42 protein-coding genes and 1 pseudogene (2 of these 43 running past the window's edge) are annotated in these 57,671 nt (G+C 47.7%); 31 read left to right on the top strand and 12 right to left on the bottom strand.

The genetic code is table 11. The features are described 5' to 3' along the window. Both fes and ACL9RG_RS12890 read left to right on the top strand, forming a co-directional pair. Positions 1-1,214 carry the 3' portion of an enterochelin esterase gene (gene fes / locus ACL9RG_RS12895; protein ID WP_422793012.1) on the top strand. 127 nt of this gene lie to the left of the window's left edge, so the window shows 1,214 of its 1,341 coding nt (coding positions 128-1,341); the start codon falls outside the window, past its left edge; its stop codon occupies positions 1,212-1,214. A gap of 71 nt (positions 1,215-1,285) precedes the next feature. Beyond that, a complete protein-coding gene (locus ACL9RG_RS12890) occupies positions 1,286-5,185 on the top strand; it encodes an enterobactin synthase subunit F (protein WP_422793029.1) in 3,900 nt (1,299 codons plus the stop codon). Positions 5,186-5,978: 793 nt separating this feature from the next. On the opposite strand, the gene ACL9RG_RS12885 is transcribed toward ACL9RG_RS12890, so the two are convergent. The 3 genes from ACL9RG_RS12885 to fepD form a co-directional block, all read right to left on the bottom strand. After that, positions 5,979-6,821 carry an ATP-binding cassette domain-containing protein gene (locus tag ACL9RG_RS12885; protein ID WP_422793011.1) on the bottom strand — a complete coding sequence of 281 codons (843 nt, stop codon included), beginning with the start codon at positions 6,819-6,821 and terminating at the stop codon, positions 5,979-5,981. Continuing rightward, positions 6,818-7,771, bottom strand: a complete 954-nt coding sequence (gene fepG / locus ACL9RG_RS12880; RefSeq protein WP_422793028.1) for an iron-enterobactin ABC transporter permease — start codon at positions 7,769-7,771, stop codon at positions 6,818-6,820. Before fepG ends, ACL9RG_RS12885 begins: the two co-directional genes overlap by 4 nt. Before the next feature lie 77 nt (positions 7,772-7,848). Further along, the gene (gene fepD, locus ACL9RG_RS12875) at positions 7,849-8,820 is read right to left on the bottom strand and encodes a Fe(3+)-siderophore ABC transporter permease (protein ID WP_422793027.1); all 972 of its coding nucleotides are present in this window, start codon (positions 8,818-8,820) and stop codon (positions 7,849-7,851) included. A gap of 234 nt (positions 8,821-9,054) precedes the next feature. On the opposite strand from fepD, the gene entS reads away from it, so the two are divergent. Then, positions 9,055-10,323, top strand: a complete 1,269-nt coding sequence (gene entS / locus ACL9RG_RS12870) for an enterobactin transporter EntS (RefSeq protein ID WP_422793010.1) — start codon at positions 9,055-9,057, stop codon at positions 10,321-10,323. On the opposite strand, the gene fepB is transcribed toward entS, so the two are convergent. Further along, positions 10,310-11,275: a Fe2+-enterobactin ABC transporter substrate-binding protein gene (gene fepB / locus ACL9RG_RS12865; protein WP_422793009.1), complete on the bottom strand. Its 966-nt coding sequence runs from the start codon at positions 11,273-11,275 to the stop codon at positions 10,310-10,312. The two genes, entS and fepB, sit on opposite strands and share 14 nt — an antisense overlap. A gap of 199 nt (positions 11,276-11,474) precedes the next feature. On the opposite strand from fepB, the gene ACL9RG_RS12860 reads away from it, so the two are divergent. The 10 genes from ACL9RG_RS12860 (at position 11,475) to ACL9RG_RS12815 (ending at position 20,873) form a co-directional block, all read left to right on the top strand. Further along, positions 11,475-12,680, top strand: a complete 1,206-nt coding sequence (locus tag ACL9RG_RS12860; protein ID WP_422793008.1) for an isochorismate synthase — start codon at positions 11,475-11,477, stop codon at positions 12,678-12,680. A 60-nt stretch (positions 12,681-12,740) separates the two neighbouring features. After that, positions 12,741-14,369 carry a (2,3-dihydroxybenzoyl)adenylate synthase gene (locus ACL9RG_RS12855; protein ID WP_422793007.1) on the top strand — a complete coding sequence of 543 codons (1,629 nt, stop codon included), beginning with the start codon at positions 12,741-12,743 and terminating at the stop codon, positions 14,367-14,369. 2 nt (positions 14,370-14,371) lie between these two features. Continuing rightward, complete coding sequence (locus ACL9RG_RS12850; RefSeq protein ID WP_422793006.1) at positions 14,372-15,226, top strand: isochorismatase family protein; 855 nt, start codon at positions 14,372-14,374, stop codon at positions 15,224-15,226. Beyond that, positions 15,226-15,984 (top strand): 2,3-dihydro-2,3-dihydroxybenzoate dehydrogenase, encoded by a 759-nt coding sequence (dhbA, locus tag ACL9RG_RS12845; RefSeq protein WP_422793005.1) that lies wholly within the window; start codon positions 15,226-15,228, stop codon positions 15,982-15,984. Before ACL9RG_RS12850 ends, dhbA begins: the two co-directional genes overlap by 1 nt. A 317-nt stretch (positions 15,985-16,301) precedes the next feature. Continuing rightward, on the top strand, positions 16,302-17,042 hold the full coding sequence (locus ACL9RG_RS12840) for a MipA/OmpV family protein (RefSeq protein ID WP_422793004.1): 741 nt from the start codon (positions 16,302-16,304) through the stop codon (positions 17,040-17,042). A gap of 212 nt (positions 17,043-17,254) precedes the next feature. Next, positions 17,255-17,968, top strand: coding sequence for an MtnX-like HAD-IB family phosphatase (locus tag ACL9RG_RS12835; RefSeq protein WP_422793003.1), 714 nt, complete (start codon positions 17,255-17,257; stop codon positions 17,966-17,968). Beyond that, entirely contained in the window at positions 17,965-18,897 is a 933-nt protein-coding gene (locus ACL9RG_RS12830) for an alpha/beta hydrolase (RefSeq protein WP_422793002.1), read from the top strand. The genes ACL9RG_RS12835 and ACL9RG_RS12830 overlap by 4 nt, the downstream gene beginning before the upstream one ends. Beyond that, positions 18,863-19,219 (top strand): EamA family transporter, encoded by a 357-nt coding sequence (locus ACL9RG_RS12825; RefSeq protein ID WP_422793001.1) that lies wholly within the window; start codon positions 18,863-18,865, stop codon positions 19,217-19,219. The genes ACL9RG_RS12830 and ACL9RG_RS12825 overlap by 35 nt, the downstream gene beginning before the upstream one ends. Beyond that, the gene (locus ACL9RG_RS12820) at positions 19,216-19,638 is read left to right on the top strand and encodes a DMT family transporter (protein WP_422793000.1); all 423 of its coding nucleotides are present in this window, start codon (positions 19,216-19,218) and stop codon (positions 19,636-19,638) included. The genes ACL9RG_RS12825 and ACL9RG_RS12820 overlap by 4 nt, the downstream gene beginning before the upstream one ends. Continuing rightward, a complete protein-coding gene (locus ACL9RG_RS12815) occupies positions 19,638-20,873 on the top strand; it encodes a DegT/DnrJ/EryC1/StrS family aminotransferase (protein ID WP_422792999.1) in 1,236 nt (411 codons plus the stop codon). The genes ACL9RG_RS12820 and ACL9RG_RS12815 overlap by 1 nt, the downstream gene beginning before the upstream one ends. On the opposite strand, the gene ACL9RG_RS12810 is transcribed toward ACL9RG_RS12815, so the two are convergent. The 4 genes from ACL9RG_RS12810 to ACL9RG_RS12795 form a co-directional block, all read right to left on the bottom strand. Next, positions 20,854-21,726 (bottom strand): hypothetical protein, encoded by an 873-nt coding sequence (locus ACL9RG_RS12810; RefSeq protein WP_422792998.1) that lies wholly within the window; start codon positions 21,724-21,726, stop codon positions 20,854-20,856. The genes ACL9RG_RS12815 and ACL9RG_RS12810 overlap by 20 nt on opposite strands. Continuing rightward, a complete protein-coding gene (locus ACL9RG_RS12805; protein WP_422792997.1) occupies positions 21,723-22,805 on the bottom strand; it encodes a GNAT family N-acetyltransferase in 1,083 nt (360 codons plus the stop codon). Before ACL9RG_RS12805 ends, ACL9RG_RS12810 begins: the two co-directional genes overlap by 4 nt. A 105-nt stretch (positions 22,806-22,910) precedes the next feature. Next, positions 22,911-24,293, bottom strand: coding sequence for an aspartate aminotransferase family protein (locus tag ACL9RG_RS12800; RefSeq protein WP_422792996.1), 1,383 nt, complete (start codon positions 24,291-24,293; stop codon positions 22,911-22,913). A 410-nt stretch (positions 24,294-24,703) separates the two neighbouring features. Beyond that, the gene (locus tag ACL9RG_RS12795; protein WP_422792995.1) at positions 24,704-25,879 is read right to left on the bottom strand and encodes an MFS transporter; all 1,176 of its coding nucleotides are present in this window, start codon (positions 25,877-25,879) and stop codon (positions 24,704-24,706) included. A 208-nt stretch (positions 25,880-26,087) separates the two neighbouring features. Here ACL9RG_RS12795 and ACL9RG_RS12790 point away from each other — a divergent pair, with 208 nt between their 5' ends. Beyond that, positions 26,088-26,996 carry a LysR family transcriptional regulator gene (locus ACL9RG_RS12790; RefSeq protein ID WP_422792994.1) on the top strand — a complete coding sequence of 303 codons (909 nt, stop codon included), beginning with the start codon at positions 26,088-26,090 and terminating at the stop codon, positions 26,994-26,996. Between the two features lie 152 nt (positions 26,997-27,148). Here ACL9RG_RS12790 and ACL9RG_RS12785 read toward each other — a convergent pair. The 4 genes and pseudogenes from ACL9RG_RS12785 to ACL9RG_RS12770 form a co-directional block, all read right to left on the bottom strand. Next, positions 27,149-28,036, bottom strand: a pseudogene (locus ACL9RG_RS12785) (polysaccharide deacetylase family protein). A gap of 44 nt (positions 28,037-28,080) precedes the next feature. Continuing rightward, positions 28,081-28,848 carry a hypothetical protein gene (locus ACL9RG_RS12780; protein WP_422792993.1) on the bottom strand — a complete coding sequence of 256 codons (768 nt, stop codon included), beginning with the start codon at positions 28,846-28,848 and terminating at the stop codon, positions 28,081-28,083. Positions 28,849-28,851: 3 nt separating this feature from the next. After that, positions 28,852-29,424, bottom strand: coding sequence for a DJ-1/PfpI family protein (locus tag ACL9RG_RS12775; protein ID WP_422792992.1), 573 nt, complete (start codon positions 29,422-29,424; stop codon positions 28,852-28,854). Between the two features lie 14 nt (positions 29,425-29,438). Further along, entirely contained in the window at positions 29,439-30,182 is a 744-nt protein-coding gene (locus ACL9RG_RS12770) for a cupin domain-containing protein (protein ID WP_422792991.1), read from the bottom strand. 361 nt (positions 30,183-30,543) lie between these two features. On the opposite strand from ACL9RG_RS12770, the gene ACL9RG_RS12765 reads away from it, so the two are divergent. The 17 genes from ACL9RG_RS12765 to ACL9RG_RS12685 all read left to right on the top strand — a co-directional run. After that, positions 30,544-30,939 carry a YidB family protein gene (locus tag ACL9RG_RS12765; RefSeq protein WP_422792990.1) on the top strand — a complete coding sequence of 132 codons (396 nt, stop codon included), beginning with the start codon at positions 30,544-30,546 and terminating at the stop codon, positions 30,937-30,939. Positions 30,940-31,339: 400 nt separating this feature from the next. Next, positions 31,340-31,921: a tyrosine-type DNA invertase gene (locus tag ACL9RG_RS12760; RefSeq protein WP_422793026.1), complete on the top strand. Its 582-nt coding sequence runs from the start codon at positions 31,340-31,342 to the stop codon at positions 31,919-31,921. Between the two features lie 471 nt (positions 31,922-32,392). After that, the gene (fimA, locus tag ACL9RG_RS12755) at positions 32,393-32,938 is read left to right on the top strand and encodes a type 1 fimbrial major subunit FimA (protein WP_422792989.1); all 546 of its coding nucleotides are present in this window, start codon (positions 32,393-32,395) and stop codon (positions 32,936-32,938) included. A gap of 67 nt (positions 32,939-33,005) precedes the next feature. Further along, entirely contained in the window at positions 33,006-33,554 is a 549-nt protein-coding gene (locus ACL9RG_RS12750) for a fimbrial protein (protein ID WP_422792988.1), read from the top strand. 75 nt (positions 33,555-33,629) lie between these two features. Further along, positions 33,630-34,325: a fimbria/pilus periplasmic chaperone gene (locus ACL9RG_RS12745; protein WP_422792987.1), complete on the top strand. Its 696-nt coding sequence runs from the start codon at positions 33,630-33,632 to the stop codon at positions 34,323-34,325. Between the two features lie 108 nt (positions 34,326-34,433). Beyond that, complete coding sequence (locus ACL9RG_RS12740; RefSeq protein WP_422792986.1) at positions 34,434-37,061, top strand: fimbrial biogenesis usher protein; 2,628 nt, start codon at positions 34,434-34,436, stop codon at positions 37,059-37,061. Positions 37,062-37,163: 102 nt separating this feature from the next. After that, complete coding sequence (locus tag ACL9RG_RS12735; RefSeq protein WP_422792985.1) at positions 37,164-37,691, top strand: fimbrial protein; 528 nt, start codon at positions 37,164-37,166, stop codon at positions 37,689-37,691. Between the two features lie 44 nt (positions 37,692-37,735). Then, positions 37,736-38,239: a fimbrial protein gene (locus ACL9RG_RS12730; RefSeq protein WP_422792984.1), complete on the top strand. Its 504-nt coding sequence runs from the start codon at positions 37,736-37,738 to the stop codon at positions 38,237-38,239. A gap of 13 nt (positions 38,240-38,252) precedes the next feature. After that, positions 38,253-39,158: a fimbrial protein gene (locus ACL9RG_RS12725; RefSeq protein WP_422792983.1), complete on the top strand. Its 906-nt coding sequence runs from the start codon at positions 38,253-38,255 to the stop codon at positions 39,156-39,158. Between the two features lie 203 nt (positions 39,159-39,361). Next, positions 39,362-40,072 carry a LuxR C-terminal-related transcriptional regulator gene (locus ACL9RG_RS12720; protein ID WP_422792982.1) on the top strand — a complete coding sequence of 237 codons (711 nt, stop codon included), beginning with the start codon at positions 39,362-39,364 and terminating at the stop codon, positions 40,070-40,072. 570 nt (positions 40,073-40,642) lie between these two features. Further along, the gene (locus ACL9RG_RS12715) at positions 40,643-41,197 is read left to right on the top strand and encodes a tyrosine-type DNA invertase (RefSeq protein ID WP_422792981.1); all 555 of its coding nucleotides are present in this window, start codon (positions 40,643-40,645) and stop codon (positions 41,195-41,197) included. 308 nt (positions 41,198-41,505) lie between these two features. Then, positions 41,506-42,894 carry a NarK family nitrate/nitrite MFS transporter gene (locus tag ACL9RG_RS12710; protein ID WP_422792980.1) on the top strand — a complete coding sequence of 463 codons (1,389 nt, stop codon included), beginning with the start codon at positions 41,506-41,508 and terminating at the stop codon, positions 42,892-42,894. Between the two features lie 56 nt (positions 42,895-42,950). After that, a complete protein-coding gene (locus ACL9RG_RS12705) occupies positions 42,951-46,694 on the top strand; it encodes a nitrate reductase subunit alpha (protein ID WP_422792979.1) in 3,744 nt (1,247 codons plus the stop codon). Then, positions 46,691-48,226, top strand: a complete 1,536-nt coding sequence (narH, locus tag ACL9RG_RS12700; protein WP_422792978.1) for a nitrate reductase subunit beta — start codon at positions 46,691-46,693, stop codon at positions 48,224-48,226. Before ACL9RG_RS12705 ends, narH begins: the two co-directional genes overlap by 4 nt. Continuing rightward, positions 48,223-48,924: a nitrate reductase molybdenum cofactor assembly chaperone gene (narJ, locus tag ACL9RG_RS12695; RefSeq protein WP_422792977.1), complete on the top strand. Its 702-nt coding sequence runs from the start codon at positions 48,223-48,225 to the stop codon at positions 48,922-48,924. The genes narH and narJ overlap by 4 nt, the downstream gene beginning before the upstream one ends. A 2-nt stretch (positions 48,925-48,926) precedes the next feature. After that, positions 48,927-49,604 carry a respiratory nitrate reductase subunit gamma gene (gene narI, locus ACL9RG_RS12690; RefSeq protein ID WP_422792976.1) on the top strand — a complete coding sequence of 226 codons (678 nt, stop codon included), beginning with the start codon at positions 48,927-48,929 and terminating at the stop codon, positions 49,602-49,604. Between the two features lie 1,538 nt (positions 49,605-51,142). Then, a protein-coding gene (locus tag ACL9RG_RS12685) for an SDR family NAD(P)-dependent oxidoreductase (protein ID WP_422792975.1) crosses the window boundary here: on the top strand, positions 51,143-57,671 show its 5' end (the start). It continues 9,557 nt past the right edge of the window; the window shows 6,529 of its 16,086 coding nt (coding positions 1-6,529); it begins with the start codon at positions 51,143-51,145; its stop codon lies off the right edge, out of view.

Below are 57,671 nucleotides of genomic sequence, written 5' to 3'. Positions count from 1 at the left end.
GGAAAGCCACCTTCTTTTGGAAAGATCCGCAAGGTTCTGAGCTTACCTCTGCCTATCGTTGCGTCTGGATCAATATCAATTGTCTGACGGACCACCATCAATCGGCATCACCACAGAGCCTGCAACGCCTTAGCGGAACTGATGTATGGTTCTGGCAAACCACCCTTAATGCCGGCTGGCGTGGCAGCTACAGTTTTATTCCTAGCCTCGAAGACCATCCTTTCACACCTTCGACGGAAGATGCCCATTCTGCCATGCACAATGTGCGTAATTGGTGGCGTGGCATGTTTGGTCAGGCAACGCATGATTTACTCAACCATCGTCGTGCATGGCAGGGCGCTAAAGGGCATTTTCTCTCCGGTGTCTCGATGCCGGATGCGCCAGCACAACCCGCTTGGCAGGACTTTGATAATTACGCTACGGCCAGCGGTCGTTGTATGCCAGCGCCCCCGGCATGGTTACAGCAACATCGCTGGACCAGTCAGCGTCTTGGCAATACACGTAATGTCTGGGTTTACACCACAGGCCATAGCGACGTGACTCATCGCCCGTTGGCAATCTTGCTGGATGGGCAGTTTTGGTCACAACAGATGCCTATCTGGGACCCTTTAATGCAGCTCACCAGCCAGCAAAAGCTGCCTGCCGCGGTGTACTTACTTATCGATGTTATTGATAGCCAGCAGCGCGCCAAAGAATTGACCTGCAACGAAGATTTTTGGTTGGCAATTCAGGAAGAACTTTTACCGCAGTTAGCACAGTGGGCACCGCATAGCAGCGACCCGGCGAAAACCGTGGTCGCAGGCCAAAGCTTTGGTGGTCTTTCTTCACTTTATGCAGGTTTACATTGGCCACAGCGTTTTGGCTGTGTACTTAGCCAATCGGGATCGTTCTGGTGGCCGAGACGTGATTTATTGCAGGCGAGTCAACAGCCGCAAGATGGTTGCTGGCTACTTCAGCAAATTGCTCAAGGACTCGGTAACACATATCCGCTGAAGATCTTTATGCAAGCGGGTGTCCATGAGCGTTTGATTGATCACGTCAATGAACGATTAGTGGATATGTTGCAGCACAGCGCACATCAGGTGAATTACCAAAAAGTAGAAGGTGGGCACGATGCCTTATGCTGGCGCGGTGGATTACTTGATGGCTTACAGGCCTTATGGGCACCGCAGTTTACCTCAAGCATTAAACGTGTTTGCCGACAACAGGAGTGACTGCTGTGTCAGAAACGTCTTCAGCATTAGCCACACAACACACCAGCATTGATCTACCAACCCGAATCGATCTGCCGCTGGTGGCCGCACAATCAGGGATCTGGGTTGCCGATCAGATTTCATCTCATCACAATGCCTACGCGGTAGCCCATTACATCGAGCTTAACGGTCCGCTGGATAGTCAATGCCTGATCGCAGCGATTACGCAAGGATTGGCAGAAGCGGATACCTTGCATATGCGCTTTGAAGAGCACGATGGCGTGCCGATGCAGTGGCTTGATCCTTCGCTCGAGCTGCCCGCTGTGACGGTTATTGATCTTAGCGGATCGGCTGATGCGGAATCAGCTGCTATTGATCGGATGCGTCAGGATCTCAATAGCGATCTGCGAATCAGCAGCGGTAAGCCACTGGTCTATCACGCATTAATTAAGCTCTCAGCCCAGCGCTGGTTCTGGTATCAGCGTTACCATCATTTAATTATCGATGGTTTTAGCTTTACGGCGATTACGCGGCGTATTGCCGAGATATACAGCAAACTACGCCACGGACAGCAGGCAGAATCCACGCCATTTACCCCTTTTAGCGAGGTGGTGGCCGAATACCTTCGTTACCAAGATTCGACAACCTATCAGCGCGATGCGAAATTTTGGCTGGAGAAAGCAAGTCAATTACCGCCTCCGGCGAGCATGAGTCAGCAGCCGTTGGCGGGGCAATCTGCTTCCACGCGTATTCATCGACTATCACAAGCTTGCGATCCGCAGGCTTTTGCTAAATTGGTCACCTTTGGTCAGCAACATAACCTGACGGCCTCAGATATTGCCTTCGCGCTCGTTGCGCTGTGGGTATCGCGTCTGAGTGGGCAGACTGACTTTAGCGCCGGGTTCATTTTTATGCGCCGAGTCGGGTCGGCAGCTTTGTGTGCGACAGGCCCGGTGCTCAATGTTTTACCCGTAGAAATGCATGTCGATCCACAGTCTACCTTGTGCTCACTGGCCATGACTTTAGCGCGAGAGCTAAGAACCGTGCGCCGTCACCAGCGTTACGATGCTGAACAGATCCAACGTGACCTTGGCAGTATCGGCGATAGTCAGCCGCTGTATGGCACCGTATTCAACTTCAAAATGTTCGACTTTCGCCTGGATTTTGATGGTATTGAAGGCATCACACATGAGCTGGCTTCAGGGCCGGTGCGCGACATGGAAATCGCGCTTTATATTGATGACGCAGGCGCGTTAACTGTTGATGTACTGGCTAATGCTGAGCGTTACCAGCCGCAAGAGTTGGCTGCGCATCTACGGCGCTTACCCCTATTAATCGAGCAGTTTGTCGCTGAGCCGCAATTAGCGGTGGGGCAGGCCAATATGCTCTCCGACGCCGATCTGCAGTTATTAAATCGAGTGAACGATACTCAACATCCACTGGCCCCGCAGACCTTAAGCCAACGGCTAGCCGAACAAGCTCGCAGCACGCCCGAAGCGCCGGCGTTGTCTGATAACGAGTATCAATTTACGTATCGGCAGACGCGAGAACAAGTTATCGCTCTGGCTCAGCAATTGGTTGTGCAGGGCGTTAAGCCCGGCGATATCGTTGCGGTTGCCTTACCGCGCTCAGTGTTCTTATCGTTGGCACTGATGGCGATTGTCGAGGTTGGCGCGGCTTATTTACCGCTAGATACCGGATATCCTGACGAACGACTGGCGATGATGCTTGAAGATGCCGCCCCGCGATTGATTATTAGTAATGCGGTGCAACTTCCACGATTCTGTCAGCAAGGTGTCGTTTTTCTCTATGAGCAGTTGCTGCCAATTCAAGCTGATTTGCCACAAACCTTTATTGGGCCAACGCCCCAACATCCGGCTTATGTGATCTTCACTTCAGGGTCGACCGGGCGGCCAAAAGGTGTGGTGATTGGCCATCAGGCTATCGTTAACCGTCTGCTATGGATGCAACATCAATACCCGCTCGATAGCCACGATGTGGTGCTACAAAAAACGCCCTGTAGCTTTGATGTTTCCGTCTGGGAATTCTTCTGGCCACTCATGGTCGGTGCACGATTATTTATGGCTCCGCCGGAGGCGCATCGAGACCCGCAGCAGCTACAGGAATTAATCGCTCAGCATCAGGTTACTACTATGCACTTTGTACCGTCGATGCTGGCGGCGTTTGTGACCGCATTAGATAGCGAACACGCTGTGGTGCAGTGCCAGTCGCTGCGTCAGGTCTTTTGCAGTGGTGAGGCCCTACCAACGGCGCTGTGCCGCGAATGGCAGCGACGCACGGCGATACCGTTACACAACCTTTATGGCCCGACCGAAGCGGCGGTAGACGTCAGCTTCTACCCTGCCTGGGGAGACGCGCTGGCCGCCGTCAGCGGAGCCAGCGTGCCTATCGGCTTACCAGTATGGAATACTCAGCTGCGCATTCTAGACGCACGTTTACGTCCGGTGCCGCCTGGCGTGGCGGGGGATCTCTATCTGGCGGGCGATCAGTTGGCCCAGGGTTATCTGGGACGACCGGATTTAACCGCCAGCCGCTTTATCGCCGATCCTTATGCTGAAGGCTGTCGTATGTATCTCACCGGTGACGTTGCCCGCTGGCTGCCGGGGGGGGAAGTCGAATATTTGGGACGCAGCGACGATCAACTGAAAATTCGCGGCCAGCGCATCGAACTGAGCGATATTGACCACGCATTGTTGTCATTACCCGGCGTACAACAGGCGGTGACTCACGCGATGATACTCGGCAATGTCGCGACCGACGGCGGTGATGCTCGCCAGTTAGTCGGCTATCTGGTGGCGCAAGTGGGCGCACATTTAGATACCGATAGCCTGCGTGCTACGTTAGCCGAGCGTTTGCCCGCGCATATGGTGCCTGTCGCGTTAGTCGAGCTGCCGGCATTACCCTTAAGCGCCAACGGCAAACTGGATCGCAAAGCCTTACCGCAACCCAAAACCGCCCAAAAGGCCGCGGGACGAGCTGCCCATCCCGGTGTAGAAAGCACGATTGCACAACTCTTTGCCACGCTGTTACAGCGCGACCAAGTCTTTGCCGACGATGATTTCTTCGCGCTCGGTGGACATTCGCTGCTGGCAATGCGACTGGCTGCTGAACTGCGTCGCGAGTTGGACAAGCCCGTTTCTGTCGGACAAGTAATGGTTGCCTCGACGGTTGAACAACTGGCGACACTACTTAGCAAAGAAGGCTCGCAGCAAGATGCCGATAGCGCAGGTTTCGGCGCCGTCTTGCCATTACGTACAGGTAAAGGCCCAATCCTATTCTGCCTGCACCCAGCCTCAGGTTTTGCTTGGCAATTTAGTGTATTAGCGCGTTATCTCGACCCGCAATGGTCGCTGGTCGGCATCCAATCCCCGCGCCCGGATGGCCCGTTGGCACAGTGTGAAAATATGGATGAGGTGTGCGAAATTCACCTTAATACTGTGCGTGAAGTTCAGCCACACGGCCCTTACCATTTCATCGGCTACTCGCTGGGCGGCACGCTAGCACAGGGCATTGCTGCACGCTTGCAAGCGCAAGGTGAACAGGTCAACTTCCTTGGTTTATTAGATACTTATCCACCAGAAACGCAAAACTGGGGGGATGTACTTGATGATGAGGTATTGCAAGAGGTGCAACGTGAGCGGCAACAGTTCATGGCCGTTTCTGAGGAAACCCTCGACCCGGCGATGGGCGAAGCGCGCAACAATATGTTCGATAACATTGAAGCCAACTACGCCGACTCTGTCCGTCTGCTTACCAAAACACACACCGCCCGTTTTACAGGGCAAGCCACGCTTTTTGTTGCCATGCAAACCTTACAACAGGACATGGACGTGCAGAAAACGTGGTCAGAATATGTGGATACCTTAGAGGTACACGAGCTTGATTGCGCGCATGTTGATATTGTTTCGCCAGCGTCATTTGAGAGGCTGGGGCCTTTAATCAATAAGTGTCTTAAGTCAGGCCGGACTTAGAGGCGGCTTTGTAAAACCTTATAACGGTGCAAATTTCGGTTGTGGAAGCAATGACCGTGCTTTGTACGGTTTTGAAAAACTAGGAACGGTGAATTTTTCGGTTTATCAGCTGTGGTTATCAATATAAGTCCGCAGCCTAAACCGACCGAAGGGGCGGTAAGCGCCGCCCCTTCAGGCTTCCCGCGCTTTTTTACTACTTCAACTTTGTATCCAGCGGAGGCCATGTTTCAGTGGCTTCCGTTATAGCGCAAATGCCAGCCTTCCAGGCTCCCCGCCTCCGGGTTCAAGCCAATGATAAATCTATTGTCTTTCACCACTGCACCGGTGGCATTTTGAGTGCGCTTAGTGGCTTTTAAATCAACGGCAACTACATAAAGACAAAGGCAGTTTATCTTTGGAATTTAAAAAGCTTGGTGGCGCACTCAAAATTTCACTGACGAGTGGTGGAGAGACGGCGAAGCAGGCTCGAACCCGAGGAAGGAATGGCGGAGCCATGAAATTTGCGCCTGTCGCTGCGGTGGCTGAAACATAGCCTAGTTGAAATCCGATATAACACATTGGAAAGGCGCAGGATTGCAAAGGAGCGCGCCCACGCGCCTTTGCTCGGTTTCGGCTGCGAGGCCGCATTGAGAACTGCAATTCGGAAACCGAAAAACTCACCAGTCTGGTATTAATAACCGCCCAAGCACGGTCATTGCTTCCACAACCGAAAATTACACCATTCTGGTGTTGATAACCGCTTAGGCAACCGTTTCCCGGCTTTCCAAAGCCGCCCTAAAGCTCGGCCATAGCTTTAAGCCCTTCCGGCTACAGGAAGTCTCCCGGAGTTAGACCAAACTCCCCCCAACGGGATAATGAGCGGCGTATGCGCCACCGGATCTTCAATAATCATGCACTTTAGGCCAAAGACCTCTTCCACTAATTCAGCTGTGACAATCTGCTTGGGACTGCCTTCGGCCAGGACTTTGCCGCCTTTCATCGCAATTAAATGGCTGGCGTAACGGCAGGCGTGATTGAGGTCGTGTAGTACGACGACCAAAGTGCGGCCATTTTTCAGGTTTAGCTCGCGCATGAGCTCGAGCAGGTCAATTTGGTGGGCGATGTCCAGCCAGGTAGTAGGTTCGTCTAACAGCAATAAAGGCGTTTGCTGGGCGAGAACCATCGCAATCCATACTCGCTGGCGTTGACCGCCTGAGAGGGTATCTACCGCGCTGTCTGCCAGCTCGGTAATACCGGTGGCTTGCATGGCTTCATCTACAGCTTGCTGATCTTCTGGCGTCCAGCGTTTAAATAAGCCTTGATGAGGGTAGCGCCCGCGGGCCACCAAATCCATCACGCTGATGTCGCCTGGAGCGTTCGAACTTTGCGGCAATAGGCCAAGCTGGCGTGCGACTTCTTTGGTGGCATAGCGGCTGATCTGCTCGCCGTTGAGCCAGACGCTACCTGCCTGCGGCTGCATCAGGCGGCTGAGGGTTTTCAACAAGGTTGATTTCCCGCAGGCATTCGGGCCGATAATTACCGTCAAGCTGCCTTCTGGAATCGCGACCGACAAGTCTTGAGCCACGATCTTTTTATCGTAACTTAGGGTGAGATTTTCCCCTCGCAATGGGGAGGGCAACAGCGGTTTACTACTCATTTTCGTCGGGACTCGCGGACAAGTAAGCCAATTAGGTAAATCCCGCCGAGGCTAACGGTTAACACGCCGACCGGGAGTTGATAAGGCAGGAATACGCGCTGGGCGATGACATCAGCGGCTAACAGAAGCAATGCGCCGCATAGCGCCGCCAGAACCAATGGTTGTGATTGATTAGGGCATAAACGGCGGGCTATCTGCGGTGCGACCAATGCAATAAACGAAATAGGACCGGCAACTGCGGTAGCGGCCGCGGTCAGCGCTACTCCCGCGAGCATCAACAATAGTCGAGATGGTTCGACAGAGACGCCAAGGGCACAGGCAGTATCATCGCCCATTTCTAAGAGCTTCATGCGTCGCGACAACAGCAGCGCCATCAGTAATGCAATAACAATCAGGCCAATCACCGGCGCGCTTTTGGCCCAGGTGATGCCGTTTAGCGAGCCGGCGTTCCATAGCCCGGCGCTGAGTGCCGACTCGAGCGAGGCGCTGATCAACAGCCAGGTATTTCCCGCCATAAACAGGGCACGCACGGCAATGCCCACGATAATCAACCGGAAGGTTTCTACACCGTTGCGCCAGGCCAATAGATAAACAATAGCGGCGGTGAAAATACCGCCAACCATCGCACCCGTTGTGATGCCGGCGATCCCGCTGTTAAACAACACCAGCGCGATCAGTACGCCGCTGTAGGCACCGCTATTGAAACCAATAACATCAGGGCTACCGAGGGGATTACGCATCAGCGATTGGAAAATAGCGCCGCTCACGCCTAAGGCCGCGCCAATGATCAGCGCCATGCTTACGCGCGGTAAACGCCATTGGTTGACGATCACTGAGAAATTACGCGGGCCTTCGCCACGCAGTGCATCAATCACCTGAGTTGCGCTTAACGACAATGTGCCGGTTCCCAGCGCATAAACTGCTAGCAGCAAGCAGATACACAGCAGCATAAGTGCAATAAGCCACTGGCGTGAGAGAACCTGACGAGGCGCGGATATCGCAGGGCGAGTAGTGAGTATTGTCACAATTAGCCCCTTCGCAGCATGGAACGCTGACGCACCAGAATAATCAGCACTGGCGCACCAAGCAGCGCGGTAATAATTGACACTCTTAACTCACCGGCCACCAACAAGCGGCCAACGATATCCGCGGTCAGTAATAAGATCGGGGTCAATAATAGCGTCCAGGGTAATGCCCAGCGCAAGTCTGGACCGGCTAAACGGCGGGCAATATGCGGCATCATCAAGCCGATAAAGGCGATAGGCCCAACGGCAGCGGTTGCTCCACCACACAACAGTGTTACCGCCAGCAGCCCGGCTAGTTGTGTGCCTGCGATACGGGTTCCCAACGCGGTTGCCAGTTCGCTTCCCATACTTAATGTATTTAATGCACGGGTCATACCTAAGGCAATCAGTGCGCCGAGGATAATCGGCGGCGTCACTGTACGAACTACCGCCATATTACGAATATCCAGCGAGCCAGCCTGCCAGAAGCGCAGCTGATCAAAAACCTGCGGGTTGAGCAACGAAATACCCGATGACATCCCTTCGAGTACTGCCCCCAACGCCACGCCTGCCAGCGTCAAACGTATTGGGTTGAGCCGCCCACCACCGATAGCGCCGATCATTGCGACGAGTAATGTGGCTAACATCGCGCCGACAAAGGCAAACCATAAATAGTGGCCAACGTCTGTGGCACCAAAGAAAGCAATACCGATCACTACGGCAAAACTTGCACCGGCGTTGACGCCAAGAATGCCAGGATCGGCCAGCGGGTTTCGGGTAAGGGTTTGCATTAATACGCCAGACAGACCTAGCGCGATACCGGCTAAAATACCTGCCAGCGTGCGTGGAATGCGAGCATCGCTGACGATGACACAGTCGGCACTGTTACAAGTGCCGTTCAGCGCAGAAAGCACCGTTGCAAATGGAATAGACTTTGCGCCAATAGAGAGGCTGAGTACCACGACGCAAAATAATAGAACGGCAGCCAATAACATGCCGCCGACTTGATGCCAGCTGGAACGGGTGGGGCGCGTTAATGTGGACGCAATTTGAGAAGACGGCGGCAGAGTTCCTCTGCGTAAAAGCCTAACCATGGCAACCTGTTATATCAAATTGAATGATAATGATATTTATTATCGTTATTGATTGTATTTGTCTATGGTAACATGACTTATCGACTTAATGCAGCCTTCGCGCTGTGCCTTTTCACCCGTTGTTATGGGAATGCTATGGATAAGCCCTCGATTTTACTCAATTTTGGTCTGCTAAAAACCCACCCTGACTTTCGTGCGGTCTTCTGTGCTCGCTTCATCTCTATTGTGGCGTTAGGCATGCTCGCTATCGCCTTACCGGTACAAATACAGGCGATGACTGGCTCGACGATGTTAGTGGGTCTGTCGGTAACGTTAGCGGGATGCGGTATGTTCATCGGTCTGTTAATGGGCGGTGTTATGGCGGATCGCTATGAGCGCCGTCGATTGATCCTGTTTGCACGATCTACCTGCGGTATCGGCTTTATTGGTTTATGTATCAACGCACTTTTGCCGACGCCCTCGCTAGTGGTGATTTATCTGTTATCTGTATGGGACGGTTTTTTTGGTGCCGTGGGGGTCACCGCGCTATTGGCAGCTACGCCAGCTTTAGTGGGGCGAGAGAATATGGTGCAAGCCGGGGCGTTGAGTATGTTAACCGTGCGCTTTGGCTCTATTTTATCGCCCGCGATCGGTGGTCTGGTGATTGCCAGCGGCGGCGTGGCGTGGAATTACGCCTTAGCAGCGATAGGGACGGCATTAACCGTATTGCAATTGTTACGCCTGCCACAGCTCCCTCCGCCGCCACAACCGCGTGAACACCCGTTAAGAGCGCTGATTAATGGTGTCGGTTTTCTATTCCAAAACAAAGTTGTAGGAATGGTTGCCCTCATCGGCGCATTGTTAACCATGGCCAGCGCCGTGCGGGTGCTTTATCCGGCGATAGCGCAAATCTGGCAAATAGATACGGCGCATCTGGGTTATATGTACGCGGCGGTACCGCTTGGGGCGGCGATTGGAGCTTTCACCAGTGGACGGATTTCGCATTCCGCTCGCCCTGGCTGGATGATGTTGATCACGGCGATTGCCGCATTTGTTGCCGTTGGGCTATTTGGTTTGATGCCTTGGTATGGTTTGGCCCTGCTCTGTCTGGTGGCATTCGGTTATCTCAGTGCCATTAACTCATTGCTGCAATATGCGCTGATCCAGAATCTGACGCCGGATCATTTCCTCGGGCGGGTAAACGGCTTATGGACAGCGCAGAACGTGACGGGCGATGCATTTGGTGCATTATTATTGGGGGCGATGGGATCGTTGATGTTGCCGGTATACAGCTCAACAAGTTTTGGTTTTGGTGCAGCCTTACTTGGCGTGGTACTGATTTTTGTCATGGGCTCGTTGCGTCGGGTTGGCAGCGTCGTTAAAGCGCCGACGCCGCCAGTCGCCGTAAAGGCTAGTGAGCAGTAAATTGCTTTTCCAACAGCGTCAGGATGTTGCTGGCGCTGTAATAGTCCAAGCGAAAATTATCATAACCCAGCGCGAATACCTGATGGTTTTGCACCGCGGGTAATTGCGCTAAGAATTTATTTTTCATCAGCCGTTCGGCATCGCTATCATCACCGGAAAACAGAACCAGGCTTTTGCCGTTAAGCCCTTGCGCCATATTTTCCCCGCTCAATTGCACAATATCTTTGCGCATCCCCTGACTGGTACTGCTATTTAAATCAGCGGGAACGGTTGCCAGGGTAAAGCCCAGTTGTTCTAAAAATTGCCCTTGCGACGATTCTGAGGTCCACAGATTGGCGGCTTTGCCGTCAGCGCGATACACCAATGCCGATACAGGTTGTGGCGGTAGCTGCAATCGCTGCTTCAGCGCTTTTTCTCTGTCATCAAATTGTTTAACTACCTGTTCAGCCTGAGCTTCATGGCCGGTTGCGCGCCCGAGTTGCAGCGCCAGATCCTGCCAGCTTTTATCGTCATAATTAACCACCATGACGGGGGCGATGGTCGACAGTTGATCGACCAACTTCAGCGCCGAGTCACCGCCAGTTGCTGATACCAGAATCAGGTCAGGTGCTTCACCGGCAATGGCTTCCGCATTGGCCTCACCGATATAGAGGCGTTTAACGTGACGCTGTTTAGCGATATTGCCCCATTGGCGGAAAAAACCTTGATCATCGGCGATGCGCGTATTGGGTGTCGTTGCACCGCTGGCAATGACCGGCGCATCAATTGCCAACAAAGTGCCGGTTACCGTCATGCTGGTGGAAACAATACGCGTCGGTGCCGCTGACAATGTTATCTGTCCGTGAGAAGTATCTATCTGGCGTGGCCATCCTTCCGCTGCCTGTGCGCTGCTGAGTTGCAGGGCTAAAAGTGCGCAACTGAGCGCCAGATACGAAAATAGAGTTCTCTTCATTAAGCTCAATCCTTAGATGTTAAATGCTAATAAGTCTTCATTTTCAGTGTAAAGACTAAGTGAGGCCGATGGAAAACGCTTTAACGTAACATTTACTCTGATTGACATCGCCAAAGCGGTGACGTAATTTACGCTCACTTAAATACAAATGATAATCGTTATTATATCGCTTATCATTATCTGGATGGAGGGGAGACTGATGGATATAGCAGTGAGTGGGGTTAGCGGCAGTGCTTCGCAGACAAGGAAAGGGCAGCAGCGTAATGCTCCTGTATCCCCGACCTCCGGTTTCTTCTTCACCTCACCGTTTCGAAGTCTGGTGACTGAGGGGTGCTTTAGCCGAGTGACAACACCTGCTGCGGATGGCGATAACCTTCAGGGTGAGTTTCAGCAAGTGGTCAAGCAGGCCTTGGCCTCTGCCCGACGTGCTGGAATTGCACATCCGGTTTTGTGTGGTGCGATCCCCTTTGATACCAGACAACCGTCGTCGCTGTTTATCCCTCAGGACGTGCAATGGATTGAGCGTCAGGATGTATTGAGTCAACCGGCAACCACAACCACCGGCTCCGCTGACATCCTCAGTTTACGCGAGCTTCCTTTGCAGCAAGAATTCATGCAAATGGTCAGCGATGCTGTGGCAGCTACATCCGCACCACAGCTTGATAAAATCGTGTTGTCACGTTTGCTAGAAATTGAAACTCAGCAACCGTTGGATCGCCATGCCTTAATGACCCGAATGATTGTACAAAATCCGTTGGGCTACCATTTTCATGTGCCGTTAGAGCAAGGGGCGCTTTTTGGGGCTAGCCCAGAGTTGCTGCTGCGCAAGTCGGGCAATCAGTTTTATTCCAACCCATTGGCCGGTTCTGCAAGGCGTGAACGCGATAGCCAACAAGACAACGCGGTCAGCCGCGCGCTGTTGTCCTCCAGCAAAGATCTTTATGAACATCGTGTCGTTACACAGGGCATGCAGCAGGTATTAGCGTCGCGCAGTCGCCATTTACACATTCCCGACTCGCCAGAATTGCTCAGCACGCCAACGCTCTGGCATCTGTCGACGCCAATTGATGGTGAAGTGGCCGATAGCGCTGAAAACGCGCTGTCGCTGGCCTGTTTGCTGCATCCAACCCCGGCACTATGCGGTTCGCCAATGCTTGCCGCTCGAGATTTGATTGCCGAGCTCGAGCCTTTCGATCGTGGCTTATTTGGCGGCATTGTTGGTTGGTGCGATGAACAAGGCAATGGGGAATGGGTCGTGACGATTCGCTGCGGCACGGTTGATGCCAATCGCGTACGTCTGTTTGCCGGGGCTGGCATCGTGCCTGATTCTTGCCCGCAGTCAGAATGGCGAGAAACCGGCGTGAAATTGAACACCATGTTACGTGCTTTAGGTCTAGATCAATAAGCCTTTATAGATCAATAAACTGGTCTAAATCGGCAACTTCCAGGAATAGGAACAGATTACATGAGTATTGCTTTTACTCCATGGCCGGAGGAATTCGCGGGACGATATCGCGAACGAGGTTATTGGATTGACCGTCCGATGACGGATATCGTGGCACTGCAAGCAGAGAATGACAGTATCGCCTTAACGGACGCCCAAGGCAGCTTGAGCTATCGCCAACTGAATGACTATTCTGACCGTCTGGCGTCAGCCTTTACGCAGCAAGGTCTGGTGGCCGGTGATACCGCCTTGGTACAGCTTGGCAATGTCAGCGAATTTTATATCGTGTTCTTTGCCTTACTGAAAATCGGCGTTGTACCGGTTAATGCATTATTCAGTCACCAGCGCAGCGAATTAACCGCGTATGCGGCGCAAATCAAACCGGCGCTACTGGTGGCGGATCGTGAACATGGCTTGTTTGCTAACGATGATTTTCTCAATGAATTACGTCACCAACAGGCTTCATTGCGCTGTGTGGTGCTGCGTAATGAACTTAGCAAAGAACACTCTCTTAGCGCGTGGTTAGAAACATCGGCAGAAGACTTTGTTGCTACACCAACGCCTGCTGAGCAAGTGGCATTTTTCCAGTTGTCCGGTGGCAGTACCGGTACGCCAAAACTGATCCCTCGTACTCACAATGATTACTACTACAGCGTGCGCCGCAGCGTAGAGATTTGCCGCTTTACTGCCGATACGCGCTACCTGTGCGCCTTGCCAGTTGCCCATAATTATCCGATGAGTTCACCGGGGGCTCTGGGGGTATTTTGCGCAGGCGGTCAGGTGGTGATGGCAACCGATCCGAGTGCTCAGGTCTGTTTCGCCCTGATTGAACAACATCAGATCAACGTGACCGCGCTGGTCCCACCGGCGGTGACTCTGTGGCTACAAGCCATTGATGAGTGGGGCAGCAATCAGGCGCTTGCCAGTTTGCGGCTATTACAGGTCGGTGGTGCCAAGCTGAGTGAAACCTTGGCTAAGCGTATCCCCGCCGAAATAGGTTGCCAGTTACAGCAGGTGTTTGGCATGGCGGAAGGCTTGGTGAATTACACCTTACTTGATGACGATGCCAAACATATGTTTACCACGCAAGGTCGCCCAATGTGTCCCGATGATGAGCTGTGGGTGGCCGATGATGAAGGAAATCCGCTGCCGCAAGGGGAAACCGGGCGCTTAATGACGCGCGGCCCTTATACCTTCCGTGGCTACTATCAGAGTCCTGAACATAATGCCGAGGCTTTTGATGCCGAAGGATTTTATTGCTCGGGTGACCTGATCTCTCTCACCGCTGATGGTTATGTGCAGGTGCAGGGGCGACAAAAAGATCAGATCAATCGTGGCGGTGAGAAAATTGCGGCGGAAGAGATTGAAAACTTACTGCTGCGTCATCCTCAAGTGATTAATGCCGCGCTGGTCTCCATGCCCGATGCCTTAATGGGCGAGAAAAGCTGCGCCTTTGTTGTGACGCAAACACCGATTAAGGCCGTAATATTACGCCGCCATCTACGTGAACTGGGCGTTGCTGAATTCAAATTACCCGACCGCTTTGTACTGGTTGAAGGTTTGCCGTTAACGCCAGTAGGCAAAGTCGATAAAAAATTGCTGCGCCAAGGTCTTGAGCAGCAGCATTCCACTCTGGCTCAGGGAGAATAATAATGGCCATTCCTAAACTTGATTCTTATGCGTTGCCGACGGCGGCGGAACTGCCGACCAATAAAGTGAACTGGACAGTTGAGCCTGGTCGCGCTGCGCTGCTTATTCACGATATGCAACGCTATTTCCTGAATTTTTGGGGCGAGGATAGCCCGCTGGTTAAGCAGGTCGTTGAGAATATCGCTAACCTGCGTCGCTATTGTAAATCTCAGGGTATTCCGGTGTTTTATACCGCTCAGCCTAACAATCAAAGCGATGAAGACCGTGCGCTGCTCAATGATATGTGGGGGCCGGGACTCAATAAGCACCCGGAACAGCAAGCGGTGATTAGTGAGCTTGCCCCGGAAGCTGACGATCAGGTGCTAGTGAAGTGGCGCTACAGCGCCTTCCATCGCTCACCTTTGCAGGAAATCTTGCAGGAAAGCGGTCGCGATCAGCTGATTATCTGTGGCGTTTATGCCCATATCGGCTGCCTGACCACCGCCATTGATGCTTTCATGCGTAATATCCAGCCCTTTATGGTGGCGGATGGATTGGCAGATTTCTCGCGCGAAGAACATTTAATGGCGCTCAATTATACCGCCGGGCGCTGTGGCCGGGTGGTAACAACCGCTGACTTGCTGCCGGGTATTGCCAGTAAGCAGGCGTTGCGCGAACTTATCTTGCCGCTACTCGATGAGGGCAGCGAAGAAGTAGAAAACGACGAAAACCTGATCGATTATGGTTTGGACTCAGTACGCATTATGGCGCTGGCAACCCGCTGGCGGAAAATCCGCGAAGATATCGATTTCGTGGCTCTGGCTAAAACGCCAACCATTGATGGCTGGTGGGCGCTGCTCTCTGCGGAGAAGGCGTAATGAGCCGCAGCATGGATTTTCAGGGTAAACGCGTTTGGGTGACGGGAGCTGCACAGGGCATTGGTTATCAAACGGCGCTCAGTTTCCTTGAGTCGGGTGCCGAGGTCATTGGGCTGGATAAACAGTTTACGTCTGGAGAATATCCTTTTCGTACACAGTTGCTTGATATCACCGATGCGGCAGATACCGCGCGCGTCTGTCAGCAGCTGTTAGCTGAACATCCAACATTGGACGTGCTGGTTAATGGCGCGGGTATTCTTCGGATGGGCGCAACAGACGAAATCAGTGATGCTGACTGGCAGGCCTGTCTGGCGGTGAATGCCGGTGGAGCCTTCAACTTGTTCCGTCATACGCTGCCGGTGTTCCGTCGCCAGCGCTATGGCGCGATTGTCAGTATTGCGTCTAATGCGGCTCACGTTCCACGTATTGGCATGTCGGCATATTGTGCTTCTAAAGCGGCATTGCGCAGTTTGTGCATGACCGTTGGCTTAGAAATGGCGCCTTTCGGCGTGCGCTGTAATCTCGTTTCTCCGGGTTCAACCGATACGCCAATGCAGCGCGGCATGTGGACATCTGCTGAGGCTGAGCAACGCACCATCGCCGGTTTCCCGGATCAATTTAAACTGGGCATCCCCTTGGGTAAAATCGCACAGCCGCAAGAAATTGCCGATGCAGTACTGTTCTTGGCATCAGATTTGGCTAGCCATATTACGATGCAGGATATTGTGATCGACGGTGGGGCTACGCTCTCCGCGTAATATCAATCAAATAGACTCATGTTAGTCATGACATGAGTCTTTCTTTTTTCCGCATCCAGAATAATTAATAGAATGAATAATCGTTATTTATCCATAAATACACTCGCATGGAATAGTGGTTTTTTTTACTGAAAGTTGGTACAAGGCATTTCCTACTAAACACCCTCCTAATATTGCTTTATAATTCCCCGCTAAAATGGTCATGGTTTCCTATCTTCCTATTTACATTAAAATTATCTTAATAGAGTTATTCGGAAACATGTGAAAATAGAACACTTGTTTTCATTGGTTTTTTCGTAATGCGCAATGGAGTTGCTATGAAAATTTTCCCTTATCTCATTTTATTAATTCCGGTTGCTAACCCTGTCTGGGCGCAGATTAGCGATCTCTCATTAGGTCTTGGTGGTACATTAGAAACCAGTGCCTATAACATGCGTTATCGAGACTATAGTGTATTGCCGGTATTAAATTATGACGATGACACCTGGTATTTGGATGGCGCGGAAGCTGGATATTATCTTATTAATAACGATGTTAATGAGCTGAAAATAAAAACCTATTATGATTTTACTTCATACAACTCCAACCTAGGTCACGGTGATGCCATGCGTAGCCTGAAAGACCGACATGGCTCATTGATGGCGGGGTTTAGCTATCAATACACGACCGGTTATGGTGCTGTGCATACACAAGTCGCAGCCGATACGCTGGGGCGCAGCAAAGGCCTCGTCGGCGAAGTGTCTTATCTCAATATGCTGACATTCAACTCACTGACTCTTGTCCCTGAAATCGGCGGAGCTTGGGCTAACGCTCAGCAAAACCGTTATTATTACGGTATTTCCCGCCATGAGAGTCATCGAAGCGGGCTTCGTGCTTATCATCCCCACGGTTCCATTACGCCTTTTGTTGCATTAACTGTGAATTATTCCTTGAGTAAAAAATGGAATTTTTATACTAAATTTCGCAGCGATTTTTTGCCATCAGAATTACGTGATAGCCCAATGGTTGGGCATGACGGTATTTACTCCTACTCATTAGGTGTTATTTATGATTTCTGATGGAAATTAATATTTTAATTCTGGCGCGAGAATGACGTTTTTAGCCTCTATTTTATTAGTAATAAATCCATATTATGTATTCGCCTGCGTGTTTTTTGTGCCGTTGATACATTATTTACTTATCTGTTGATATATTGCTAATTAATCTTACCTGCTACTTATTATTATCTTTTTTGAATTAAAAATATTGTGGCTCTGTAGACTCAAGGATTATGGAAATTAGAACATTCTCATCAATGGCGATGCCCTGGACGATATACTGCGATTTTGACGGCACAATTAGCACTGAAGATATTACTGATACGCTACTCGATACTTTCGGCATGCCGGGTTGGCAAGCATTAGAACAACGCTGGGTTGCGGGAGAAATAGGGTCACAAGATTGTATGTCGGGGCAAATTGCATTATTAGATGCATCAACTACAGATTTGCACCGCTGTCTCGACTCAATTCATATCGATCCTGATTTCGCTGAATTTGTTCGCTATGTCAAAGCGCAACACATTGCGCTTAATGTCGTCAGTGATGGGCTCGATTACGCTATCAATTATCTCTTACAACGCCATGGCATCTCCGGCCTGCCGGTGTTTGCCAATCAATTGCTCCAAATCAGTGAGCGGCGTTGGTCGCTTAATTTTCCTCACTATCAGCAAGATTGTCGCAAAGCCAGTGGCACCTGCAAATGTGCGATTGCTGGCAAGACAAAAACGGCAGCAGATAACAGCGTGATGGGAAAATCATTGCTGATTGGCGATGGGCGCTCTGATTTCTGCGTGTCACGCCAAGTTGAGCATGTTTTTGCCAAAGATAGCCTAATTCGTGAGTGTCAGAAAAACGGCACAAGTTTTACGCCGATCGATGATTTTTCACAGGCGGCTGAACATCTGCAGCGGCTACTTGCCAATGATGTTTCGGGGGCAATGTGATTGAGAATCATGAATTTTATCTTGAAGGTGGCGAAATTGGCATCTTATTGATCCATGGGCTCACCGGTACACCGACCGAAATGCGCGGTGTCGCGCGTGGCTTACATTCCCAAGGCTTTACCGTCTATGGCATGCAACTGGCCGGGCATTGTGGGGATGTTGATGATCTTATCCAAACTAGCTGGCGAGACTGGTATCAAAGCGTTATCGATGCGGCTGATAAATTGCGACAGAAAACCCGTTACTTGTTTGTTGGTGGGCTGTCGATGGGCGCGTTGCTGGCTTTGAAATATGCCGCCGATTTTCCTCGGCGAGTAAACGGCGTCTTGGTATATGGCGCGACCTTCCGTTACGACGGCTGGAGCATTCCACCGGTATCACAGTTTTTAGCACCGTGGTTCTTGCCTTTGATGGATATGTTAAAAATTGGGCGTTACCGCATGTTCAATGAAGAACCACCTTATGGCATTCAAAATGAATCACTACGCCATAAAATCTCACAAAGTATGTTATCCGGCGACAGCGGGGCGGCAGGGCTGCCGGGGAATCCGTGGCCATCGTTGAGTGAAATGCTACAGCTGTCGCGCGAGGTCCGTAAGCAATTAAAAAATATCACCTCACCTTGTTTGATATTACACGCGGAAAACGATGACATCGCCCACAGGCGCAACGGTGAATTGGTCCGCGATAGCATCAGCGGTCCGGCAGAAATGGTTTTACTAAAAAACAGCTATCACATGATCACCATCGATAACGATCGTCGTGAGTTGATTTCTCTATCGATAGATTTTATTGAGCGGAACGCTCCTTCCACACGTTCTGTTAGGTCATCAATGCATTCGCAGGAGGAGAATCAAAGTATCAATGCCGCGATAACACAAGGGAGTGTAGCGAATGAGCCAATTAACTCTCATTCTGTGGGTTCTTAATATTCTGACCGATACCGCCGGGCAGTTAGCATTCAAAGCGGCGGCACAAAATGGTGTTGGGTATTCTGGACTGGCGCAGTGGCGACAGATGATGTGTCATCCGTGGCTATGGATTGGGATGGGCAGCTATGTCTTGGAATTCGTCGTGTGGCTGGCATTTTTATCGCTGGTGCCGCTGTCACTTGGCATGATGCTGGGTTCGATCAATATCGTAGTTATCATGATTGGTGGTCGCTTATTCTTTAAAGAAGTACTGAGCCCGTGGAGCTTGCTGGGCATTGTACTGATTGCCTGTGGCGTTGCCGTGGTTGGGATTGAATGATGAAGCGCTTTTATTTTTTCGGCTTTCTGATATTGATGCTTTTTGACACCTTGGCGCAGGTCAGCTTTAAGTTTGCTTCACTGCATGCGACGCCGCTAACGCCAAGCGCAGCCTGGTTGTGGAACATCCTAAAATCACCTTGGATTTATGGCGCATTTATCGGCTACATCGGCGCATTTTTTACCTGGATGACTTTATTAAAAACGGCGCCAGTCGGCCCTGCGTTTGCGGCATCTCATCTGGAAATTATCAGCGTGACGCTCATCTCTATCTGGCTCTTTGATGACAATCTGAGCCTGGCTAAGGCCGCGGGGGGCTTATTGATCCTGGCCGGAATACTCTGTTTAGCGAAAGCGGAAACGGGTCTGGCTGAGGTCGAAATAGAACCCGGACCTGTTGGTAAAGGCGGGGGCGTTTGATGAGTATCTCACGTCGCTGTGAAATCCCACCTACTGCGGGCTTGCCTTTGGAGTGGGAGGATTTTCGTGCCAAACCTCGTAGCCTGTCGGCAACGCTAGCGCGCTTTTTATCGATTCCGCCGCCGATTATGACCTGCTCCGGCACTGCCGCGCTGATTATGGCGCTGCGCACGTTACAGCAGCGTTTGCCGGGTCGCAGCCGGTTGATTGTTCCCGCTTATACTTGTCCGCTGGTGGCATTGGCCGCTCACTTTTGTCCTGGACTTAAAATTATTCCCTGCGATTTACTGCCAAATAGTATCGATCTCTGCCCACAGCAGCTGGCATCACTATGTAATGAGCAAACACTCGCGGTGGTAGTGACGCATTTAGCCGGGCGCGTTGCCGATACGGATACCGCGCTGGCGATTGCTAAAAGCGTCGGTGCTGCGGTAATTGAAGATGCGGCTCAGTCGTTAGGCGCACAAGATGGTGAAGATAGCCTTGGTTTAAAAGGCGATATCGGTTTTTTTAGTCTGGCGATAGGTAAGGGGCTGACCAGTGCTGAGGGCGGCGTATTGTTCAGCCGCGATGCCATACTTCATCAACAACTCGTGGCGCAATGCGCTAACGGATTACCCACCAATATCCGTTGGGAAATCACGCGAACGCTGCAACTGTTTAGCTATAAATTATTTTACCGCCCTGACCGTTTATTCTGGGTATATGGACGGGCATTGCGGCGCGCGATAGCTCGTGGCGATAGCGTAGCGGCCGTGGGGGATGATTTTTCTATCGCAGACATTCCTTTGCATCGTTTAGGCGTCAAACGACAGCGCGTTGCCGCAGCGGCTACAGCGCGTTTACCTGCCTATCTGGCTGAAGGGAAAATACGTGCGCAGCGCCGGCTGGCACAACTTAGTCAGTTGCCCGGCGTTAAGGTGTTAGATGATGGCCCCGGTAAGCAGGGAGTTTGGCCGTTCTTGATGGTCATGATGCCAAGCCAGCGCGAGCGGGATGCCGCGATGCAACGGCTATGGACCGCTGGGCTTGGAGTAACCCGCTTATTTATCAATACGCTGCCAGATTATCCTGATGTGGTGCCACTGCTTGGCGACACGTTGTCGTTGAGTAATGCGCAAGATTTTGCCCGCCGCACGTTATCAGTGAGTAATAGCCACTGGCTCACTGATGAAAAGTTCGCCGCTATCTTGCATGTATTACGTCAATCGCTGCTTAACGCCAGCAGCGATTAATGCGACTGAGCAAACGCTGGTTCAGCTGATTCTGTTTTATCTGCCATTGTCGGGCGGTGTCAGCGGGAATTTCATCCTGCCCGTCGGCGGCACTCAGCCAGCGTTTGAAGCGACTTTTATAATGATAAGACGACACGTCGCCGGTGATATCCGCACCAATCAAGCGGCCGTGACAAGCGTCAATGACTTGTTGTATGTGTGATTCTAGCAGGCAGCTCTGATCCCAATTGGTATTCACCACCTCGCTGCTAAACACATCTTTATCTATCGATAAATAGACGTTCTCAGCATCCATATTACGTAAAAATGCGCAGATCATTTGGTCCGGGTCTGAAAACGCTTGGTTACTGTTTCCTGCGCCAAATCTATTTAGCCAACGGGCATTTACTTGTAGATTCCAATAGGTCAATCGGCCACGCAACAGTGGCCGCCAGTGATTTTCCCAAGCATGCACCAACGAAATATCTCGAGAGCTTATTCCTAACACATGAATATGACTTATTTGCGGTAAGCGGCTAGCCCAGTAAACCCAAGAGCCGCAGTGAATGCCGAATGGATAGCGCATATTATCAGGATGATTATCACAAACGATTAGTTGGAAAGGGCGCGTTTCTTTCTTATGTTGCAGCAGCAATTGTGTGAGGTGATGGTAGTCTCCGCTACCGGTGAATACACACCCGTATTGGCTGGGGAGCAACTGATTAAGGCATTGGCCAAGTTGTTTAAATGTGGGCCAGCGGCACCCAAAACGGATAGATTCTTGCCAGGTTTGTAGAGGAAGTTGTAGAGCGCCAGGTATATCACTCACGCTATTATCGAAATCGAGAACGATCGGCAGTTTTGAAGGCATCATAATGGTAACGCCTCTGATGTGGCATCGCCTTCGAAATGATGGCGATAGCGTTTTAACAAATTACGCAGTAAGGGATTTCGTACCCAGACCAGATGATAAGTGAGAGAAAAACTGGCCCCGAGGCTAGCTTTCACTTGATGATCGGTCCAGCCGGCAATATAAAAATTCAGCCCTTGATCGATGGCATACTCCAGATTGACAAACCAACTGACAAAATAGAGGTTGTGACTGAGCGCCAGCGGGTAATTCATACCAATATATTTATCAATCAATTTTCCATCGTGCTGATAACACAGGTTCCAACCGACGAGCGTCTCTTCCTCCCAATAGCAAAATAGTCGTCCACCGCTGCTCACATCTTGCAATAACCCAGTGAAAAACGCCGGTTCTAATAAATCAAAGTGAATATCACTTTGCCTATAGACTGCCAGATAGAGTCGATACAGCTGTTCAAGCCAGGAAGTATCAAGAAAACGACGATCGCCTGTTTCTATTATTTCAAGACGCAATGCGTCACGGCTGCGTAATTTACGTCGTAAGTTACGGCGTCGGCTGTGGGACAGGCGTGCCAAATAATCGTCAATGCTGTTGAAATCAATCTCAACGTACGCCAAGGCCTGGCCTTCTAACAAAAAGAATCCCTGCTGTTCGCTAAAACTGATTAGCTCCTGAGATCGTGCATTTTCCTCTGCGCTGAGTAACGGAGAATTTACCGGTAAGTCTTTTATAATACTTAGCTTTTTATGACAAAGGCCGAGATGTTGGATCCAATGAATTAAACTGGCTGAGGTCAGTTCGTTGGGGAGTAAAGCATATTCGCTAACGGTTGTACCGACAAAACCGGTGTTTATCTGCAACCACTTTCCCCACCAACGGTAGCCTGGCCATTGGCGTAATTTATTACGTAAGTCATCATCTGCAGTGGTCAATAAATCAAAACGGGTAATGAAGTAGGGAACACCTTGTTCAGACAGACGAGAATCAAAGCCTGCGGGTGGGTAAAGTAAAAAATTATCGAGTAGGGCATGTGGTTCAAGTTGGTTGGCATAGCCGGTTATTACTTGGCCTGTTTCAGTCATGATGAGATTCCAACAGCTTTTACCCGCCATCAGTGTGGATTGGCGGGTAAAAGCAAAATTAATCATACCCGTTATCTAGAAGTAACTTGGGTATATCGTTTTGTTTTAGACTAGTTCGCGTTTAGCGCGAATAAGCAGCTGATCCAACAAGACGATGGCCTGATCGATTTCATCTCGACTGATTTCCAGAGACGGCGCGAAAGTAATGACATTCTTGTAATATCCACCGACATCCAATACCAGGCCGGTTTTCTCACCTTTATAGTCCAGCGTGCCAGACAAACCGATATCAACCATTTTATCCAGCAGCTCTTTATTAGGTGTAAAGCCATCGGCCTGGCACAGTTCTGCGCGCAGTGCTAAGCCCAGTCCGTCGACATCGCCGATTTCAGGATGGCTAAGTTGCAGAGATTTCAATCCCTCGAGGAAATAGGCCCCACTTTCCATGACCTGTTTCTCGTAATCTTTTTCCGCCAACATATGCATGACTTCCAGGCCAACGGAGGTCCCTAATGGATTAGAGGCGAAAGTTGAATGGGTTGAGCCCACTGGGAAGGTGGTCGGGTTAATCATTTCTTCACGCGCCCAAATGCCCGCCAGTGGATTCAAACCATTGGTCAAAGCCTTACCAAATACCAGCACGTCTGGCGTGATACCAAAGTGTTCGACTGACCACAGTTTACCTGTGCGATAAAAGCCCATTTGAATTTCATCAACCACCAGTAAAATACCGTGATCGTCCAGAACCTTTTTCAGCCCCTTATAAAAGTTACGCGGTGGAATAATATAACCACCCGTACCCTGGATAGGTTCAATATAGAAGGCCGCAAATTCTGCCTGGCGAACTTTTGGATCCCAGACGCCGTGATATTCATTTTCAAAAAGACGGGCGAAATCAGCGATTAATTTATCTGCGTACTCTTCAGGCGTCATTCCTTTCTGACGACGGAAAGGGTAAGGGAAAGGAATAAATTGTGCTCTTTCGCCAAAGTGTCCGAAACGGCGTCGATAACGATAACTCGACGTAATGGATGAAGCACCTATTGTTCGCCCGTGATAACCTCCTTCAAAAGCAAACATACGGCTCTTACCATTACAGTAATTACGTACAAGCTTTAGAGAATCATCAATCGATTGCGACCCCCCCACGTTATAATGAACGCGACCTGGCAACCCAAATTTCCTCTCCATATCTTGAGCAATGACTTTACTCAATTCAATTTTGGTTGGATGTAAATATTGGCTGGCGATTTGTGGTAAGACATCAATTTGTTTTTTAAGGGCATTATCTAGACGGGGATTGGCATAACCGAAGTTAACGGCTGAATACCACATCTGTAGGTCAAGGTAAGGTGTCCCTTTAGCATCAAAGAGATAGCTGCCTTTACAGCTCTCAAAGATCTTTGGCGGATTTACATAATGGACAGTATCGCCGTGGGAGCAATATTTCGCTTCATCGGCCAAAAGCTGTTCTTCAGAGTTATTCATCCTATCTCCCTATCTTCCAATTGATATAATGACTACACATTATCGCCGGGAGAATATCGCTTCTAATCAATTGAATATAGTCTTAAATGGCGATGTGCAATTTAATGCTAAATATTTTCACTAAAATCGTAAAAATGGATTTTTTACTAAATAAACTTGTTATAAAAAACATATTTTTAACTTAAAGTGTTATTTCATTAATTATAGTTATTTACAAGAGCTATCTTTAATAAGGCAATGAGATGAAATACATCATGGATTTATCGTAATAAATTTATAACGCTTTGAAATTATTAAGGGCTAATGATGGTTTTCCTAGGGTTTAGTATTTTATCCATAAATTTCGTGATGTAATTACTTACATTTTCGATAATAGTACCACGCTCTTCTGAATCGATGTCACTGTGCTGCTATGCATGAGAACGATATTTCTTTGAAAAAGATAATAAAAATATAATGGCTAATCCAATGAATGAAATAATTGCCCCTCCTATTGCCAGATACTGTATTCCTAATGTACTAATGATCACACCACCGAGCAAAGAGCCTAAAGCGATCCCTGAATTAAAACCGGCGATATTAAGACCTGATGCAACAGGAACTGCACTAGGCACATAGGTATGTGCTATCGAAATAATTCTAGATTGCATTGCAGGCACTGCGGCATAAGAGATAGCCCCCATTGCGCCAATTAATACGCACATAACAATCATTGATACACCATAAAAATTAATACAAACTAAGGCTATCGTTAGCAATAACATAATTAAAATCACGGCCTTGTCGACGCCGAGAGTATCTGAAAGTTTTCCTCCCAAAATATTACCTATTGCTGCGCAAACTCCGTAAATAAGCATCATATAACTTGCAGTCTGTATACTTACTTTAGTGATATCAAAGAGTAAAGGTGCAATGTAGGTATAAAGTGTAAAGGCTCCTGTGTAACCCAGAACCGTAATCAATGCGCCTAATAGTAAGATTGGATTAAAAATATGCATTAGTGCTTTAAAAGGGGCGGTTGGTGCTTCACCTGAATGTTCTGCGCTTTTGGGCATAAAAAAGATAAGGCCTACTAGCCCAATAAGTCCACAAACTGTTACTGACATGAAGCTAAGTTGCCAAGAAATTATACTACCAAGGTAAGTGCCGATAGGAACCCCGAACGCTAGCGCAAGCGTTAACCCAGCAAAAACATAAGCTACTGCTGACCCTCTTTTTTCAGGTATAACCATTTGAGTTGCTGCTGTTGCCGCAACGGCTAAGAATAATCCGTGCGCTAATCCAGCGATAAATCTTGATACCAGCATCATCGTTACACTACTAGAAAGTGTGGCGGCCAAGCTGCCTAATGAAAATACAGACATTGTAGTTATCATGACCGTTTTACGTTGCCAATTTGAAGTTATGGCCGTCAAGAATGGTGCACCTATAGTAGCGCCTACTGCGTAAGCGGTAACTGTCATGCCAACGGCTTCAATTGATGAGTTTAAATCTTTAGAAATAGCAGATACTAAACCAATAACTAAAAATTCAGTTAAACCTAATGCAAATGCACAAAGTGAGAATATATAGATGACAAATGGCATCCTGGACTCCTTTTCAAAAAAATACGAGGTTATAATAAATAATCCCAACAAATTTAAGCTGAAAGGAGATATAGGAATAATAGTTAAAGTTTTACTCTGGTATAGTTTTTTTTATATCGTAAATTTATGGTTTTTTTGAGTTTTAAAATTGTCTTTTAAATAAATATGTTACTTGGGTGTTTCACAGATAGAGAACTAAGGATAATTAATGAGTTATTTAGTTCAACTACGTAGTTTTCTTGATGTTTATCGTGCGGGGTCAATATCTAAAGCAGCTAACCGTTTAGGTCTGAGTCAACCTGCAGTCTCATCACATATTCATTCATTAGAGGCGCTTACTGGTTATATATTATTTACACGTCGTTCGCATGGCGTAGTGCCGACGGTAGAGGCAAGTGAGTTAGCTAGGCAAATTGGCGATAATCTTGATGTTATTGAAACAACACTAACATTGATGCGAGGACGTTCAAAGAAAATAGCAGGTATCGTTACCATTATTGGTCCTGCAGAGCTTCTTTGGGCCAAATCTACAAGGATGTTTTCATCTAAAATTCCTGATGAGTTGCGATTTAAAATCCTGACAGGAGATAGACAAAGAATTTATTCAAGTTTAAATAATGGAGAAAGTGATCTTGCCATAACAACGTCCAAGCCTGATGAGCGAAAATTTGGATTTAAAGTAATTGGAAAGGAAAAACTCATTATCGTTGCATCATCATCTATGGCGCAAGAATTTACGGGAAAGGAAGTAACAGCAGAGCTATTAGAGAACTTACCTCTTATTGCTTATGATGATCAATTGCCTCTTGTGCGCAAGATGTTTAAGAATGTATATAATCGTGAGACAAAAATACTGCCATCGATAATCGTTCCCGATTTGCGGATTATAGAGAAAATGATTAGTGAAAATCATTATTGGTCTGTAATGCCAGAATATCTTTGCCAAGACGGAATAAAAAAAGGAAAAATGATGCATATACACCATGCAGGAGATTTTCCTGAAAATGATATCTATTTAGTTTGGAATGAAAGTGGTTTGAGGCATAACAGAGTTATGTTTTTTAAGGAATATATACTGAGGATTTCAGATGAGGGTATTTTCTTTTCAGATATATAGCCGATATGTTGTGTATACTAAAGGTAGTGTTCATAGGCGATTAATCTTATTATTTTTACAGAATTGTGAGGGTAAGTTAAATATGTAATTTTTATTATAAGAGTAAATTAAATTTCATGATCATTTAGAAAAATAATTCACTCTACTTTTAATTATGATATTATTTTTCTTGGGCTACGTTTTGCAAAATCGTCTGCAATATCGTTTAGTGTCAGAAACTTTACTCCTGGGTGGCCTTTCATATGTGTTAATAACCGTTCTAGCATCATAAGCACATGAGGACGCCCCGAAACATCTGGATGGATAGTGAAAGTAAAAATGCCATAGTCCTGTTCACGATATAACCAGTCAAATTGATCACGCCACAATTGCTCAACATCTCTTGGATTCATGAAACCGTGGCTATTCGCTTTTGTTTTCATGAACATAAATGGAGGTATATCATCAAGAGACCAACTTGCTGGTAATTCAATTAAATCGGTTTCTTCGCCACGGACTAAAGGCTTCATCCATTATTCAGGCGATTTTGAATAATCAATCTTAGTCCAACTATCTCCTTTACGAACATAATAAGGAAGATGGTCATTGTGCATCAGGGAATGGTCATACTTGATGCCATATTCTAATAAAAGTTCTGCAGTGACAGGGGAAAATTCCCACCATGGTGCGACATAACCAGTCGGTTTTTTACCTGATAACTCGGTTACCATCTCAATACTACGTTCTAAAACAATACGTTCTTGCTGTGGTGTCATTGATATTGGATTTTCATGACTATAATTATGAATACCAATTTCATGGCCAGCGTCAACGATAGCCTTCATTTGTGTAGGAAATGTTTCTATTGAATGACCTGGTATAAACCAAGTCGTTTGAATATTAAATTTTTTGAACAAATTTAATAACCTAGGTGTCCCTATTTCACCTGAAAACATTCCTCTGGAAATGTCACTTGGTGAATCTTCACCTCCATATGAGGACAGCCATCCGGCAACAGCATCGACTCCAATACCAAATTCAACCAAAATTTCTTTTTGCATTTTAAATTGTCCTTTATATTGTTAATGACGATTTTTATCATATTCTATTTGTTCATTTTTAAATTTATTATTGTTGACATAATGTTGTCTATTTTTACCTCGTTGATTAAAAAGTGCTTTGCATTGTTAATTTGCTCTGGAGTGTGGAAGCCCCATGTAGCCCATAGTGAATTAATTCCTAGTTTTCTTGATTCGATAATATTCTCGATATTGTCATCAATGAATAATAGTTTGCTGTTGCCATCATTAGCTTCCGATTTTAGTAATTTTAGTAATTTTAGTAATTTTAGTAATTTTAGTAATGGTATTTTACTACTTGTTTCTCCGTGTATTTTTTCTTTAATTAATTTAACCCCATTCTCTTGTAGTATGAAAAATATAGAATCACTATCCTTCCCGGAAATGATTCTTACATCAATGCCAAGATCAATTATTTCTTCAAGGTTAAGGAGTTTTTTATGTAACTCCAACCAATAATGTGAATAAATATCCCTTACCTTTGACCTGTATTTATTAAAATCGGCTCTAAACTCAAATATTATTTCTTGGGGAATGGAGTTATATGTTTTGTGGAATATTTCACTGTTAATTATAGTGTTTTCTTTTATATAAAATGGAACTAAGAAATGTCCATCGTGGCGAACAAAGCTTCTTGATTCTTTAAATAAATCTATAAATAACTCAGGTATTTCATCAAATTTTTTTATGTTGAAGTTGGAGAGAGTATTCTTTTTGAATACATTCCATGCTACGAGGAGACATTCATGGGTTCCATCGAAGATAACCCCGTCGAAATCCAAGGCAACTATCATAATTTATAACTCCAAATGTTCTGATAATATTTCGTTATTGCGCCACCGTTCAACTGCAGAAAATGTTTCACGCATAAATTTTCCTACTTCGGCATAATATGAACAGGTGATAATATTGTTATCCACGACAACATCAGCCTCAACAACATGGGCACCAGCATTGATCATATCGTCTTTAAGGCCAATATATGCGCAGGCAACTTTATCTTTCATTATCCCGGCTGAGATCATGATCCAAGGGCCGTGGCATAAACCAGCTACTATCTTCCCACTATTTGCCATAATAGTTATGAACTCTTTTACTCTTTTATCTTGGCGAACACGATCAGGGGCTTCGTGTCCCCCTGTTAATATAACAAGATCAAAATCAGATTCTTTTAAATTATCAAACGAAATATTATGTTTTGCTCTTTTATCTAATGGCACAGTTACGCCATATTTTCCTATTACGGGTTCACCATTTTTTGTCGCAATTGATACATCATAGTTTTCCTCAATTGCACGATAGTATGTATAGATAATATCGTGATCTTGGAATCCTTGAGCGGTGATAATTACTACTTTATTTTTTATCATAGCAATAGTCCTTTTCATTGTTTTTGCATGATGGTTTTATTTTTGAAGATTAATAGTGCTTTTTTTTCGATGTGCAAGCTAACATTTACTTCATCTTTTTTAATGACAGCTATTTTCCCTGATAGATGATTTTCAATTCCAATTAAAATAATAAATATAAGTTCTGGGTTAACAGTGTCTTCAGTAGAAAGTATAACTAATTTAAATATGAAGCTATTATTTAGATCTTTTTTTCTTATAAAGTCACGAAGCCCTACTTGTTCGAAGGCTTGAAGTCCATCATGCAGGGCAGATTTTTTTTCATATGTAGTATATTGTCTTCCATATGAATCATTTAACCTAAGCAAATCATATTGGTTTCTTGGGTTTTCAATTTCAATAAGATGAAGTGTTTGATCTTGCAATGAGATAGTTTGATGAAAAACTCCTTTTGAAATATAAATACTATCACCTTCCTTAAGATGATATATTTCTCCATTTATGAATTTGGTATATCCAGAGCCAGCAAGGCAAATCAGAACGGTATCTTTCATTAAGTGACAATGCATAGAGGTATTCTGATTTTTATTAATTTGCAATCTCCAGATATCGAAGTAATAATCACAGTAAATCCTGTATTCAACTCCCCATGGCTTCTCAATTAAGTGATTTAGATAAAGATCTTTATCAAAGGATTCGGTAATATTCATGTTTTTCAGTAATGCTTTTTTTATTTCTATGATATCCAAGATATTTGGGGTGGAGATTGATCTTTCCATTCTAACCTCTCATTAAACTCATTGGATAAGTAATCTATATATTTTACTCGGATCGTTAACTCACGATTAAGAGTATATTTTTAGATTTGGTAAGTGAAATCATAATTTATTTTTATGATATAATGTATATTATAACTGTGTGTGATTTTGTATGGCCATGTTGATAGTTCGATAATTTACTAGAAAATACCGTCGTTAATGCTAGGAATAATAAGACATGGAGATATTTATTTAGTGAATATTGCCACTATTTATTCATCATCTATAGTTCAATCACTACTATTTTCCAATGTTATGTCTACACTTAATCAATGTAACCGAATTAGATTTGCCTAGTTCTACACTCAACCAGGAGATAGCAATGGGATTATTCGATCAAGTAAGCGGCATATTGGGCGGTGACTCGGGCAAGCTTGGGCAGGTGCAAAGTGTGTTGAAATGGGTTGAAGAGCAGGGTGGAATTAACAGCTTGCTGGATAAATTCCGTCAAGGCGGGCTTTCTGCGGTGGTGGAGTCTTGGATTGGTGGCGGCAATAATCAGCCAATCAGTGGCGAACAGATCCAGTCAGTGCTCGGTATTCCTGCGGTGGCGCAACTGGCAGAAAAGCTGGGTGTGGATGCCGGTAGTGCCTCTTCAGTGATTGCGCAATATTTACCGCAAGTTGTGGATGGTCTATCCCCTAATGGTGAAGTCGAATCACACAATGACTTGGTGTCTCAGGGGGTGAATTTACTCAAAGGTAAATTATTCGGCTAGTGATGATATGGCGTGGTTGTGAGTGCTAGGGATCTACTTTCCTGATACAGGCTATAAATCATCCAAGGCCGATATATAAAATCAGCTATCGGCCATTTTTATGTCTTATTTTTGTCTTCTTACTATCAAACCAGAGATCACCGCTGTCAGACTAGCTTGATGAGATGGATTTTGTTCCATATACAGGCAAGCTATCTAGGGAATTTAGTTATACTCTCGCCGCTCGTTTTTGTAGACCGCCAGTTTGAAAACCAGCCGTTAACACTTTCTCGCATGATAGCGCTCGCCTTTCTTTCTTTTTGAGAGGGTTCTTAGCGTTATTGTCCGCGAATCCACTAAAGAGAATCTGTACCCTGTGGCAGCAAGCCATGTCAATCTATAACCGGAGGAGATAATGAGTATGGGGCGAAGAAAATTTCTTACGCAAAATGAAGTGCATAGCATGTTGCTAGCGGCACGTGAACAGCTTACCGGCTGTCGGGACTACTGTCTGATCCTGCTGTGTTTCCGTCACGGTATGCGTATTAGTGAACTCTTAAACTTACGTTTTGATGATCTTGATATGACCGAAGGAAGGATCAACATCCGCCGCTTAAAAAACGGTTTTTCAACCATTCATCCGTTGTTAGAGGATGAACGAGAGGCGCTGTCAGTATGGACTCGCGAGCGTGCCAATTGGATGACGGCTCAAGATACTGATGTCGTATTTATTTCTCGGCGTGGCGGTAGGCTTTCTCGCCAACAGGCTCATAGAATCATTCAACGCAGCGGAGTATTAGCGGGAACGAGTACGGCAACCCATCCACATATGCTTCGTCATGCTTGCGGGTATGAACTGGCAGAACGTGGGACGGATACTCGATTAATCCAAGATTATTTGGGGCATCGTAATATTCGCCATACCGTACGTTATACCGCCAGTAATGCTGGCCGATTCGTTGGGTTGTGGGATAAAAGGAACGTGTTAAAGGATACATTTTGAATTAAGAACTGTTTGACGAGCAACACCAACTGACGTGGTTGTTTTTTAATCGATGGTAAGACATTTGGGGCCAAACTGTCTGTATTTAAAATTATATTGAAATTTTTTGCAATAAATTTTAGTTAAGTATTTACTGTGTCCAGTGCAATTAGTTGAAATTGATATCTATTTTAAAACCTCCTTCCTAAAAAAGCTTACATTCTATTTCTCCTCAATATTTTAACCTGCCATTTTATTTAAAATCTAAAACTCTCTTGTTTCTATTGCTTTTTCTTTTTTAGCCTACTTATCTAGTTTTTTATTCTTTTAATTTCACATTTAATGAATTTATATTCTTAAAATTGTCGATTTTAAAGATGAATTATTAATGAGACAAAATGGCCCCAAATGTCTCATCGACAGGGGCCAAATTTCCCGAAATTCGGGCTCATGGATTAATTCATTTTACATGCAATTAGAAGAGATAAGTATATGAAAAATAAAGTTTTGGCACTGAGCGTATTGGCATCATTGTCTCTGGCGAGCTCTTTTGCTCAAGCTGCACCAATCGTCAACGGCGGTACTGTACATTTCGTTGGTGAAGTAGTGAATGCAGCTTGTGCTGTTGATGCTGGCTCAACGGATCAGACAGTACAACTGGGTCAGGTTCGTACGGCAAAACTGGCTACTGTTGGAGCAACTAGCGGCAATGTTGGTTTCAACATTGTGCTGAAAGATTGCGATACCAGCGTTTCTACCAAAGCACAAGTTGCCTTTACTGGCGTAGCTGACAGTGTAAATGCAGAAGCATTGGCATTGGATAGCTCTGCAGCTGGCAGCGCAACTGGCGTTGGCGTACAAATCTTGGATAAAGCCGGGACTACATTAGCCGTTGATGGTGCGACCTGGAGTGCAGTCACCACACTGAGCGATGGCACCAACACTATTCCATTCGCCTCTCGTTATATTGCGACAACCGCCGCAGTAACACCAGGTACTGCAAATGCAGTAGCGACCTTCAAAATTCAATACGAATAAGACCTGAGATACAGGGACGTTTTTCAGGCCAGGGAGGCCATTTTACAAGGACTGGGCTTAGGAGAGCATGATGCGAAGAGCCAGTTATCTGGTGCTGGTAGCCATGCTGTTGGCTCCACCCATCGTGATGGGCGGAAATCACAGCAATGTCATTCTATCTGGCGGACAAATGAAGTTTCAGGGAAAGATTATCGCCGAGGCGTGTTCTGTTGAAACTGACAGTCAAGATTTCACCGTGGAGATGGGACAGGTGCGTTCAAACCAGTTCCATGATGTGGGCATGGATGTTAACCCTACGCCATTTGATATCCACTTACGTGACTGTAATACCTTTGTTAGCCAGACAGTTAGCATCCAATTCCACGGTGTGGCAGATAGTAAGAATCCACAAGTGCTTTCGGTTGGAGAAGGCTCTGGCGTTGCTGGTGATATCGGTGTTGCGCTTTTTGATGCGACTAACTCGCTGATTGCCGTTAATTCCTCACCCCGTGTTGTTGCTGTTCTACAGCCTGGTCCTGTCACATTACATTTCACGGCTAAATATCGTGCAGTTGGTCCAGATGTAACAGGCGGCAAAGCAAACGCTCAGGGATGGTTTGCCCTTACTTATTTATAGCTTGCGGCTAAATCAATTATTGCGATGCCGCTTTTTGGCTAAAAAAATAAAGACATGGTTTGAGAAGAGGTTGTCATGGTTCACCAGAAAATAATTCGAATATTGGCTATTTGTACTGCTTTAATTTCTTTGGTTTTCATGGGAAGCGCGCAAGCGGGCGTTGCATTGGGTGCAACACGCGTGGTGTATCCATCCGATCAAAAACAAGTGTCTCTTGCCATAACTAACAGTGACGATAAGGGCTTCTTGATCCAGTCATGGGTAGAAGATTCGTCTGGTCATAAAGATGGGCGTTTTGTTATCACCCCTCCGTTATATCTAATGCAAGGCAAGCGTGAAAATACCTTGCGTATTATCGATGCGACGAATAACGCATTGCCAAAAGATCGTGAAAGTCTGTTCTGGATAAACGTTAAGGCGATCCCTTCTTTGGACGCTTCGCGTGAAAAAGAAAACACCCTGCAAATTGCTATTTCTAGCCGCATAAAATTATTTTATCGCCCGCTGGGATTAACCCCTTCTTCGGATAAAGCCGCCGAACAACTGCGTTTTAGCCGTCAGGGAAATAGACTGGTTATCAACAACCCAACCCCTTATTACCTGACGCTGACTGATTTTAAAGTGGGTTCTTCCTCGCTTGAAAACGTCATGGTGCCGCCGAAAGACAATGTGACACAGCCGCTTCCTGCAAACAGTGCAGGAGAGATCAGTTACAAAACAATCAATGATTACGGTGCGCTGACTCCAGCAATGAAAGGTGTGATGCAGTAAATCTTAGCCACTTTTTGCCAACGTAAACGCTCGCCGACGTAAACGCATCGAGCATAAAAATATAAATAATGACACGTGACCGGGCGCTGCATTCGGGCCGGAGGGATAATGTCACACCTAAAAAAGCAAATTTGCTTCAGCTCCCCTATTAATAGTGAGCGCCTGGATAAGAGTCAGAAGATTAATCGATGCTTTTTATTAACGCCGTTGGTTTTGTTATTAGCGTTGAGTTGCGAGGGTGTTCGGGCACAAAGTAATTTTAATCCCTATTTTCTATCTGATGATCCATCAGCCGTAGCGGATCTGTCGCGATTTGAAAAAGGCCAAATCGTACCGCCTGGGACTTATCGTGTTGATATTTATCTTAATGATGCTTACGTCACCACACGTGATGTCATGTTTAATGCCTCACAGAGTGGGCCCGAGCTTGAGGCTTGTCTGAGTAGCAAACAACTTTCTGCAATGGGGGTCGACACCGCAGGGATCCCAGGTATTAGCGTGCTTAAAGAGGGGGCTTGCGTACCTTTAGCGCAAACAATAAAGGATGCGACCTCTACCTACGATTTCGATCGCCAACGCCTCAACATTAGTGTGCCGCAGGCTTTTATGCGCGGCACCGTGCGTGGCTATATTCCCCCAGAACAATGGGACAACGGTATTACCGCCGGGTTACTTAACTATAACTTTACCGGCAGTAACGGCTGGGGGCAAAGCCACAGCGATAACTATTATCTGAATTTGCAGAGTGGTTTTAACCTTGGTGCATGGCGCTTACGTGATAACACCACGTGGAGTTACAACAGCGGCGGCAGTAATGGCAGCAGCCAAAACTCATGGCAGCATATCAATACCTATCTGGAACGTAACATCGTGCCGTTGCGTGCTCGTTTGGTGGTTGGGGATGGTTATACGCCGTCCGACGTATTTGACGGAATTAACTTTCGTGGTGCGCAACTATCTTCTGATGACAACATGCTCTCTGACAGCCAGCGTGGTTTTGCCCCAGTCGTTCGAGGGATAGCAAGAACGACGGCTCGAGTGTCTGTGCGCCAGAATGGCTATGACATTTATCAATCAACTGTGCCGCCAGGGCCATTTGTTATTAATGACTTATATCCATCAGGCCTGAGTGGTGACCTACAAGTCACGATAAAAGAAGCTGATGGGAGTTCGCAAGTCTTCACCGTACCTTATTCATCGGTCCCGGTACTGCAACGTGAAGGGCGGGTTAAATTTGCGCTTACTGCGGGTCAATTCCGTAGCGGCGGCCAGCAGCAGGATAAACCAAAATTTGCGCAGGCTACGGCACTTTGGGGCTTACCCGCTGGATTTACTGTCTACGGCGGGACGCAGCTTGCCGATAACTATCGGGCATTTACCGGTGGATTGGGTAAGAACCTGGGGATATTAGGCGCGGTATCAGCTGATATTACTCAGGCAAATACTACGCTTCCTGATGAGAGCAGCCATCAGGGACAGTCGATGCGTTTCCTCTATAACAAGTCATTGGCCGAGTTGGGAACTAACTTCCAGCTTGTTGGCTATCGCTACTCGACACAAGGCTTCTATACCCTCAGCGATGCCAGTTACAAACAGATGAGTGGTTATAGCATTTTGACCCAAGATGGTCCTGTGAATGTTACCCCGAAGCTGGCCGATTACTACAACTTGTACCACACCAAGCGCGGCCGTGTGCAAGTCAATATTTCACAGCAGATCGGAGATATTTCATCGCTTTATCTCAGTGGGAGTCGGCAGACCTATTGGAATAGTGGGGATACTGACGATCAGCTGCAAGTCGGTTATAGCATGACGCTCAATGATATTAGCTACAACCTCAGCTACAGCCTGACCCAAAGCATGGGACAAGAAAATAAAGACCAACTGCTGGCGTTGAATGTTTCCATTCCAATAAGTCATTGGCTATCGCCTGACAGCCGTTCGGCATTTAGACGCTCAAATATCAATTACAGCAACAGTAACGACATGAAAGGGCGCTCGACTAACACCGTGGGTATGTCAGGTACGTTACTCAAAGATAACAATCTGGGGTACAGCGTTCAGCAGGGATATAACAACAAAGATTCCGGCTATGTCAGTAATGCCGGGCTTAATTATCAAGGCACCTATGCAACAAGCAACGTGGGTTATAGCCGTAATGATGGTTACAGCCAAATGTATTACGGCGTCAGTGGTGGCGTTATTGCCCACTCAGATGGCATTACTTTCAGCCAGCCGCTAGGTGACACCAGCGTACTGGTGAAAGCACCCGGCGCGGCAGGCGTTTCTATTGAGAATGCGACCGGCGTTCGTACCGACTGGCGAGGATATGCTGTGGTGCCTTATGCCTCGGAATATCGTGAAAACCGCGTGGCGCTCGACCCTAACTCTCTGCAAGACAATGTTGATTTAGATGAGCCGGTGGATAGCGTTGTGCCTACGCGCGGGGCGATCGTGCGGGCCAACTTTGTCACCCGCGTTGGGATGAAGGTTCTGGTCACTCTGATGTATCAAGGTAAAGCCGTGCCATTTGGGGCAACGGTTACGCATAACGATGGCGATAGTGGAAGTATTGTCGGCGATGCCGGGCAAGCTTATCTCACGGGATTACCGTTGCGCGGTGAGCTGAAAGTGAAATGGGGCGAAGGTGCCAACGAACAATGCGTTGCGAGCTATCAGTTGCCCAAAGCAAACCAGCAGCAAGCGCTTAGCTATGCCAATGTGATTTGCCGCTAGTTATTGATATTGCTGATTATTGATGTGATGCATCACTCGCGCCAGATTACGCCATTAACGCCACATCGGTAAAACCGATGTGGCTTAGCCCAGGTAAATAGAATGAACAAAAGATGTCGAATTTTATGCCTGTTTGCGCTGCTGAGTGGCGGCGGGCAGGTGGCAACCGCCGCTACCGTTACGGTGACAGGACAAGTATTGGATAACACATGTGAAGTCGATGTGGGTTCCAAAAATTTTACCGTGAATCTAGGGGCAAGCCCAAGTAAGCAATTTTCGCGAGTAGGCGATCCTAGCCCTGCGGTGAGATTCAGTATTGTGTTTCTCCGCTGTGATGCTTCTGCGCAGAAAGTGAAGGTGGGATTCACCGGGACGGCGGACAGTAATAATGCCAGCCTGCTGAAAATTGATGCGCTAAGTGGCAGTGCGAGCGGAATTGGCGTGCAGATCCTAGACAGTGGTTTGAAAGCGATCCCTCTCAACGCGGCGCAGAGTGAACTCAACTGGAACAATGTGACGGCGGGGCAGCGTAATGTGCTGACATTTTATTCGCGAATGATGGCAACACAAACGCCAGTCAGCGCAGGAACCGTGAGCGCAACCGCTACGTTTACGCTGGAATACTTTTAATAGGGCTTAGTGACTGCACTAAGCCGTGATGAATTGAGGTCAATATGCGTCTGTTAACTCTTTTTTTGATTCTGTTGTTTGGAGGATTGCTTTGTGCGCGAGTCGCTCAGGCTGCAGATGTCACTATTACCGTGAATGGCTCCGTAGTGGCTCGACCTTGCAATGTCGTACTCAATGATACGGCAGTCGATTTAGGCAATTTGTATAAATTTGACCTGATCAATCCTGGCTCTACTTCCCCTTGGGTTAACGTCAATTTGTCGCTTAACGCGTGTCCGGTTGGCACGAGTAAAGTCACGGCCAGTTTTTCTGGCCCATCGGACACATCGGGTTATTACACCAATCAAGGCTCGGCAAGCAACATCGCGGTCGAGCTGCAAGATACCAGTGGTAAGTCGCTAAAAGCGGGAACGACCACAACGATTAATGTCGATAATGCGACGTCGACAGCTGCGTTTCCCCTCCGGGTGAGGGCGGTATCAGTTAACGGTGGCCCATCATCTGGCAGCATAAAATCGGTGATTACTGTCACCTATACCTACGCATAATGGAGGAGTAAAGATGAGTAGAATAATCAAGGGTATATTGCTGACGGTATTCTTTTGCCAATTTCCGTTTTATGCCTCGGCATATACTTGTACAACGGCGCAGGGGATCGTGATTGGACCCGGTGGTGGCGTGACGAATGTTTATGTGAATCTTACGCCTTCAGTCGGTGTCGGGCAGAACCTGGTTGTTGATTTATCTACTCAAATTCGTTGTCACAACGACTACCCCGAGTCGATTAAAGACTTTGTCTCTCTGCGTTCAGGCTCTGCTTATGGCGGCGCGCTACAGGCATTTCGCGGGAGTTTGACTTATTCGGGTACAACCTATCCATTCCCTACGACATCTGAAACAAAAAGTATTTTATACGATAGCAGGACAGATAAACCTTGGCCAACGTTGCTGTATCTTACTGCAACCGGGGCTGCTGGCGGTGTTGCCATAAAAAATGGCGATCTTATTGCTATTTTAAATATGCATCAGACCAATGACCGAGGCGCTTCTTTAGAATATATATGGAAGATTTACGCCAACAACGATGTCGTCATTCCAACCGGAGGCTGTGATGTCTCTTCGCGCGATGTGACGGTGAATCTACCTGTCTATCCAGCGACCCAGTCTTTCAATATCAATGTACATTGCGCTCAAACGAAAACACTGGCTTATTACCTTACCGGACCGACGGCAAATGCTAGCAATGATATTTTTAGTAATGTAGCGACTGCCTCACCTGCGCAGGGGATCGGGGTACAAATATCTAATAACAATGGCATTGTCAGAGCAAATAATAATGTGCTCATTGGTCAAGTAGGCAGCACCAATACGTCTATTCCACTAACCGCATCTTATGCCAGAACAACCGGGCAAGTTACAGCAGGTAGTGTTCGTTCGGTTATTGGTATGACATTTATTTATCCATAATATTCATTATGAATTTTTAAAATGAATATTTTAGTTTTCTCTGGTTTCTCCCCGAGAATATCGGGGGGGAATGAGAATGCCTATTTCTAGTATGGGAATTGAAGTTAGTACATTTACTTATGCTTTCCATTAATTAAAGAGAGCGCTTTATAACAGGTGTTTGCATGTGCAAGTAAATGCTAACTGTAACAATGAGATAAGTCATGAGTAAATCTCAAAGCAATATAGGTTATATGGACGATTCGTTTCCTTATGAAATGGTGTTGATTCTCGACCGTCTAACGTTGACGGGAAGAGTCATTGTTGATGAAGTAAATAAATTAGCAGGAAGACACTGTGCATTACACGCATTAAATATAGCGACCTTACGTGAGGTCATTATTTCCCCGGTAATGCGCAGGAAAAATATATTAGTCATCGCCGAGTTATCAACTGATTTTGACTCAATCCATGATGGATTTAATTTCCTTGATGAATTGACATGTCTAAGTGCGATTATTGGGCGTCATCGTTGCATGGTATATACCGCACTACGTGAGCCTTTATTATTACAGGCTATAGTCGATAAACAACCTGATGCTATTGTGCGACGAGATGAATCGATGTCGGTGTTCCGTAAAAGTCTGCAATCAGTATGTGCAAAATCACGGCATACCTTAATGAGCCCTGCGGTCAGTTCTGCATTGCAGGAAAATGACGTACGAAAACTATCGCCACGAGAATTGTTATGGGTTCTGATGCAGTTAAATGACTCAAGCCTATCGGGTGTCGCACGACGATTGCATCGCAGTGAAAAGACGGTATCTACTCATCGGCGAGCCGTTGCTGAAAGGCTTGGGCTGCAAAATAGTCTTGAGATAAACCGATGGCTGGGACAAATACAAGACTCTATGGGCAGTCACCGTCGGATATAGTGCCTTATTCTCTCCATTACTTTAGTAAGGTTTATGTTTTCCCCGTGCGAAAAGCAACTTTTGCTACTTTCAGATAAAACGCAGGTAATTCTTTGGTTAGTATTGTTTTTTTTACTATTCCTTTGTGTTCCTGTACTTAGGTCTTTTTGTTTTTAGGATTTTTTACTACGAAAAATCCTATATTATTGTTGTCACTTGTTGAGCTTTCATGATAAATCATAAGTTAACAAGATATGTTCCTGTAAACGCAAAATAATATTGAGATAAAACATTGAGATTAGCTTTCAAGGAGGATGGAAATTGGACATACAACAATTTTCTAAGCCAAAACTGAATCAAAGATTTATTGGGAAGATAAATATAATTTTTGATTTCACCCCGCACTTATCTTATCGAAAGCAATAAGTCTGGACTCGTTTTATGCCACGCGAGTGGAGTGTGATTCATGATTTTTGTGTCGGAAAATATGCGATGCAACTTGCTGATGATAGCAATAACTGAATCATCTGATCGTACTGGTTTTTCCTTTTTCACTAACCAGTAACATCAAAATCTGATTCTGGAGGCGAAATGAGCAGAAGAAGATATTTAACCGAAGCTGAAGTGGAATTATTACTATCGGTCGCACGACTAGATAAAAATGGTGTGAGAAATCACTGTTTGATTTTAATGGCTTTTCGACATGGATACCGCATAAGTGAGTTGTTATCTTTAAAATTATCCGATATCGATTTAAATTCTCGTCAGATCTATGTCAGGAGATTGAAAAATGGATTTTCAACCGTTCATCCGCTGCGAGGCAATGAATATCAAGCGGTGAGTGAATGGCTGTCAATAAGAGAATCTTATGTTGCAGCAGCTTCCAGCGATCATGTGTTTCTTTCCGAACGTGGTACCTCTCTCTCGCGTAAGCAAGCGTGGTATATCATAAAAACCTGTGGTTTAAAGGCGGGAATATCCATTAACTCACATCCACACATGCTGCGTCACGCCTGTGGATACACCTTGGCGAATACAGGCGTTGATACGCGTCTTATCCAAGATTACCTTGGGCATAAAAATATTCGTCACACGGTCCATTATACAAAAAGCAATTCGGAACGATTTGCCTCTCTTTGGGACTAAAAAATTACTCAGCAAATCACATATTATTTTTTAATATAATTAATCTCAATTTGTTTTGGGAGTAAAAATATTTTCATTTTTTATCAGATTTTTATTGCTAATTTGTTAAATGAAATGAGTTAATATGACAATTTTATTACATATCTACATTGTAGAATAATGAGGGTTTTTAGTAAAAAATCTATTTTTCGTAGACTGTGAATTATCCTAATTGTGTAGATTTTAAACTTACCTTTGACATGCATCAATAAGGGAAAAAATAGAAGATTTAGGGTTGGGCTTCATTATTATCTCTCTGAGTAGAATGTATGAATCAACCCCCGGTAAAAACCACTTCATCTCGTTACTTGTTAACTCAATGGGACCCAGAGAACACAGCCTTTTGGCAACAAACGGGACACGCCGTTGCTCGCCGTAACCTGTGGATCTCTGTGCCCTGCTTGTTACTCTCCTTTTGTGTCTGGATGCTATTTAGTACCGTTGCCGTCAACCTGGAAAAAGTGGGCTTTAACTTCACCACCGAGCAGCTTTTCCTGTTAACGGCACTGCCTTCGGTTTCTGGGGCATTACTTCGCGTGCCGTACTCTTTTATGGTGCCACTAATAGGAGGACGTCGTTGGACTGCCATTAGCACCGCATTCATGATAATTCCTTGTTTATGGTTAGGCTTCGCTGTGCAAGACAGTACAACGCCTTACTTTATCTTTGTGATTATCGCTTTGTTATGCGGTTTTGCTGGGGCGAATTTTGCTTCTAGCATGGGCAATATCAGTTTCTTCTTTCCTAAAGCCAAGCAGGGCAGTGCACTAGGTATTAATGGTGGATTAGGGAATCTCGGGGTCAGTGTGATGCAGTTAATTGCTCCTCTGGTTATCTCCTTATCTATTTTCTCCGTATTTAGCACCAGCACGGTGACGTTACCTGACAGCAGCGGGTTCTGGCTACAGAATGCTGCCTGGATCTGGGTGCCATTTTTGGTTATCGCAACGTTGGCTGCCTGGTTTGGTATGAACGACCTGCAAACGGCTAAGGCGTCATTGTCACAGCAACTGCACGTTTTACAGCGTGGGCATATGTGGCTGTTAGGTCTGTTGTATCTGGCAACGTTTGGCTCGTTTATCGGTTTTTCCGCCGGTTTCGCTATGCTCTCAAAAATGCAGTTTCCTCACGTTCAAATCATGCATTACGCCTTTTTTGGCCCTTTCCTTGGCGCACTAGCTCGCTCGGTTGGCGGGGTGATTTCCGATCGCCTCGGCGGAACACGCGTCACGTTGGTGAATTTTTTGCTGATGTCGTTGTTCAGCGCTCTGCTTTTCCTCACGTTACCCGGCAGCGGCGAGGGTAATTTCATCGCTTTCTTTGCTGTCTTTATGTGCCTGTTCCTGACCGCCGGGTTAGGCAGTGGCTCGACCTTCCAAATGATCGCCGTAGTATTCCGTGCCAAGACCATTGAGCGCGTCAAAGCGCGTGGCGGTAGTGATGAGGTGGCGCAACATGAAGCCTTGACCGATACCTCTGCCGCACTTGGGTTCATCTCTGCCATTGGTGCTATCGGTGGATTCTTCATTCCTAAAGCCTTTGGCAGTTCGCTCGCCATGACCGGCTCACCCGCTGGCGCGATGAAAATCTTCCTCGTGTTTTATCTCGTTTGTGCGCTGATCACCGCGCTGGTTTATGGCCGTAAAAATAATAAATAGCCACTTTGCTCAGCAGTTAACTGAGTTTTCTTTTTTAGTACCAGGAGAAGCAATCGATGAGTAAATTTCTCGACCGCTTTCGCTATTTCAAACAGAAAGGCGAAACCTTTGCTGACGGCCATGGCCAGCAGTTTAACAATAATCGTGATTGGGAAGACGGCTATCGTCAGCGCTGGCAGCATGATAAAGAGGTACGTTCTACCCACGGTGTAAACTGTACCGGCTCTTGCAGCTGGAAAATCTTTGTCAAAAACGGGTTGGTTACTTGGGAGATGCAGCAGACTGATTACCCGCGTACTCGCCCTGATTTACCTAACCATGAGCCGCGTGGCTGCCCGCGTGGGGCCAGCTATTCTTGGTATCTCTATAGTGCCAACCGTTTGAAATATCCGTTAGTGCGCAAAACGTTAATCCAATTGTGGCGCGAGGCAAAAAGTCGCGTTAGCGACCCGGTTGATGCCTGGGCATCCATTGTTAATAACCCTGAACTGGCGACAAGTTATAAACGTGAGCGCGGAAGGGGCGGTTTTATCCGTTCTAACTGGCAAGAAGTAAATGAGATTATCGCCGCCTCCAATGTTTATACCGCTAAAACCTGGGGCCCAGATCGTATTGCCGGATTCTCGCCAATTCCGGCGATGTCGATGGTGTCCTATGCTGCCGGTTCTCGCTATTTATCGCTAATCGGCGGTGTGGCGCTGAGTTTCTACGATTGGTATTGCGATTTACCCCCAGCCTCGCCGATGACCTGGGGCGAGCAAACAGATGTGCCGGAATCTGCCGATTGGTATAACGCAGGATATATTATTGCCTGGGGTTCCAATGTGCCGCAAACCCGAACCCCTGATGCGCACTTCTTCACTGAAGTTCGGTATAAAGGCACCAAAACAGTCGCCATTACTCCTGATTATGCTGAAGTCACTAAGCTCTGCGATCAATGGCTGGCACCGAAACAAGGTACCGATAGCGGGCTGGCGATGGCAATGGGCCACGTGATGCTGCGCGAATTCCATCTCGACAATCCTTGCCAATATTTTATTGATTACGCCCGTCGTTACAGTGATATGCCGATGTTGGTGATGCTCGAACCGCGTGAAGAGGGCTACAGCGTAGCGGGAAGAATGCTGCGCGCCTCTGACTTATCCGCAGGGTTGGGCGAAGAGAACAACCCACAGTGGAAAACCGTGGCATTGAGTGAAGACTCAGGTGAATTAGTGGCGCCAAATGGCTCGATTGGCTATCGCTGGGGAGAAAAAGGCAAATGGAATCTGGAGGCGCGTGCCGCCGGTCATGAATGCCAATTACGCCTAAGTTTGCTTGGTTGTCAGGATGCAGTTGCTGAGGTGGGGTTTCCGTATTTCGGTGGCGATGAACACCCACACTTTCGTGAGCTGAAATTAAATAATGTCTTAGTCCATAAACTGCCGGTAAAAACCTTAACCCTGGCCGATGGTCAGCAAGTGCAGGTCACCACGGTTTACGATCTGCTACTGGCCAATTATGGGTTGGATCGTGGGCTGAATGACGATAATTGTGCATCCAGTTACGATGATATCAAAGCCTATACGCCAGCCTGGGCTGAGCAAGTCACCGGCGTTTCTCGCCAGAACATTATCCATATTGCTCGTGAATTTGCTGATAACGCTGCGAAAACTCACGGCCGCTCAATGATTATTGTTGGGGCCGGGATGAACCACTGGTTCCATATGGATATGAACTACCGCGGCTTAATTAATATGCTGGTGTTCTGCGGTTGCGTGGGGCAAAGCGGCGGCGGTTGGGCGCACTATGTTGGGCAAGAAAAACTACGGCCACAAACCGGCTGGTTGCCTTTGGCCTTTGGGCTAGATTGGCAGCGCCCGCCGCGCCAAATGAACAGCACCTCATTTTTCTATCAGCATAGCAGCCAATGGCGTTACGAAACGGTTACTGCCGCTGAGTTGTTATCGCCATTAGCTGATAAATCTGCCTTTAGCGGACATTTAATTGATTTCAACGTTCGCGCCGAACGTATGGGCTGGTTGCCGTCGGCGCCGCAGCTTAATGAAAACCCGCTGCACATTGCCCGCCAGGCTGCTGACGCGGGGCTGACGCCACAGGCTTTTACCGTCCGTGAATTACAAGCCGGACGGATAAAATTCGCCTCTGAACAACCGGACAGCGGCAAGAACCATCCGCGTAATCTGTTTGTCTGGCGTTCTAATCTGTTGGGTTCCTCCGGTAAAGGTCATGAATATTTCCTGAAATATCTGCTCGGCACCGACAATGGCGTGCAAGGCAAAGATCTCGGTGTGCAAGGCGGTGTAATGCCTGAAGATGTCGAGTGGCAGCCGCAAGGGCTTGAAGGCAAGCTGGACTTAGTGGTGACGCTTGATTTTCGTATGTCGAGTACCTGCCTTTACTCCGATATCGTATTGCCAACCGCGACTTGGTATGAAAAAGACGACATGAATACTTCGGATATGCATCCCTTTATTCATCCACTTTCTGCCGCGGTTGAACCTGCCTGGGAAGCGAAAAGCGATTGGGATATCTATAAAGGCATCGCCAAACGTTTCTCCGAACTGTGCATCGGGCATTTAGGCCAAGAGACAGACGTGGTCTTGCAGCCTATCCAACATGATTCCGCCTCTGAGCTGGCCCAGCCTTTTGATGTTAAGCAGTGGAGTAAAGGCGAGTGTGAGCTGATTCCGGGGAAAACCGCACCGCATATTATGGCGGTTGAGCGCGACTATCCGGCAATCTATGAGCGTTTTACCTCGCTCGGTCCGTTGCTGGATACGCTGGGCAACGGCGGGAAAGGTATTGGCTGGAATACTGATAGTGAAATTGCCCTGTTGAAAAAACTCAATCGGGTGAAAACCGAAGGCGCTGCCGCAGGTCGACCGCTGATTGAAACCGCGATCGATGCCGCCGAAGTGATTTTGACACTGGCTCCCGAAACGAACGGCCAGGTGGCGGTAAAAGCCTGGCAGGCTCTGGAACAGTTTACCGGGCGTGAACATGCCCATCTGGCGCTCAATAAAGAAGACGAGAAAATTCGCTTTCGCGATATTCAGGCCCAGCCTCGCAAAATTATCTCCAGCCCGACCTGGTCAGGCCTGGAGGATGAGCATGTTTCCTATAACGCCTGTTATACCAACGTTCATGAGTTAATCCCTTGGCGTACGCTCTCCGGGCGACAACAGCTGTATCAAGATCACCCGTGGATGAGAGCATTTGGTGAAAGCCTATTAGTTTATCGTCCGCCGATTGATACACGCAGCGCGCAGCAAATGCTGGGTGTCAAACCTAACGGTAATCCAGAAAAAGCGCTGAATTTCCTGACGCCGCATCAGAAATGGGGCATTCACTCTACTTACAGCGATAACTTGCTGATGCTCACGCTATCGCGCGGTGGGCCGATTGTGTGGATGAGCGAAGAAGACGCCGCCGAATTGGGCATTGCAGATAATGACTGGATCGAGGCTTTCAACAGTAACGGTGCGTTGACTGCCAGAGCCGTGGTCAGTCAGCGCGTACCGGCTGGCATGACCATGATGTATCACGCACAAGAACGACTGGTAAATATTCCGGGTTCAGAAATTACCGGCCAACGCGGTGGTATTCATAACTCGGTAACCCGTATTACGCCGAAACCGACGCATATGATTGGCGGCTACGCTCAGCTGGCTTACGGCTTTAACTATTACGGCACCGTTGGTTCTAACCGGGATGAATTTGTGGTGGTACGCAAAATGAAAGATATCGCTTGGCTCGATGGCGAAGGCAACGATCGGCAGCAGGAGAGCGCAAAATGAAAATTCGTTCACAAGTCGGCATGGTACTGAATCTGGATAAATGTATTGGCTGTCATACCTGCTCGGTCACCTGTAAAAATGTCTGGACCAGCCGCGAAGGCATGGAATATGCCTGGTTTAACAACGTTGAAAGTAAGCCCGGCATCGGTTACCCGGTTGATTGGGAAAATCAGCAAAAATGGAAAGGCGGTTGGATCCGCAAAATCAATGGCCGGCTGCAACCAAGAATGGGGAGTCGGGTCGGTGTGCTGCACAATATCTTTGCTAACCCCGACATTCCCGAAATTGACGATTACTACGAACCCTTCGATTTTGACTACCAGCATTTACATACAGCTAAAGCCGGTAAACATCAGCCGATTGCCCGGCCTCGTTCTTTGATTACTGGTCAACGGATGGACAAAATCGAGCATGGCCCCAACTGGGAAGAGATCCTTGGCGGCGAGTTTTCTAAACGTTCTCAGGACAGTAACTTTGCCCAGATGCAAAAGGAGATGTACGGCCAGTTTGAAAACACTTTCATGATGTATCTGCCGCGATTATGTGAGCATTGCCTGAATCCTGCTTGTGCCGCCACCTGTCCAAGTGGAGCAATATATAAGCGCGAGGAAGATGGCATTGTTTTGATCGATCAAGATAAATGCCGCGGTTGGCGCATGTGTATCACTGGCTGCCCTTACAAGAAAATTTACTTCAACTGGAAAAGCGGCAAGTCGGAAAAATGTATTTTTTGTTATCCGCGTATTGAATCGGGAATGCCGACAGTGTGCTCTGAAACCTGTGTCGGACGGATCCGCTATCTGGGCGTTTTGCTCTATGACGCCGATAGTATTGCAGCCGCGGCCAGTTGCGAGGGGGAGCAGGATCTCTATGAGCGGCAACTTGGGATTTTTCTCGATCCTCATGATCCCGAGGTGATCGCTCAGGCGCGTGAGCAAGGTATTCCAGACTCGGTTATTGATGCTGCACAGCGCTCACCGGTTTATAAATTGGCAGTAGACTGGAAGCTTGCTCTGCCGCTGCACCCGGAATATCGCACTTTGCCTATGGTGTGGTACGTGCCGCCGTTGTCCCCGATTCAATCAGCCGACGATGCCGGTGCCTTGGCGCATACAGGTATCTTGCCTGATGTCGAAAGCCTGCGTATCCCGGTGCAATACCTGGCGAATCTGTTGACGGCGGGGGATACCCAACCGGTACTCCGCGCGCTGAAACGATTGCTAGCAATGCGTCATTATAAGCGTGCCGAAACCGTGGAAGGCGAGCGTGATATCCGTGCCTTGGAAGAGGTCGGATTAACCGAGGCGCAGGCGCAGGAAATGTATCGCTATCTGGCGATTGCCAACTATGAAGACCGCTTTGTCGTGCCTTCAAGCCATCGAGAAATAGCCCGTGACGCGTTTCCTGATCGCGGCGGCTGTGGCTTTAGTTTTGGCGACGGTTGTCACGGTAGCGATACGCACTTCAACTTATTTAATAGCCGCCGTATTGATGCCATTGATGTCTCGGCTAAAACCGGAGGTAAGCCATGAAAAGCCTGAAAATGCTTGGCTGTCTGCTCGATTATCCCAACGACGCGCTATGGCTGCATCGTCAGGAACTCCTTGATGAGAGTGCTGAACATTCCCCTGAAATCCAATCCTTTATTACCGAGCTATGTCAGCAAGAGATGCTCGACGCGCAAGCCGCGTGGGGAGAGCTCTTTGAGCGAGGACGGGCGACGTCATTATTACTGTTCGAACATGTACACGGTGAATCTCGTGACCGCGGTCAAGCGATGGTTGATCTCTTAAGCCAATACCAGCAGGTAGGGCTCTTCCTCGACAAGCGTGAGCTACCGGACTATTTACCGGTATACCTAGAATATCTGAGCATATTGTCTGATGCCGACGCACGACAGGGATTGGAAGATATTGCCCCGATCCTGGCGCTATTGGGCGCTCGCCTGAAGCAACGCGAAAGCCGTTACGCCGTGCTTATCGATACCTTGCTGGTTCTGGCAGAAAGTCCGCTCTGTAGTGATGCGTTTGCGCCACGTGTTGCCGTGGAAGAAGACGATACGTCGCCACAAGCGTTGGATGCGGTATGGCAGGAGGAGCAGGTCAGGTTTATCGCTGACAAATCTTGCTCATCATCGAATGAATATCAGCAACGATTTGCTAATACCACCCTGCCGCAATACGTCGATTTGATGAAATCACAGCCTGATTCAGCGCTTGGAGGTCGATAATCATGCACTACATCAACCTGTTCTTCTTTAGTGTTTATCCTTATATCGCCGGTACAGTGTTCCTGGCCGGAAGCTGGCTACGTTATGACTATGGGCAATATAGTTGGCGAGCGGGATCGAGCCAGATGCTAAGTAAAAAAGGCATGAGACTCGCATCTAATCTTTTTCACATTGGCATCATTGGCATCTTGCTCGGGCATTTTTTCGGTCTGTTAACACCGCACTGGGTCTATCAGTCGTTTTTGTCTATTGCCGCTAAGCAACATCTGGCAATGGCCGCCGGTGGTGTTTTTGGCGTATTAACGGTGATAGGGGGCGGGATGTTGCTGTGGCGTCGTCTCTATAATCCACGCGTTCGTGCAACCTCTACTGCGGCAGACATTTTGATTATGGCGTTGTTACTGCTCCAGGCCTGTCTTGGGTTGATCACGTTACCGTTCTCTGCACAACATCTAGATGGCAGCGAAATGATGAAGCTGGTGGGCTGGGCACAGGCGATAGTGACATTCCATGGTGGGGCCGCCGAGCATCTTGAAGGCGTAGCGTCTATTTATCGTCTGCATATGGTGCTAGGCATGACGCTCTTCTTACTGTTCCCTTTTACCCGTTTAGTCCATATCTGGAGCGCACCGGTTGAGTATCTGACGCGTCGCTATCAGGTCGTGAAAGGGCGTCATTAGTCGATATGCCCCGCTGATCTGCATCTCGAGGTTTATTGGTTATAGAAACCTTGGTCGAAACATAAAACGCCAAAGTGTGTGTACACACGCTTTGGCGTTTTTATTTTCAATCCTGTGACGCAGCACCATTTTTTAAGTAAAAATGATATAAAATTTGTGCAGCGTTGTTATATTAAGAATATTCTTAAGTTTAAATTTCTCAACGACTGAGACTAAGTAAATTCTTATTTATACATCAACTCTCTTAATAGGATGTTAATGGCAGCATAATGATCTGCCTTTCATGTGGTTAGGGCGTTTAATGTATTCATAATAGGGTGAAGTCGATGGGTTTTTAATGTTCGCGGCTACGTTTTTTGAATTTTTATAAAGCCAGTAGTGCGGATGCTAATGCATTATTTATATGTCAATTTCATTATGACAATATGAATTTTTTGCATTTTAGTTATTTTTTCTTAGAAAAAAATTAAAATTTAATCATGTCAAGCATACTTATGTTGATATCAAGCAATATAGGTTTCTTATATATCCAATATTTTTCACTGTTTTTTGGTCTGATTTTTTGTGGTTATGCTATATAGATTTTATTTATATATAGAGAAATATATCTTTTTTTGAGAAGAGAAATTAACCTAATGCCGAGGATTATTACTTGGCATGCAGTATGAAAAATAACCTAAAACTTGTATTAATACGGCTACTAATTAAGTTACCCGAGGATTTTTTCATCAAATAACCGCACTTCATTTACATTTTGAAACCAAAATCCCTTCATTAGAAACATTTTGTCAGCAAAAACGATTAACAAATTTCTTAATTTGATTTAATCTCTGCGGCAATATAACACCTAAGAAAATTCCAAGTTCTTACTGTTAACTTGAAGTAGCAATTCCATATAACAAAATGACATTTATTAATGAAAAATGCATAGCCACGGTCATGGCGGCTGCCCTGTACCTATTAGTTAAGGCTAGTCGCTGCAGTGAAGAATGAAAAATATTTTAAATTGTCATAAATCTATCTTCAAAAATTCCATTTCTGGTGGAATATTTCGGTACGCCGATATAAGTCAGAACGACTCGCTGATACTGGTAAGTTTCGGGGGTTAGGGGCTTGTTGTCGTTGATGATTTTGACAGAACATTTTTCACCTGACTCCCTGGTTCGCTAAAAAAATGTGTATACACAGTGGTTTATGCTAAAGGTGCCACAGGCGTGTCAGGAGACTGACGTGTCTATGTCTGGAAGATGCCAGTTCCTCGAGTCCTCAGTTTTAGTGGGGAGAATGGGCGCAAAATATTATTAAGATATTACTTATTAAGTAATTCGACGCGTCCGTCATTAAATTGACACACTTTATTTACATTTTGAAACCAAATACACGGGAAAAGGAAGATTTTGTTAGTAAAAAAAATTAACAAAATTCAGGAATTGATTTACTCTCTGGCGAAATAGCGTCTAAGAAAAATCCAAGCCTCTGCTGTTAATAATTGATTTGGCAATCTGAAGTTTCCAATTACATTAATTAATGAGAAATACATGGATATAGCAATTATAGGTGTATCTTGTCGATTTCCTGATGCTCACAGCTACAGTGAATTTTGGAACAATATTGTTAATTGTCACAACTCTGTCGCTGCGACTTCTCTTTCTCGTCGGAATGTTTCTGCAAGCCAATATAAATCAGGCCTACAGCCAGATCCTAATGAGCTTTTATCAGGGGCATTTCTTGATGTAGTGGATGGTTTTGATAACCAATTTTTTGGCATTTTGCCAAAGGTTGCTGAAACAATGGATCCGCAGCAGAGATTAATGCTGGAATTGACATGGTCGTGCTTGGAAGATGCCGGTATTCCTCCTTCTACACTACGTGGGAGTAAAGTCGGCGTTGTTATTGGTGTGTTTAATAACGATTATAAAGAATTACAGGAAAACGCCGGTAATACTATAGAAGCCCACCATGCAACAGGCACGGCAACCTCGATTATTGCTAACCGTATTTCTCATTTTTTTGATTTTCATGGCCCGAGTATTCCAATTGATGCGGCCTGCTCCAGTTCATTAAACGCTATCCATAGCGCTATTCAGGCCATTACTAATGGCGACTGTGAAATAGCGATCAGTGGCGGTGTGAATCTTATTTTAACCGCTACCCGCCATCAATCTTTTGCCAAGATGGGGATGCTCTCTCCAACCGCCGCCTGTCACTCTTTTGATGCCACCGCTGATGGTTACGTACGTGGGGAAGGCGCGGGTGTTTTACTGCTTAAACCGCTCGATAAAGCCTTGGCTGACGGTGACACCATTCACGGTGTGATCAAAGGCAGCGCGATTAATCACTGCGGCGCAACTTACACGCTGACTTATCCAAGTTCTGAAGCGCAGGCCGATGTAATTGTTGCCGCTAATACCCGCGCAGGTGTGCCGGTTAGCACCATTGGTTTGGTTGAAGCACATGGCACCGGAACACCGAAGGGTGATCCGATTGAATTTGCTGGCTTGACCAGCGCATTCGCCACGCTGGCCGAGCAACAAAATATTTCGCTGGATGAGGCTTTCTGCGGACTGACCTCAGCTAAAACTAACATTGGTCATCTCGAAGCAGCCGCTGGCGTTGCCGGTGTTATCAAAGTTTTGCAGGCCTTTAAGCATCGTAAACTGCCTCCGCTGCGTAATTTTACGGCGCTGAATCCGCGCATTGATGCAACCTCCACCCCGTTCTTCTTCGTGGATAAAGCCACTGAGTGGAAACGAATTGATGCCAATACCCCGCTACGTGCGGGCGTTAGCTCATTTGGTTTTGGTGGCACGAATGCGCACGTGGTCTTAGAAGAAGCGCCAGAGGTTGTCAGCAGCAAACGCAGCAAAGGCAAATCTGCCGCGCATCACGATTATCTGATTGCGCTTTCGGCCAAAAGCCCGGCAGCGCTGCTGCAACGTCAAAAAGATTTAGCCCAGTGGTTAAGTGAAAATACAGAGGCATCGCTAAGCGATGTGAGCGCCACATTACTGACCTGTCGTGAACATTTTGCCTATCGTTATAGCTTTGTAGGCAGCGATGTTAAGACCATCATCACGGCATTAGAAGACGCCGCAGCGCAAGGTGAATTGAGCCTGCAAGAACATGCTGCAGACGAGGCGGAAAAAGCCAGCGCTGAAGGTATCACGCTGCTTAATGCTACCGACAAAGTCGATGCGGCCAAGCGTAAAGCGCTGCTGCAACAGCTGAGTGGCGTCTACATGCGCGGTGCTCAGCTCGAATGGGCACCGTTATTTGCCAAGGTGGATACTCGCCTGGTGACGCTGCCGACCTATCCGTTTATCCATAATCATTTCTGGATTGCGCCAGGTAATAACACGGTCTTGCCGCGTGCCACCTTGCCCGCTCAACTGCACCGTGTCACCAATGTCGGCAGTTCTCGCTATCAAGCCGTGTTGCAAGGCAACGAATTCTTTATTGCTGACCATAATATTGGCGGCCAGGCGATCCTGCCGGGCGTGATGTATTTGGAGCTGGTGCGTGCGGTCTTCAGCGATGCGATTGAGGCGAAAGACGCCAGTGCGCTGCGCTTCTCTCAGGTTGCTTGGTTACGTCCGTTGGCCTCTCAAGATGCGGCGTGCGATATTTACGTTCAACTCGACCCGCAGGCTGCTGGCGACCAGTGGGCATTCCAGGTGCTTGGTGCGGATAACACCCTGCATTGCCGCGGACTGGTGGGTTTTGCCGATACTGCTCTGCCTGTTATACCGGCTGCGGCGCTCACCGCTGATGCGCGTACCTTCGATGCGCAGGCGTGCTACCAAACTCTTGATGGCTTGCAAATGTGCTACGGTGCAGGTCTGCGTGCTATCAGCCAACTGACCATCAGCGAAGAAGCCGGTGTAGCGAATCTCTCGCTGCCAGCCGGAACAAGTCACGATTTTATTATTCATCCTTCTCTGGCCGACGGTGCTTTACAGGCCGCCGTGGTATGGGCTACTGAGAAGATGCGCGCATTACAAGCCACTGATAGCGATGCGCCGGGTGCGCTGGTTCTTCCATTTGCGTTGGAAGGCTTCGAATTGCTGCATCCGTGCAGCGCGGCCATGACAGCAACGGTTATCTCAGTTGGCGAAAATAGCCTGCGCGATGGCATCGTTAAAGTTGATATTTCGCTCTGCGACGCGGCGAATCCTGAGCAGGTTGCGCTGACCTTCCGTGGTTTGAGCCTGCGTGTTCTTAGTGAGAATTTACCTGTGCAAGAGCCGGTGAAAGCCGAACTGCCAGCACTGAACGCACATGAAGCAGCCAGCCTGTATCAGCCTTACTGGATTGAGAAAGCGGTCTTAGAAGCGGATGCTCCGTTAGAGCAAGTGTTACTGATCGGTAATACGCAAGACGTTGAGCGCTTTGCCAACCTGCTTACCCAGTCTGCTAATGCGCCACAAATTCAGCGTATCGAACTTGCCGCCGAGCTGGATATCAACAGCCAGCCGGGTCGTGCGTCAGTACGTGCAGGTAATAGCGACGATTTCATTGCCGCCGTCGATGCGTTGTTGGCACAGGGCGCTAAGCTCGATCGCGTACTGTGGGCAGCACCAACGCAAGACAATGACGCGTTAGTGGCGCGTATGAATCGTGGGCCGAATAGCCTGTTTGCCTTGACCAAAGCGCTGATGCGTAAGGTGAAGAACGCGCGCTTTGTTCATTTCCATATCGCCAACAGCAGCTTGCCTGATGTCTCCGGTGCCAGCGGTTTCTACCGTACCTTACGTGTTGAAAAACCTGCTTATATCGGCCATGTCGTCCATTGGGATAACGAATCTGACCTGAGCAATATCGCCGCGCTGATTAAAACCGAATTTAGCGACACCTCGAAAGATGCCGATGTGCGTTACGTGCAGGGGAAACGCCTGGTACGCCGTTTTGCCGCCGATGCTCAGTTGGTCACTAAGAGCCTTGCTCAGCTTGACGCCGTTAACCAGCCTACTGCCGCTGCTGCACCACTGCGCCAGCAGGGAACTTACCTGATCACCGGTGGTTTAGGGGCGTTGGGCCTGATCTTTGCCCGTTTCCTGTGTGCCAACTACGATGCAACGGTATACCTGAGTGGTCGTTCTGCGCTGGATGAAAAACGTCAGCAGCAGATAGATGCCCTGAACGAGCTGGGCGGTAACGCGATTTATCTGGCGTCTGATACCAGCGATCGCGATGGTGTTCATCAGTTGATTGAAACTATCCGCGCCTCGGGTCGTGCACTCAACGGGATTATCCACTCGGCGGGCGTTATCGAAGATAACTTCATTCTGCGTAAAACCAGCGAAGCCTTTGATCGCGTTGTCACGCCAAAAATGCTGGGTACCTGGTTGCTAGATGAAGAAACCCGTGACCAGCCGCTCGACTTCTTCGCGCTGTTCTCTTCTGTAACGGGTGCGCTGGGCAACATCGGCCAATGTGATTACGCCTTTGGTAATGCCTTCGAAGACTATTTCGCCTTCCAGCGCAACGCACTGCAACAGCAGGGTGAGCGCAGCGGTAAAGCGGTCTCGATTAACTGGCCGTACTGGAAAGATGGCGGTATGCGCCTGACCGACAAAGAAGAAGCGATTCTGAACAGCAGCTTCGGTATTGTGCCGCTGCTGACTGAAGAAGGTATCGCTATCTTTGACTACGCCTTGCAAAGCCAGGCTTCGCAAGTAGCGGTAATGCCAGGCAATGCCGTGCGTATCGCAGAAGTATTAGGCGTGGTCGATATTGCCCCTGCGCAAGAGATTCAGGTTGAGCAAAGCGCAACAGACGGCCAACCGCTGCAAGATGTGGTGATCCGCTATCTGTCCGAGCTGTTTGCTAAACAACTACAAATCCCACCACATTTCGAACGTCACGGCTTCTTCCGTGATTACGGTTTCGATTCCGTGGTGGTCATTGAGCTGGTTAATGAACTGAGAAAAACCTTTGGTGCGACGCTGCCAATGACGTTGTTCTTTGAATACCAGACCATGGAAGATTTGAGCAGTTACCTGCTTGAAAACTATGATGAAGCCTGCAATAGCTTGCAGGGCTCTGCACCCGTTGCTAAGCCAGTGGCCAGTCATGCATCGTCTGCTGCTGATACGGTACGTGCTGTCGCACCAGAATCACGTAAAGCTGGGACACAAAGCCTGAGCAACGATGATGATATCGCGATTATCGGTATCGCCGGGCGCTATCCAGAGGCCGATAACCTCGAGCAATTCTGGAGCAATCTGGCCCAAGGGCGCGATTGTGTTATCGACGTGCCGTCCGATCGTTGGGACGAGCGTTGGTTTAAAGAAGGCGCGGCGATCCCAGGAAAAAGCTACAGCCGTTGGGGTGGATTCCTCTCTGGCGTAGAACTCTTTGATCCACGTTATTTCAATATCTCTCCTAAAGAGACTGAAATCATGGACCCGAACGAGTGGCTGTTCCTGGAAAGCGTGACGCACGCTATTGAAGATGCTGGCTATACCGCTGATAAGCTCGCGCCGATGAAGGCCGGTCGTGAAAACCGCGTGGGTGTCTATGTCGGCATGATGTGGGGCGACTATCAGATGCATGCGGTAACTAGCCCGGAAGATGAGTGGACGACGTCGCACTCTTCTTACTGGTCGGTCGCTAACCGTGTGTCGCACTTCTTTAACTTCTCTGGCCCAAGTATGGCGCTGGATACCGCCTGTTCATCTTCACTGACGGCGATTCATGTTGCCTGTAATGCGATTCGCAGTGGCGATGTCCCGGTAGCAGTCGCGGGTGGCGTTAACTTATCCCTGCACCCGTACAAATATCACCTGCTGTCTAACATGCACTTCCTGTCATCCGACGGTCGCTGCCGCAGCTTTGGCGAAGGTGGTACCGGCTATGTGCCAGGCGAAGGTGTTGGCGCGGTCGTCCTTAAGCCGTTGTCACAAGCTCGTGCTGATGGCGACCATATCTACGGCATCATCCGTGGCACCTCGGTCAACCACGGAGGCAAAACTTCTGGCTTTACCGTGCCTAACGCGAAACGTCAGGCGGAGCTGGTTGCCGATGCGCTGGTGGCTGCCAACGTCAATCCGCGCCACATCAGCTATGTTGAAGCGCACGGTACCGGCACTAAGCTCGGTGACCCGATTGAAATTAGCGGTCTGAATAAAGCGTTCTCTATCGCAGGCGATGATTCCAAATACTGCGCCATCGGCTCAGTGAAGGCCAACATCGGCCATCTGGAAGCGGCGGCAGGGATGTCTGCACTGACTAAAGTCCTGTTGCAGATGAAACACCAAACGCTGGTGCCGTCTATCCAGTCTAAAGTTATTAACCCGTTCATCGACTTCCAAAGCGGGCCGTTCCGCGTTCAGCAATCGCTGGAGCAGTGGCAACGTCCGGTACTGGAAGTGACCGAAGCGAATGGCGCGGTCGTGACGCGTGAAATCCCGCGTATGGCCGGTATTAGCTCGTTCGGTGCGGGCGGCAGCAACGCCCATATGATCGTCGAAGAATACATTGCACCGTCAGCTCCGGCGGCGGATAAAGGCAAGCCGGTGTTAATGGTGCTGTCTGCTCGTCGTGAAGCGGCGCTGCGTACCATGGCCGACCAACTGGCGACCTTTATTGAACAACATCCCGATCTCTCCTTGCAGGATGCGGCCTATACGCTGCAAGTCGGACGTGTTGCTCACGAATACCGACTGGCGGTAGTGGCAGAAAAAGCTGCCGATGCGGTTAACGCACTGCGTGCTTACGCACAACAGCAGCTCTCTGGGCTGGTCACCGGTCATCGTGACAATGCACGTCAGGCGACCAGCACGCCACCGTTGGCGGAGTGGATCAAACAAGGTCGTCTTGGCGCACTGGGTGAAGCTTGGGCTAATGGTCACGTTGTTGAGTGGGAACAGCTGCACAGCGCGTACTCTCGTCGTCGCGTGTCGCTGCCGGGCTATGCGTTCCAACGTCAAGATTGCTGGGCACCGACGGCACCAGCTGCACTGGCCGGTTCTGCCACGCTGGGCGGTAATGCTTCACTGCATCCGCTAATCGATGCCAATATTTCTACCCTGGCTTCGCAGGCGTTCCGTAAAAACCTGCGCCCAG

It is taken from the genome of Rouxiella sp. Mn2063 (genome assembly GCF_049319665.1).
In the GTDB taxonomy this organism is placed as follows: Bacteria; Pseudomonadota; Gammaproteobacteria; order Enterobacterales; family Enterobacteriaceae; genus JBMOUD01.
Note: the sequence above shows the minus strand (reverse complement) of the source record. Positions and strands in the feature narration are given on the sequence as shown.

Excerpts from the sequence above, each read along its gene's own strand:
- ACL9RG_RS12860 (WP_422793008.1), top strand. The coding sequence starts at position 11,475 with ATGGATATAGCAGTGAGTGGGGTTAGCGGCAGTGCTTCGCAGACAAGG.
- ACL9RG_RS12825 (WP_422793001.1), top strand. The coding sequence starts at position 18,863 with ATGAGCCAATTAACTCTCATTCTGTGGGTTCTTAATATTCTGACCGAT.
- narJ (WP_422792977.1), top strand. The coding sequence starts at position 48,223 with ATGAAAAGCCTGAAAATGCTTGGCTGTCTGCTCGATTATCCCAACGAC.
- ACL9RG_RS12730 (WP_422792984.1), top strand. The coding sequence starts at position 37,736 with ATGCGTCTGTTAACTCTTTTTTTGATTCTGTTGTTTGGAGGATTGCTT.
- ACL9RG_RS12775 (WP_422792992.1), bottom strand. The coding sequence starts at position 29,424 with ATGATAAAAAATAAAGTAGTAATTATCACCGCTCAAGGATTCCAAGAT.
- ACL9RG_RS12725 (WP_422792983.1), top strand. The coding sequence starts at position 38,253 with ATGAGTAGAATAATCAAGGGTATATTGCTGACGGTATTCTTTTGCCAA.
- ACL9RG_RS12740 (WP_422792986.1), top strand. The coding sequence starts at position 34,434 with ATGTCACACCTAAAAAAGCAAATTTGCTTCAGCTCCCCTATTAATAGT.
- ACL9RG_RS12800 (WP_422792996.1), bottom strand. The coding sequence starts at position 24,293 with ATGAATAACTCTGAAGAACAGCTTTTGGCCGATGAAGCGAAATATTGC.
- ACL9RG_RS12885 (WP_422793011.1), bottom strand. The coding sequence starts at position 6,821 with ATGAGTAGTAAACCGCTGTTGCCCTCCCCATTGCGAGGGGAAAATCTC.
- ACL9RG_RS12855 (WP_422793007.1), top strand. The coding sequence starts at position 12,741 with ATGAGTATTGCTTTTACTCCATGGCCGGAGGAATTCGCGGGACGATAT.
- ACL9RG_RS12705 (WP_422792979.1), top strand. The coding sequence starts at position 42,951 with ATGAGTAAATTTCTCGACCGCTTTCGCTATTTCAAACAGAAAGGCGAA.
- ACL9RG_RS12835 (WP_422793003.1), top strand. The coding sequence starts at position 17,255 with ATGGAAATTAGAACATTCTCATCAATGGCGATGCCCTGGACGATATAC.
- ACL9RG_RS12810 (WP_422792998.1), bottom strand. The coding sequence starts at position 21,726 with ATGATGCCTTCAAAACTGCCGATCGTTCTCGATTTCGATAATAGCGTG.
- ACL9RG_RS12820 (WP_422793000.1), top strand. The coding sequence starts at position 19,216 with ATGATGAAGCGCTTTTATTTTTTCGGCTTTCTGATATTGATGCTTTTT.
- fepG (WP_422793028.1), bottom strand. The coding sequence starts at position 7,771 with ATGCTGCTGTGTATCTGCTTGCTGCTAGCAGTTTATGCGCTGGGAACC.
- ACL9RG_RS12765 (WP_422792990.1), top strand. The coding sequence starts at position 30,544 with ATGGGATTATTCGATCAAGTAAGCGGCATATTGGGCGGTGACTCGGGC.
- fepD (WP_422793027.1), bottom strand. The coding sequence starts at position 8,820 with ATGTTATTGGCTGCCGTTCTATTATTTTGCGTCGTGGTACTCAGCCTC.
- ACL9RG_RS12735 (WP_422792985.1), top strand. The coding sequence starts at position 37,164 with ATGAACAAAAGATGTCGAATTTTATGCCTGTTTGCGCTGCTGAGTGGC.
- ACL9RG_RS12745 (WP_422792987.1), top strand. The coding sequence starts at position 33,630 with ATGGTTCACCAGAAAATAATTCGAATATTGGCTATTTGTACTGCTTTA.
- entS (WP_422793010.1), top strand. The coding sequence starts at position 9,055 with ATGGATAAGCCCTCGATTTTACTCAATTTTGGTCTGCTAAAAACCCAC.
- ACL9RG_RS12760 (WP_422793026.1), top strand. The coding sequence starts at position 31,340 with ATGGGGCGAAGAAAATTTCTTACGCAAAATGAAGTGCATAGCATGTTG.
- ACL9RG_RS12780 (WP_422792993.1), bottom strand. The coding sequence starts at position 28,848 with ATGATAGTTGCCTTGGATTTCGACGGGGTTATCTTCGATGGAACCCAT.
- ACL9RG_RS12840 (WP_422793004.1), top strand. The coding sequence starts at position 16,302 with ATGAAAATTTTCCCTTATCTCATTTTATTAATTCCGGTTGCTAACCCT.
- ACL9RG_RS12720 (WP_422792982.1), top strand. The coding sequence starts at position 39,362 with ATGAGTAAATCTCAAAGCAATATAGGTTATATGGACGATTCGTTTCCT.
- fepB (WP_422793009.1), bottom strand. The coding sequence starts at position 11,275 with ATGAAGAGAACTCTATTTTCGTATCTGGCGCTCAGTTGCGCACTTTTA.
- ACL9RG_RS12770 (WP_422792991.1), bottom strand. The coding sequence starts at position 30,182 with ATGGAAAGATCAATCTCCACCCCAAATATCTTGGATATCATAGAAATA.
- ACL9RG_RS12815 (WP_422792999.1), top strand. The coding sequence starts at position 19,638 with ATGAGTATCTCACGTCGCTGTGAAATCCCACCTACTGCGGGCTTGCCT.
- ACL9RG_RS12715 (WP_422792981.1), top strand. The coding sequence starts at position 40,643 with ATGAGCAGAAGAAGATATTTAACCGAAGCTGAAGTGGAATTATTACTA.
- fimA (WP_422792989.1), top strand. The coding sequence starts at position 32,393 with ATGAAAAATAAAGTTTTGGCACTGAGCGTATTGGCATCATTGTCTCTG.
- ACL9RG_RS12850 (WP_422793006.1), top strand. The coding sequence starts at position 14,372 with ATGGCCATTCCTAAACTTGATTCTTATGCGTTGCCGACGGCGGCGGAA.
- ACL9RG_RS12790 (WP_422792994.1), top strand. The coding sequence starts at position 26,088 with ATGAGTTATTTAGTTCAACTACGTAGTTTTCTTGATGTTTATCGTGCG.
- ACL9RG_RS12805 (WP_422792997.1), bottom strand. The coding sequence starts at position 22,805 with ATGACTGAAACAGGCCAAGTAATAACCGGCTATGCCAACCAACTTGAA.
- dhbA (WP_422793005.1), top strand. The coding sequence starts at position 15,226 with ATGAGCCGCAGCATGGATTTTCAGGGTAAACGCGTTTGGGTGACGGGA.
- narI (WP_422792976.1), top strand. The coding sequence starts at position 48,927 with ATGCACTACATCAACCTGTTCTTCTTTAGTGTTTATCCTTATATCGCC.
- ACL9RG_RS12710 (WP_422792980.1), top strand. The coding sequence starts at position 41,506 with ATGAATCAACCCCCGGTAAAAACCACTTCATCTCGTTACTTGTTAACT.
- ACL9RG_RS12795 (WP_422792995.1), bottom strand. The coding sequence starts at position 25,879 with ATGCCATTTGTCATCTATATATTCTCACTTTGTGCATTTGCATTAGGT.
- narH (WP_422792978.1), top strand. The coding sequence starts at position 46,691 with ATGAAAATTCGTTCACAAGTCGGCATGGTACTGAATCTGGATAAATGT.
- ACL9RG_RS12750 (WP_422792988.1), top strand. The coding sequence starts at position 33,006 with ATGATGCGAAGAGCCAGTTATCTGGTGCTGGTAGCCATGCTGTTGGCT.